The organism is Sphingomonas gei (genome assembly GCF_004792685.1).
GTDB classification, from domain to species: Bacteria; Pseudomonadota; Alphaproteobacteria; order Sphingomonadales; family Sphingomonadaceae; genus Sphingomonas; species Sphingomonas gei.
Map to the genome: position 1 here is coordinate 230687 of NZ_SRXT01000003.1, position 57671 is coordinate 288357.

Consider the following 57671-nt stretch of genomic DNA (forward strand, 5'->3'; position numbering starts at 1 on the left):
TACTGCGCCGCCGCCGGCGCGGTCCGTGCGCAACATGGTTAGCGGCGCTTCACCTTGCTGAGCCGCGAAAGCTTTAGATTCCTGTGAGATACGAAGATGCGTCGGTCTGGCGGCCGCGCGTAGTTGGAGTCTTCATGGAACATCTGCCCTATCTTGCCGATACGCGCGAAGTGGCCGACGCCGCCGAGCTGATCCGCTCGTTCGGCGAAGATGCCGGCTCCGAGGCCGCTGCGCGTGCCGATCGCAGTCGCGATCTGGGCAACCACATCCACTTCTGCCGCTGGCGGCAGATCGAGCGGCTCGTCGTGCTGATGTCGATACCGCGCGCGGTGGGGACAATTCACTAGACCCGGCCAGACCGTGCTCAAGGACATCGGCCTTGTATTCGAAGCCGCGCGGGCCCATCTTATATCCGCTACAGTCGCATTTGAACGGTCTTTGGGCGCTTTGCGGCTCCTTTTTTCCTTCCTAGCCTCCGCAGCACGAGGTCCGCCCACACGGGGCGCGCCGACCATAGAAGGAAAACATCATGAGCCAGCAGGGCACCGTCAAGTTCTTCAATGCCGACAAGGGCTATGGCTTCATCGCCAGTGACAATGGCGGCCCGGACGCATTCGTCCACATCACTGCGGTCGAGCGCGCTGGTCTCCAGACGCTCAGCCAGAACCAGCGGGTCACCTATGACCTCGAGCCCGACAAGAAGGGCAAGATGGCGGCGGTCAACCTCCAGGCCCAGTAAGGTCTCAAGCGGCGCTCGTCTCGGCGGGCGCCGCTTTGCCGATCTGCCCATTCGGAGAGAGCCATGACTGATCTAGCAGGTACTTATCGCGGCTATGCCGACCGGGCTCAGGCCGATGCCGATGCCGCGACGCTCGAGAATGTGCGCGAGCGCAACCAGCGCGCCGCCCAGGCATGGGCGCAAATGGCCGAGCGCCAGGAGCGCACCGACCGCGGCCGCGCCGTCCGCGAAAACGCCGCCGCCGCCGCACGCGCCGACCTGCAGGCCGACGCCCAGGCGAACTGAATTGAGGCCGGGCCGGTCGCGCACCGGCCGGTTGCCCCGAGGAGCTTAAGGCGAGCTCGGGGGTTGAGGCTGTCCCTCCAGGACCGGCCGCTTGAATGACGCTTCCCCAGATTCTATCGGTCGCCGTGCTCGCCGGCATGATGTTCCTCTTCATGTGGGGGCGATTCCGCTACGATCTGGTCGCCGTGATGGCGCTGCTGGCGGCGCTGGCGGTCGGCATCGTCAAGCCAAAGCACGCCTTTAGCGGCTTTTCGGACGACATCGTCATCATCGTCGGCTCGGCGCTGGTGCTTTCGGGCGCGGTGCAGCGCTCGGGCGTGATCGAAGGCGTGATGCTGCTATTCCAGCGGCGGGTCCGGCGCATCCGCTCGCAATTGCTGCTGCTATGCGCCAGCGTCGGTTTCGCCTCGGCGCTGGTCAAGAATATCGGCGCGCTGGCGATGATGATGCCGGTGGCGTTCCAGATGGCGAAGCGCTCGAACACCAGCCCGGCGGTGTTCCTGATGCCGATGTCGTTCGCTTCGCTGCTCGGCGGTCTGATCACGCTGATCGGCACTTCGCCCAACATCATCGTCAGCCGCGTGCGCGAGGAGATGACCGGTCAGCCGTTCCAGATGTTCGACTATGCCCCGGTCGGGCTGGGGCTGACGCTGGTAGGCTTGGTCTTCCTGCGCTTCGGCTATCGGCTGCTCCCGCGGGGTCGCCGCGCCGCCCCGACGCTGGGCGAGGCGATGGACATCCAGGACTATGTAACGGAGGCCGAGATCCCCGGCGGGTCGCCTGCGATCGACGAGACCGTCGCCGAATTTCGTGCCCGGCACGATAATGAAGTGTCCGTCACCGCGATCGTGCGCGGAGGCATTCGCAGCACCCCTTTCCCCGACAGCACGCTCAAGCCCGAAGACCTGTTGATCCTCGCCGGCGCGCCCGACGCGCTGGAGCGAGTCATCGCCGCCGACGGACTCGAACTCGAGGGCCAGCACCGCGGCAAGCCCGAGGGATCGGGGCGCGAGGTCGGCGTGCTCGAGGCAGTGATCGGCACCGACAGTCCGCTGATCGGGCGGACCGCGGGGCGGCTGGGGCTGCACGAGCGCTTCGGCGTCAATCTCATCGCGGTGTCGCGACAGGGCGAGCGGCTGGCGACGCGGCTGGCCGATGTCGAGCTGCGCGCCGGCGACGTCATCGTGCTGCAGGGGCCGCTCGAATTGCTGTTCGAACAGCTCGGCGCGCTCGGCTGCCTGCCGCTCGCCGAGCGCACGTTGCGGCTGGGCAGCGTGCGCAAGGGCCTGTTGCCGCTGGCCATTCTCGGTGTGGCGATGCTGGCGACCGCGACCGGCTATGTACCCGTGGCGGTGGCCTTTTTCGCGGCAGCGGCATTGACCGTGCTCAGCGGCGCGCTGCCGGTGCGCGAGGCTTATGATCATGTCGAATGGCCGATTCTAATCATGCTCGGCGCGCTGATCCCGGTCAGCGACACGCTGCGCACGACCGGCACCACCGAACTGATCGGCGACTGGCTCTCGCATTTCGCCGCGACCTTACCGCCCTGGGGCGCAGTGGCGTTGATCCTCGCCGCGGCAATGGCAGTGACGCCGTTCCTCAACAATGCGGCGACGGTGCTGGTGATGGCGCCGATCGCCGCGACCTTCGCGACCGGGCTCGGCTATCGCCCCGAAGCGTTTCTGATGGCGACGGCAGTAGGCGCGGGCTCCGATTTCCTCACCCCGATCGGCCATCAGTGCAACACGCTGGTGATGGGGCCGGGCGGGTACAGGTTCGGCGATTATGCACGGCTCGGCGCGCCCTTGTCGTTGCTCGTGCTGGTCGTCGGTACCCCGCTTATCCTATGGACGTGGCCGGTGCATTGAGCGGAGGTGATATGGCGCGGGTGGCGAGGATCGAGCGGACCGGCGGTCCCGAAGTGATCGGCTGGGTCGATGTCGAACTGCCGCCGCCGGGCCCGGGCGAAGTGCGGATGCGCAATGTCGCGGTGGGGCTGAACTTCATCGACACCTATCATCGCTCCGGGCTGTATCCGCTGCCGCTGCCGAGCGGGCTAGGCCAGGAGGCCTCGGGCGTGGTCGAAGCCGTGGGCGAAGGCGTCACGGATTTCGTGCCGGGCGACCGCGTGGCCACCTTCGGGCCGCCGATCGGCGCTTATGCCACCGAGCGCAACCTGCCGGCGGCGAGCCTGTTCAAGCTTCCGGACTCGGTCGACCATGAGACCGCCGCCGCCGTGCTGCTCAAGGGGCTGACCGTCGAGTTCCTGGTCGAGCGCGCGGCGAAGGTGCAGCCGGGCTGGACGGTGCTGGTCCATGCCGCGGCGGGCGGTGTCGGGCAACTCCTGGTCCAGTGGCTCACGGCGATCGGCGCGCAGGTAATCGGCACCGTGGGGAGCGAAGGCAAGGTCGCCGTTGCCCGCGCCGCGGGCGCCGACCATGTGCTGCTCTCGCGCGCCGACGACATTGCGGCGCGCGTCCGCGAGATCACCCGGGGCGAAGGCGTGCCGGTGGTGTTCGACGGCGTCGGCGCGGCGACCTGGGCGGCATCGCTCGCGGCGACCGGGCGGCGCGGACTGATCCTGAGCTACGGCAATGCCAGCGGCCCGGTCGAGGGCGTGGCGCTGGGCGCGCTCAACACGCATGGCTCGCTGTTCGTCACGCGACCCAAGCTGTTCGATTATTATGTTACGCCTGAAGAGCGCATGACGGGGTCGCAGAGGTTGTTCGAGATGCTCAACAATGGCGCAGTGCACCCCGAAATTGGGCAAAGACTGGCGCTCGAAGACACCGCCGAGGCGCATCGATTGCTCGAGGCGGGCAAGACGATAGGATCGACCCTGCTGCTACCTTAAGGAATCGAGATAGCTGGGTGTCCCAGTAGGGACAGGCCGGGCTTATGTGCGAAAGTTGGTTCCTAAGGTTAGAATAACACGGGACGAAATATCGACTCGGTCATGCTGTGCACTTGGCGTGAATCCGATGGATCGTCTTAAACTATCTGTATAGATACTTAGCACTCGCTTGTTGCGGATATCCCCCTGTGCTAGTCCCCGATCCGGGGTCGCTCTCTAGTTCGTGAAGTCCGCCGAGACGGACGTGTAAACGCGTGCGCTTGATGGGAGCGCTGGTTGCGGTTGCGCGACCGGCGAGCAGGGGACGGATCCAAATGCGGAAGTGCAGCAAGGCGCGGCTTTTCTCGACGTGCCTGACCGGTGCCATGCTCGCCGCAGCGGCGCCTGCGTGGGGACAGACCAGCGACGCCCCGACCTGGAAGCCGCGTGCCGAAGTCGATGCGCAAGTCGGCAAGGACATCGGCATCTCGACTTCGCTGTTCGCGCCGGTCGCGCAGACCGATTCGAGCCTGGTCTATGTCGACGGCCGCATCGGCTATGATCAGCGCTTCGACCGCAATGGTTCGGCGACGATCGGCGCGCGGGTGCGCGTGGGCGAAGACGTGGCGATCGGTGCCAATGTCGGCGCGGACTTCTACCGCTCGGATATCGGCTCGCGCGATCAGGCCGCGGTGTCGCTGGGGCTAGAGGGCTTCTCTTCGGTGTTCGACGTGCGAGTCAATTACCGCCTGCCGCTGAGCAAGACCCGGACGATCGGCTATATCGATCCCGCCGCCAGCGGCTCGGCCGCCTTGGTGCTCGAGAGCAACCGCCTGATCGAGCGGTACAGCGGCTTCCGGCTCGAGGCGATTCCGCTCCAGGGGTTCAACGGCGAGGCGGGCGTGCGCTTGCCGGTGGGCGACAATGCCAGCATCCGCGCCTCGGCCGGCGGCTTCGACTATTGGGACAAGGATGCCGACCAGAATTACCGCGGAGTGCGCGGCGGGCTCGAAATGGATATCGAGGATCGTGACAGCGGCGCGCGCTTCACGTTCGGCGGCACGGTCGAGCACGATAATCGCTATGGCACCGATGCCCGCGCGACGGTGCGGTTGTCGATTCCGTTCGGGCCGCGTGCGAGCGACCGCGGCTCGACTCCGACCGGTCTCGACCGGCAGATGGGCGACCGCGTCCGCCGCGACTATCTCGCGCGTTCGGGCAGCCGCTACACCGATCTGACGACCAGCCGCTTCGCCGTGGATGCGCGCACCGGCAATGCGTTCGGCGGATTCTATTATACGAATGGCACAGGGGTGACCGGTGCCGCGGGAACGCTGGCCAGCCCGACGACGATCGCCGATGCGGTATCGCGCGCGGGCGCCAACGGCGTCGTCGTCGCGTTGGGCAATGCCGGCACCATCACCACGCCTGGGGTGACGCTGGCCGCCAACCAATATCTGGTCGGCGGTGCCAGCGCCGTCGACGTGCGCCTGATCGACGGCAGAACCACTGCGTTCGCGCTCGGCGGCACCAATGGCGTGGTCGTAGGAACCAGCGCCGCCGGTGCGGCGGTGACGCTGGGCCAGGGCTCGGTGGTACGCGACGTCACGGTGCGCGGCGCGGGGGTCGGCATTGCCGCCAACGGAGTCGGCGGGTTCGGGCTCGATCGCGTGACGATCGAGAATACCGGCGGCGCCGGGCTTTCGCTCACCAACACGCTCGGCGCGGTGTCGCTCACCGGGCTGACGATCCGCGGCGGTGCGGGCGCGGGGGTGTTGATCAATGGCGGCAGCACCGTCGCGCTCGCTAATTCGACGATCTCGGGCGGTGCGGGCGCGGTCGACATCAATGATGCCGGTGCCAATCTCACTGCCTCGCTGTCCAACCTGACGCTCTCCGCGACCGGCGGCAGCGTTCTCGATATCGACGGTTCGGGCACCGGCACCGTCACCGTAACCAATTTGTCGGGGATCACGATCCGCGGCGGCTCCGGCGAGACCGGCGGGCTAAGCGTTCGCTCGGCGACGTTCGACGCCAATACCGGAACCGCGGGCACCCAGGCAGTCAATGCCGGGCGGATGGAAATCGGCACCGCAGCCGCGCGCGTCAACGGGCAGGGTGCCTTTTTCACCGACGTCACCGGCAGCCTGAGCTTCGCCGACCTCGACATTGCCAATGGCGGCGCCACTGGCCTGCATGTCGTCAATTCGAAGGTCAACAGCTTCACGCTGGCGACGCTCGACGGCACGATCGACACCGTCGGCGGCACCGCGGCCGACCTGGATCCGCTGGTGATCAACCTCAATTTCGCCAGCGTCGCTTCGCTCGGCGCGGGCGGGCCGGGCGTGATCCTCGATAGCGTGCAGGGCGGCGGGGCCGGCGGCAACGCACTCACCATCGGCACGCTGACGATCTCGAACAGCGGCGGCGACGGGCTGGTCTTCCTCAACTCGACCGGCATCGTCCGCGTCAATGGCGGGACGATCACCAGCAGCGGCGGCAATTCGGTCCGGATCGGCGAGCAGGGCGTCGCGGGCAGCGGCGGCAGCGTCGGCTTGGTCTTCGCCGGATCGATCACCGACACGACCGGCGCTTCGCCGATCGTCGCGATCTTCAGCGCGAGCGGAACGATCAGCTTTACCGGGCCGATCACCGGCGGCGGCGGAATCGTGGTGCAGGACACGCTGGCGGGTTCGGCGATCAGCTTCGGCGCGATCACGCTGACCGGCACGGTCGGCACGGCGATCTCGCTCGATGGGCTGGCCGGCTCGATCGCATTCACCGGGCTGGTGACGATCGCCAATCCCGGCGCCAACGGCATCGTCATCGGCAACGTGCCGGGCGGGGTCACCTTTGGCGATGTCGACATCACCGGACTGGGCAATTTCACCGGGCTCGACGTGCGTGGCGCGCAGGGCAATGTGCTGTTCGCCACGCTGGACATCACCGGCTCCGGCGGCGGGACGGGCATCGACGTTACCGGATCGACGAATGCCGGCAATGTGATGATCCTGAACGGGAGCATCATCCAGGGTGTCGACATCGGCGTCGACCTGACGCAAGCGAACATGACCGGCCAGTTCCGCTTCGGCGACGGCGATGCGACGGTCTTGAACAGCACGATCTCGGCAACCATCCCGATCGTCATCACGCTGATGAACGCTTCGCACGGTAGCTATAATTTCGCCGACGTCCGTCTCGTCGGAGACACCAGCAACCTGACCGGTGCGGGCTTCACGGCCTATTACGCGCAGGTCGGGGCAACCGGGGCGGGAACCCGCAGCGATCCGGGCAGTCTGGCCGGGGCCGATGCCTCGAGCGCGCAATATATCGTGCTGCTCAACGATCCCACGGGCGGTCAGGACGTGTTCGATGCCGCGAGCGCGGGGGGATCGTTCGATCTCGCCGCCGGCCAGTCGCTGGTCAGCTTCCTCAACGGCGATTTCGTCGCGGTCAGCGGCGCGGGTCTGCCCGCCAATCTGATCGTCAGCGGGCTGGGCCCAAGCGGCATCACCAATGTCTATGCGGGTTCGGGCGGCGCGGTGCTGACCAGCACGGCGGCCGGATCCGCAACGGTCAACCTCGCCAGCAACAGCAGCATCGATGGCCTGGTCATCCGCAACGCCGGCGGCGACGTCGGTGTCGAGGGCAGCGCCGTCAGCAATGTCCGGATCGTCAATTCGAGCATCAGCGGCGCGGCCGGCGCGATCGCGATCAGCGACGGCGGCACGGCCAGTTCGGTCCAACTGACGCATCTCGATCTCGCCTCGACTTCGGGCACGACGCTCGCGTTGAGCGGGGCGGGAGCCGGCACGCTGACAGTGTCCGCCGCGGACGTCGACATCGCCGCGACGGGCAGCAGCGCGGCGCTGTCGCTGGCCGACGTGACTTCGGGCGGGATCGGCTTCGGCGCAGTATCCACCGGCACCGCCGCCGCCGGCGCGGTTTCGGTCCAGAACCTCAGCGGCGGCGATCTGGTGTTCGGCAGCATCGCGGTCGGCGGAACCGCAGCGGGCGAGGGCGTGTCGATCAGCGACAGCAGCAGCACGGTCACCGTGCAGTCGATCAGCGTGAGCGGCAGTGCTGCAGACGCGGTCCGCCTGGTGAACAATAGCGGCGCGATCACTATCGGGAGCATCAGCGCGAGCGGCGTCGGCGGCGATGGCGTCCAGCTGACCGCCAATGGCGCAGTGACGATCGGCAGCCTGACGGTGAGCGGCGCGGGCAACACCGGCCTCGCGATCGAGAACAGCCTCGGCGCGGTTACCATCGGTAGCGGCGCGATCAGCGGCGTCACGGTGGGGGTAGGGGTCGACGGCGTCGCAGCCGGCAGCGTGGTGTCGATCGGTGGCCTCACCGTCAACGGCACCTCGGCGGCGGGCGTTTCAATCGCCGGCATCGACGGCAGCCTCGGCTTTACCGGGACGACCAGCATTTCGGGGGTTGGCACCTCGGGCATCGTGCTCGGTTCGGGGAGCACTGGCGCGATCGCGTTCGGCGCCGTCGACATCACCGGTCTCGGTGCCGGCCGTACCGGCGTCATGGCGCGCGCGGCTTCCGGCACGATCAGCTTCAACACGCTCGACATTTCGGGCAGCTCGACCACCGGCACGCGCGGCATCGATTTGACCGGCGCGACGTTCGCCACCAATTTCACGACCGCCGAGAGCGGGAGCATCACCGGCGTCGGCGTGGGCATCGACCTGACCAACGCCGCGATTACCGGCAATTTCCGCTATGGCGACGGCTCGAACATCGATGCCGACGGCGCGGCGTCGTCGATCAGCGCAGTCACGCCGATCGTCGTCACCGGCATCAACGCGGGCACGGGCAGCTATAATTTCCTCGACGTCGTGCTCACCGGCGACACCAGCACGCTGACTACCTCGGCGACGCTGTATTTCGTCAAGGCGGGCGCTACCGGTGTCGGTACGCTCGCCGATCCGGGGAGCCTCGCCGGCGCCGAGGGCTCCCCGGCGAACACGATAATCCTACTCAACGATCCGGCCGGCGGTCAGGACGTGCTCGACGCCGCGGGCGCCGGCGGCTCGCTCGACTTGACCGTGGGGCAGAGCCTGCTCAGCTTCCTCGGCAGCGACACGATGCTGCTGCCGGGCGGCGCGCCGGCCAACCTGCTGCTCTTCGGCGTCACGCCGGGACAGGTCATCAATCCTTATACCGGATCGGGCGCGCCGATCCTCACCACCAGCGTCGCGGGCGCCAACACCGTCACGCTCGGCGGCGGAAACGTGATCGCCGGCGTCATCGTCCAGTCCGGCGCAGGTGCCGGAGTGGGCATCTTCGGCAGCGGTACCGCCAATGTGGTGATCCGCAACAGCGAAATTTCGGGTCAGGCCGGCGCGATTCGCCTGGTCGACGGCGGAGCTGCGGCCAACGCGGCGCTGAGCAACCTGTGGCTCCACTCGGCCGGCGGCAACGTCCTCGAAATCGACGGCAGCGGCGGCGGCACTTTCGCCATAACTGCCTTGACTGGCATCAACATCGAGGGCGGCAACGGCGAAACCGGCGGCTTGGTCGCCACTGACGTGCTGTTCGACGCCGACCTTGCTACCGCAGGAGCACAAAGTATCGTCGGCGCGCTCGCCGTCGGCTTCCCCAGCGCCCGTGTCGACGGCGTCGGAGTCAGCATCACTGGCGCCGGCAGTCTCGACCTCGTCAGCCTGATCGTCGTCAACGCCAACGATGTCGGCGTCGAGCTGATCGGCGGGGGGGCGCTCACCGCGATCGTCGAGGCTGGATCGATCGACACCCTCGGGGGCACCGCGCTCGCCGGCCAGAACGCGGCGCTGACGCTCAATTTCGGTAGTATCGCGGCCACTGATGGCGGGATCTTCATGGTCGCGAACAGCGCGGCCAGTGCCGGGCAACCTGTGCTCAACGTTTTCAACCTCAACCTCACCGATGGCGGACTGATCCTTTCCGGCGGTGGCGAGTACGTGTTCGCCAATGCGGCGATTACCGACACTGTCGGCGTGGCGGTGCTGCTCGGCGGCGCGGCCAATATCGACTATGCGGGTAACATCACCAGCGGCGTCGGCGCGAGCGCTACCATCATGGCGCTCGGGCACACCGGCACCGCCAGTTTCCACGACGGAACGATCGACGTCACCGATGGCGACGGCTTGCAGTTCCTCGATGCCGACGGGACCTATAGCTTCACCGGCACCACGACGCTCCACGGCGGCGATGCCGGGATCAACGTCGCGAGCGATTCGTCGGGCACCTTCGCCTTCGGTGCGGGGACCAGCGTCACCAATGGCGCGGTCGCGAACTTCGTGCTGCAGAATTCGGACGCCAACGTCACGTATCTGGGCAGCCTGACCCAGGGGCTGAACACCGACAATTTCGTAGTGAGCGGCCAGACCGGCGGCGTGCTCGACTTCTCGCAGGCGACTATCAGTGCCAGCGCGGGCTCGGGGCTGCTGTTCCTCGGAGCCGACGGCACCAGCACGCTGGGCGACGTCCAGCTTTCGGGCGGCGCGGGAATCGCGGTGGCGGGTTCGGCCGGGGCGATCAGCTTCGACAATGTCGATATCACTGGCGTGGGCGCCAACCAGATCGCCGTCGACCTGACCGGGGCGACCGGCAACATCACGTTCCAGACGCTGGACATCGCCGGAACTTCGACCGTCGGTAGCAAGGGGATCGACCTCAGCGGATCGACCACCGCCGCCAATATCATCGTCAGCGAGAGCAGCAGCATCACCGGGGTCGGGATCGGCGTCGACCTCACCAATGCCGCGATCACCGGAAGCTTCCGCTACGGCGATGGCTCCAACACCGATGCCGACGGCGCCGCCTCGACGATCAGCGCGAGCGTGCCGATCGAGATCGCCGGCCTCAACGGTGCGGTCGGAACCTACGACTTCGCCGATGTGAACCTGATCGGCGACACCAGCCGGCTGGTGACTTCCGCCACGACCTATTTCGTCGCCGCGGGCGCCACCGGGGCGGGGACGATGGCCGATCCAGGAAGCCTCCCCGGCGCCGAGGCTTCGGGCGCGCAGGTCATCATATTGCTCAACAACCCGGCGGGCGGACAGGACACGCTCGATGCCGTCGATGCGGGCGGCAGTTTCGATCTGACCGCGGGGCAATCGCTGCTCGGCTTCCTGAACGGCGATACGCTGACGCTGCCAGGCGGCGGGCCTGCGAACCTGGTGCTGTTCGGGCTGACCCCGGGGCAGATCGTCAATCCGTTCACAGGCTCGGGCGCGCCGGTGCTCACGCATTCGGGGGCCGGTAATCCGCTCACCCTCGCGTCGAACACGCTGGTCGACGGGATCATCGTCGACGCGCCGAACGGACCCGGCATCGTCGCGCTCGGCGCCGCCAACGTCACGATCCGCAACAGCGTGGTCAGCGCCAGCCAGAGCGCGATCCTGCTGGCCGACGGCGCCGGAAATGCCAGCGCCTGGCTGCGCAATCTCCAGCTTTCCTCGTCGGGCGGCGCGGTGCTCGATCTCGACGGCAGCGGTGCTGGCACGCTCACCATCACCGGGCTCGACGGCATCACCATCGCCGGCGGCAATGGCGAGACTTCAGGGATCCTCGGCGTCGGCGTGGTCTTCGACGCCGATCTGGCGACCGCGGGCTATCAGGCCGTCACCGGCACGCTCCAGATCGGCACCACAGCAGCGCGGATCGGCGGCAATGGCGTGTATCTCGACCAGGCCGAAGGCGCGACCGACTTCACCTTCGATATCGCGACCGATGGCGGTTCGGGCCTCTACGCCGCGGGCGGCGCCGGTGGATTCAGACTCGGCGTCGCCGGCGGCACGATCGACACGATCAATGCCGGCGCCGCCGATTACGGCCTGATCCTGCAGGACCTGTCTTCGTCGGTGACGCTGGGTTCGCTATCGTATGCGGGGGTCGCCACCGGGGTGTGGACCCAGAATGTCGGCGGGATCGGTGCGGGCGGATCGGCGCTCGACGTGGCCAGCCTGACCGTGGCCGACGGTGCCGCCCAGGCGATCGCCATGACCGGCAGCGCCACCGGCAGCTTCCGCTTCGGCGCGGGCTCGACGATCGGCACCACTACCAACCCCGCCGCGATCACGCTCTCCAACACCGGCGCCAGCATCTTCACCTATGCAGGCGCCATCAACTACGCCGGTGCCGATGCTGTGCTCGACGTCAGCGGCGGCCATAACGGCACGGTCAACTTCACCGGAACGATCGACGCGGCGAGCGGCACCGGGCTCGTCTTCGACAATGCCGACGGCACTTATAATTTCACCGGCAGTTCCACCCTTGCCGCCGGGATCCGCATTTTCAACGGATCGGCGGGCAGCTTCAGCTTCGGTTCCGGCACAGCGATAACCAGCCCCGGCGGGATCGCGGTCGACATCCAGGATTCGACTGCGTCGGTCGGCTATGCCGGCACGATCACCTATGGGAGCGCCGGGTTCGCTGCGATCAACGTCGTCAACCATTCGGGCGGCACGATCAGCTTCACCGGCCCCATCGACGTCAGCACCGGGGCGGGCATCAATTTCGGCAATGCCGACGGCGCCTATCAATTCACCGGTGTCACGACGCTCGACGCGGGCGCGGCGGGCATCATCATCGCCAATGGTTCGGGTGGCGTCTTTACCTTCGGGACGGACACGACGGTCGTCACGACCGGCGGCTCGGCGCTCGCGGTGTCGAACTCGACCGCCTCGATCGACTATCTCGGCTCTGCCTCTGCGTCCGGCGGCACGGGGATCAGCATCACCGATCATAGCGTCGGCACGATCGACTTCTTCGGTGCGACGCTCGACCTGAATGGTGGCACGACCATCGGCTTCGACAATGCCGACGGCACCTATGCGTTCGGCGCGTTCGCGACGACCGGCGGTTCGGGAATTGCGGTCCTCAATGGCTCGGCGGGCAGCTTCACGTTCGGGGATGTCGACATCGCCGGTCTCGGCGCGGGCCAGACCTCAGTCGACCTCACCGGGGCGACCGGCAACGTCACGTTCCAGACGCTCGACATCGCCGGCAGCGGCGGCACCGGCATCGACCTGACCGGATCGACCACCGCCGCGAATATCATCATCACCGAGAGCAGCAGCATCACCGGCGTCGGCGTGGGTGTCGATCTCACCAATGCCGCGATCACCGGAACCTTCCGCTACGGCGACGGCTCGAGTGTCGATGCCGATGGCGCAGCATCATCGATCAGTGCAGTCACGCCGATCGCGATCGCCGGGTTGAACCCCGGGGTGGGGACGTACAATTTCGCCGATGTCGTGCTGACCGGCGATACCACCGGGCTACAGACCAGCAGCACGATCTTCTGGGTCCAGGCCGGTGCGACCGGTGCGGGCACGCGCAGCGATCCGGGCAGCCTTGCCGCCGCCGAAGCATCGGGCGTCGACGTCATCATCCTGCTCGATACGCAGGCCGGTGCCGGCCAGGACCTGATCGACGCCGCATCGGCGGGGGGCGCGCTGGATCTCGCGGCCAATCAGCGTTTGCTGGGCTTCCTGAACGGCGACACGCTGAGCGTTGGCGGGGGCGCTCCGGCGAACCTGGTGCTGTTCGGCATCGCTGGCGGCACCGTCAGCAATCCCTATGCGGGTTCGGGCGCGGCGTTGCTCACCACCACCCAGGCCGGTGCCAACACCGTCAACCTGGCCTCGGGCGCGCTGATCGACGGCGTCCAGATCGGCAATCTCGACGCAAGGGGCGTGTACGGCGCCGGCGTGGCGGGAGTCGCCATCCGCAACAGCGTGATCTTCGGCGGCGTCAGCGCGATCGAGATCATCGACAACGGCGTCGCCTCCGATGTTGCGTTCAGCAACCTCGGCCTGTCGAGCGGCAGCGGCGACGTGCTTTCGCTGATCGGGAGCGGCGGCGGCCAGCTGACCGTTTCGCAGCTCGCCAATATCACCATCGCCGGCGGCAACAGCGGCGGCGGGCTGCACAGCGAAGACGTCATCTTCGACGCGGACCAGGTTGCGGCGGGGTTCCAGGCCGTGGTCGGCACGGTGGCCATCGGCAGTTCGACGAGCCGGGTCGGGGGCGCCGGTCTGGTCCTCGATGGCGCGACCGGCGCGCTCAGCCTCGGCGCGACGGTGTTCAACGCCGACGGCGACGGCATCTTCGCCGATGGTGGCGCTGCCGGCTTCACGCTGACGATCACCGGCGGAACCATCGACACCGTGATCGCGGCCTCGGGCTCGGCGCTCGATCTGTCCAATCTCTCGGCCGACCTCCAGCTCGCGAACGTCACGTATTCCGGCCCGGACTTCGGCGTGCGCGCGAGCAATGTAGCCGGCGTCGGCACCGGCGGGCGCGCCCTGGACGTTTCCCAGCTCACCGTCGCGGCGGGCGCAGATTCGGGAATATCGCTCCTCGGCACGACAAGCGGCAATTTCAGCTTCGGCAGCGCTTCGTCGATTGTCGGAACCACGGTCGCCGGCGTCGCGCTCGCCAATACCGGCAGCGGCGCGTTCGATTATGCGGGCGGGATCACCGGAATTACCGCCGGGGCGTTGGTCTCGGTGAGCAACGGGGACGTCGGCACCGCCGTGTTCTCGGGCACGCTCGGCGCGACCGGCGGCACCGGACTGCGGTTCGACAATGCCGACGGCATTTATAGCTTTACCGGCACTACCACGCTCAACGGCGGCGATGCCGGACTCGACATCCTCAATGGCTCGGGCGGGACCTTCAATTTCGGCAGCGGCACTGCGATCACCAGTCCGAGCGGGATCGGCATCGACATCCGAAACTCGACCGCGGCGGTCACCTATTCGGGCACGTTGACCTATGCCACGGCGGGAAATGCCGCGGTCTCGATCCTCAATCACTCGGCCGGAACGATCTCCTTCGAGCCGCTGAGCAGCCTGAACGTCACCAACGGCACCGGGCTGCAGTTCGACAATGCCGACGGCGCCTACACCTTCGCCGGCACTGCGACGCTGAACGGCGGCGATGCCGGTATCGACATTCTCAACGGTTCGGACGGGGTCTTCACCTTTGGTACGGGCATTTCGATCACCAGCCCGAGCGGCACGGGGTTCAATGTTCAGAACGCGACTGCCGACATCACCTATTCCGGCGGCCTGACCTACGCCACCGCAGGGCAGTTCGCGATCGACATCGCCAATCACACGAGCGGCACGATCACCTTCCAGACCGGCACGCTCAATCTGACCAATGGCAGCGGCGTGCGGTTCGACAATGCCGACGGCATCTATGATTTCACCGGCACCACCACGCTTTCGGGGGTTTCGGGCGGCATCGCCATCGGCAATGGTTCGAGCGGAGCCTTTGATTTCGGATCGGGCACCAGCGTCAACGCGACGGTGCTGGGGCTGTCGCTGGCCAACTCGACGGCGACCGTGACCTTCTCCGGCACGCTGGCCTCGAGCATCGGGGTCGCCTTTGCCGCGCTCGACGATCAGAGCACGCTCGACATGACGTTGGCCACGCTGAACGTCACCAACGGTCTCGGCATCAATTTCAACAATGCGGACGGCGTCTACGATTTCGGCTCATTCGCACTTTCGGGCGGCGCCTCGATCGCGGTGGTCAACGGTTCGGGCGGCGCCCTGACCTTCGGTGACGTCGATATCGGCGATATCGGCAACGGCCAAACTGCAGTGAACCTCACCGGCGCGACCGGAGACGTGACCTTCAACACGCTTGACGTCACGGGCACCTCGGTCACGGGCAGCCGCGGCATCAACCTCAACGGCAACACCGGCGCGGGCGACATCGTCGTCACCAACAGCAGCACGATCACCGGGGTCGGCGTGGGTGTCGACCTGACCAATGCGTCGCGCCCGGGCCTCTTCCAATATGGCGACGGCGAGAGCGTGGCCGACGTGGCTTCGACGATCAGCGCTACCACGCCTCTGGTCATCACCGGTCTCAACAGCGCGATCGGCACCTATAATTTCGCCGATGTGAACCTTGTCGGCGACACCAGCGCGCTCGCGACTTCGGCGACCGTCTATTACGTGCTCGCCGGGGCGACCGGTGCCGGCACGCTTGCCGATCCCGGCAGCCTCGCGGGTGCCGAAGCGGCGACCGCCGACTTCATCGTCCTGCTCAACGATCCCACCGGCGGGCAGGACCTGCTCGACGCGCTGGGCAGCAACGGCAACGATTCGCTGGTGCTCGATGCCAATCAGGCGTTGCGCAGCTTCCGCGACGGCAACACGATCGCCCTGCCGGGCGGCGCGCCCGCCAACCTGATCCTGACCGGCGTGACGCCAGGGCAGGTGGTCAATCCTTACGCCGCCTCCGCACCGACTGCGGCCGATCGTGCGCCGATCCTCACCACCACCGGTGCCGCCAATACCGTCACGCTGGCCAACAACAGCTTCGTCGGTGGCGTATTCGTGCAGAGCGTGGCGGGCAATGCGGCGATCTTCGGTTCCGGCGTGTCGGGCGTGACGATCTCGAACGCGACGCTCGTCGGTGCCGGCGGCGGCCTGTCGCTCCTTGACGGCGGCGCAGCAGCGTCGGCGACGCTGACCAACCTCACCATCTCGGTCACCAGTGCCAGCGCCGCGCTGAACCTGAGCGGAGCAGGGGCGGGCGGGCTGACGCTGGGGGGTGCGGGGCTCAACGTGTCGCAGGGCGGCTCCGGTCAGTTGGTCGCGCTCAGCGACGTCGCGATCGCCGCCGGCGGCCTGAGTTTCGACGCGGCGATAGCGACTGCCACGGGCGGCGGCGTCGACCTGCTGTCGATCGGCGGCGCCGGCACGCTGAGCTTCTCGAGCATCTCGCTCAATGGCGCGACGGGCGCGGGCGTATTGCTCACCGATTCGAGCGCGACGGTCGATCTCGGCAACGTGACCGTATCCGGCGCCACCGGCGCGGCCATCGACCTCGCGGACAATAGCAGTACGACCACGATCGGCATCGTCAACATAAGTGGCAGCGCCACCGGCATCCAGGCCGCCAACCTCACCGGCGCAGTGACCGTAGGCGACGCCACCATCGGCGGCGCCACCGTTGCGGGCATCCTGTTCGGCACCGGCAATAGCGGCACGATAACCTTCGGCAATGTCGACATCACCGGGGTGCCGGCCGGCGCCCGCGGGATCGACGCGCGCAACATGGGCGCTGGCGACGTCAGCTTCCTGACGCTCGACATCACTGGCGCCTCGGCCACCGGCACGCGCGGGATCGACTTGACGGGCAACACCGGGGACGGCGACTTCGTCGTCACCGACAGCAGCGCGATCACCGGCGTCGGCGTGGGCGTTGACCTGACCAACGTGTCGCGCAGCGGGCTCTTCCAATATGGCGACGGCGAGAGCGTGGTCGACGTGGCTTCGACGATCAGCGCTACGACGCCTCTTGTCATCACCGGTCTCAACGGCGCGATCGGCACCTATAATTTCGCCGATGTGAACCTTGTCGGTGACACCAGCGCGCTCGCGACTTCGGCGACCGTCTATTACGTGCTCGCCGGGGCGACCGGTGCCGGCACGCTTGCCGATCCCGGCAGCCTCGCGGGTGCCGAAGCGGCGACCGCCGACTTCATCGTCCTGCTCAACGACCCCACCGGCGGGCAGGACCTGCTCGACGCGCTGGGCAGCAACGGCAACGATTCGCTGGTGCTCGATGCCAATCAGGCGTTGCGCAGCTTCCGCGACGGCAACACGATCGCCCTGCCGGGCGGCGCGCCCGCCAACCTGATCCTGACCGGCGTGACGCCAGGACAGGTGGTCAATCCATTCGGCGTGGCGGGGGATCTGCCCGTCGACCGCGCGCCGATCCTGGCCACCACCGGCGCGGCTGCAACGCTGATCCTGGCCAACAATGCCTCCGTCGATGGCGTGTTCGTCCAGGGCGTGAGCGGGCAGGCCGCGGTGCAGGGCAGCGGCGTATCGGGCGTGACGCTTTCGAACGCGACCTTCTCGGGCGGCGGAATCGCGCTTCGCCTGACGGACGGGGCTGCCGCCGCCTCGGCTACGTTGACCAACCTCACTCTGTCGGCCAGCGGAACGAACACTGCCCTGGCATTGAGCGGCGCGGGTGCCGGCGCGCTGACCGTGACCGGCTCGGGCAACAGCGTGACCCACAGCGGCTCCGGCGCTTTGCTGACGATCAACGACGTGCTCATCGGCGGCGCCAATCTCGGCTTCACCGATGTGACGTCGACGGCGACCGGCGGCGGCGTCGATCTTGGCCTGATCACCGGCTTCGGGACACTCAGCTTCGGCAGCATCACGGTTGCCGGCGCGACCGGAACGGGCGTCTCGCTCCACAATTCGAGCACCTTCGTCGACCTCGGCAACGTCACCGTGTCGGGCGCCGTGGGGACTGGAATCGCGCTGACTTCGAACAGCGCCGCGATCACGATCGGCACCGTCGACGTGAGCGCGAGCGCGACCGGGATCTCGGCGTCGGGGCTCACCAGCACGCTCACTGTGGGAGACGGCACGATCGACGGCGCGACGGTCGCCGGCATCCTGATCGGTACGGGCAATACCGTGCTGCTCGACTTCGGCAATATCGACGTCACCGGACTGCAGGCCGGCGCGCGCGGCGTCGACGCGCGCCTGACCGGGCTGAGCAACGTGTTCTTCGCGACGCTCGACGTCGACGGCGCCTCGGCGGTCGGCACACGCGGCATCGATCTCACCGGCAATACCAGCGGCAGCGCCTTCATCGTCAGCGAAAGCAGCGCGATCACCGGGGTAGGTATCGGCGTAGACCTCACCAACGCCTCGCGCTCCGGCACCTTCCGCTATGGCGACGGTTCGAACATCGACGCCGATCTGGCCGCCTCGACGATCGACGCCACCACGCCGATCGTCATCGCCGGTATGAACGGCGCCACCGGGTCCTATGATTTCCGCGACGTGACTCTCGTCGGCGACACCAGCCCGCTCGAGGTCAGCGCCTTCTTCGTCCGGGCAGGGGCGAGCGGCGTGGGCAGTCGGTTGGACCCCGGCAGCCTCGCGGCGGCCGATGCCTCGACCGCAAGCTTCATCGTCCTGCTCGATACCCAGGCCGGGGCGGGCAGCTTCGACACGCTTTCGGGCACGCTCTCGCTCGCCGACGGCCAGTCGCTGCTGAGCTTCCGCGACACCGACACGTTTAATGTCGGCGGCGGTGCGCCGCCCAATGTCTTCGTGTTCAACATCACCACCGGCACGATCACCAATCCCAACAGCGGATCGGGCGCGCCGCTGCTGACCTCGGCGAATGCCATCGGCACCGTGCAACTTGGTGGTACCAGCGTAGTCGACGGCGTCGTGGTCTCGAACACCGGTACGGGCGCGGGCGTCTTCGCCAATGCCAATGCCGGAACCGCGACGATCCGCAACAGCACGATCTCCGGCGGCGGCGCGGCGGTGGACCTCCGTTCGGGCGCTTTTGCGCGCATCGTCAATCTCCAGAATCTGGCGCTGGCCAATGCGGGCAATCAGGCCGGCGCATTGCTCAACCTCAACGGCACCGGCGGCACGCTGACCGTCACCGGCCTGTCGAACCTGAGCATCAACACCGCAGGCGGCGAGACCGCGGGCCTTGTGTTCAACACCGTCACCTTCGACAGCGATCTGGCGACCGCCGGCATCCAGGCAGTCAATGCCGGCGCGCTGACGATCGGCACCTCCGGCGCACGCGTGCAGGGAGACGGGCTCAGCCTGACCAACGTTTCGGGCGCGCTGACCTTCACCGATATCGACATCGCCAACAACGGTGGCACCGGCCTGCTGGTCGCCAATTCGAAGGCGAACAACTTCCTGCTGACCACGCTGGACGGTTCGGTCGACACGACCAACGGCACGGCGGTCAACATGGATCCGCTCGCCGTCAACATCACGCTGGCGAGCGTCACCGCGACCGGCGGCACCTATGGCATATTGCTCGATCAGGTCGACGGCAGCTTCACCGTCACCGGGGCGGTCAACGTCACCGGTGCCACCACCGCGGGCATCGCCATCCAGGACAATACCGCGCAGGCGACACCGCTCGTCGCTGCCTTCAACGGCGCGGTCGGCATCAACAACACCAGCGGCGCCGGCCTGTCGTTCACCAACAATGCCGGGGCGACGATCAGCTTCGCGGGCGGCGGAACCGGGGTCGATGTGGTCACCACCAGCGGCGCGGGGCTGACTGCCTCGGGCGGCGGCACGATCCGGATCGCCGGGGCGGGCAATTCGATCTCCACCACGACCGGCCAGCTCCTCGATCTCGACGGCGTGATCGCGGGCGCGGGCGGACTCAACTTTGCCTCGCTGGGCTACTCCAGCACCGTCGCCAATACCGCGATCCGGATCAACAATCTCGACGGTGGCGCGTTCAGCGGCGGCACGGTTTCGTTGGGCGCGACCAGCGGCGCGACCAGCGACGGCATCTGGATCGGCGGCGGCTCGAGCTCGGCCATCAGCTTCGGCGCCGTAACGATGGGAGGCCAGAGCGACGAGGGCATCGAGATCAACGGCGCGGGCAACGGCGCGATCAGCTTCGCCAGCGTCACCATCGACAATATTGCGAGCCACGGCATCCTGATCACCGGTTCCGACGGGACGGTGACGGTCAGCGGCGGCACCATCGGCAACCTCAACGATCCTGCCGGCAACGGAGTCAATATCGACGGCGGCAGCGGCGCGATCACGATCGATGCCGGGATTTTCAAGAACACCGCGGGGGGTGCCGTGCAGGTGACCAACCGCACCGGCGGCAGCATCGACTTCGGCGGCTTCATCCAGTCGGGCGGCGCCGCCACCGGCTGGTCGATCCTGAACAATAGCGGCGGCACGATCACCTTCTCGGGCGCCGGGAATGTGATCAACGGCGGTGCCACACCCGGCATCGAATTGAACAACAACACCGGCGCGACGATCAACTTCACCGGCGGCGGGATGGCGATCACCAGCAGCACGACCGGCCTGTCCGCAACGGCCGGCGGCACGGTGAACATCACCGGCAGCGGCAACACGATCAGCACCAACGGCACGCAGGTCCTCCTGCTGGATGGGGTTACGGTCGGTGCCGGCGGGATCAATTTCGCGACGGTGAGCGCGCCGACCACCATCGCCACCGGTATCGCGCTGACCAATGTCGGATCGGCGGGCGGCGGCGCGATCACGCTCGGCACGGTCAGCCTGCAGGGCGTGCTCAGCCGTGGTATCGACGTCACTGGCACGCTCGGCGCGGCGCTGACGATCGCCGATCTCGACATCGGCCTCAATAACAACGCTGCCATCGGGGTTGACCTTAACGGCGCCACGCTTTCCGCGGCGATCACCGCGGGCGATTTCGACATCACCAATTCGGCCGCGGCGGGCACCTCGGTTGCCGTCGACCTGCGCGGTACCACCGGCGGGCAGGTGATCCGGCTCGGCGACACGGCGGTCGGCGGCGCCACCTCGACTATCTCGGGCGTCAATACCGGCGTCTGGCTCAACGCCGCGACCGACGCGACCTTCATTTATGGCGACGGCGAGTCGGCGAGCGACGGCACCTCCACCATCTCCGCGGCGACCGCGATCAACGCGGCGGCGGCCCCCGTCGCCGGGACCTACAACTTCACCGACGTCACCTTCGTCGCGAGCCCCGGGCTCGGCTTCGGCGTCGGCCGGACTTGGTTCGTCGATTCGAACGGCGCGACCGGCGGCGGTAACGGATCGGGTGCGGACGGCGCCAATCCGATGACGCTGGGAGCGGCCGAGCTCGTGCTCGGCGCCACGGACGTTATCGTGCTGATAAACAATACCAATGCGATCAGCGCCGCGGGTTCGAACGGCAACGACACGCTCAATCTGCTTTCCGACACTCAGGTGCGCGGTTTCGGCCAGGGACCGTTGGCGCTCACTCTGGTCGTCCCCGCGACGATCCAGCTCTCCAGCAACACGATCAACATCGCCGATCCGACCGGCAATGGCGCGGCGACGCTCACCTCGGCGGCGGGCGCCAACGTGATCACGCTCGGCGCGAGCGGCAACCGCATCTCGGGCTTCATCCTCGATGGTGGCCCGGCCGGCGCGCTGCGCGGCATCGCCGACGGGGTGGGCGCCACGGGGACCATCGTCAACTTCATGACGATCCAGAACTTCGCTGCGGTGGGCGGCTACGGCATCGAAATCACGCCGTCGACCAACACCCTGATCGACACCGTCACCTTCTCCGGCAACACCAACGACCTGCTGCTCAACGCCGCCGGCAGCACGATCATCAACGTGACCGCGACCGGCGCGACCGGCACGTCGATCACGATCGACAACGCCACCGGCACGACGACGCTGACCAACGTCAATATCAGCGGCGCGGCCACCGGCCTGTCGTTCACCAATGCCGGCGGCACGATCAACGCGGCCAATGTCGACATTACGGGAGCGGCAACCTCCGCGCTGACCGTCAGCGGCGGCACTGCCGGCTTCAACTTCGACGCGGCAAGCTCGATCGTCCAGGCGACGAGTGGACTGACGCTGAACTTTACCGGTAACCACACCGTCGGCACCTTCGCCTTTGCCGGATTGATCAACGCGACCAACGGCACGGGGCTGCAGTTCAGCAACGCCGACGGCATTTACAACTTCACCGGAACCACGACCCTCAACGGGGGCGATGCCGGGATCGACATCTTGGGCGGCGCAACCGGCACCTTCGCCTTCGGCTCGGGCACCACGCTGACTCACAATGCTGCGGGCAACGCCCTTTCGTTGCTCAGCAGCGCCAATCTGACCTTCGACGGCACGATCACCGACAATAATGGCGCCGCAGTCGAGATCGACGGCCACGATGCGGGCACCGCGACCTTTAACGGGGCGATCAGCAGCAGCGCCAATGGCAGCACCGCGATCTCGGTGGCCAACAGCAATGGCGGGTCGATCGTCTTCAACGGCACGACGGCGATCGCCAGTTCGGCCGCGCAGGTTGTGAACCTGACCGGCAACGATGGCGGTACGATCACCTTCAACGCCGGCGGAACTGGGCTCGACATCAGCGGGACTACCGGCACCGCGCTCAACATTACCGGCGGCGGGATCGTCAATGTGCTCGGCGCGGGCAACTCGATCGGCACGACGAGCGGCACCTTGCTGAACGTCACTAGCACCGGCGCGACCACCACCACGCTCAATCTGACCTTCGCATCGGCGAGCAACACCAGCGGCGCGAACGGCGTGGTCGTCCAGCGCACTGCGGGGACGCTCGGCGGCACAGTCAACCTTGGCGGCGGCGCGATCACCGCGACCACGCGCGGTGTCTCGCTCACCGGCGACGCGCTCGACTTTACCTATGCCGGGACGATCACGACCAGCGGCGCCGCCGCGCGCTCGCTAGAGGCGACCAATCGTACAGGCGGCACTGTGACGCTCTCCGGCGACGTCACCGATACCAGCCTCGGCATCAGCATCGCCAACAACACCGGCGGCACGGTGAATTTCACCGGGCAGACGGTCAGCCTCAACACCGGCGCGAACACGGCCGTGACGCTGAGCAACAACGCCGGCGCGACGGTCAACTTCGCGTCCGCGGGCGGCGGAAACGGCTTCGATATCGTCACCACCAGCGGCGGCGGCATCAGCGCGACCGGGGGTGGCACGGTCATCATCACCGGCACCGGCAACAGCATCCAGACCGCCACCGGCCAGATCCTGAACTTCACCGGGGTGAGCGCCGGCGCCGGCGGGATCAACTTCGCGTCGCTGCAGAGCACCGGCACCGTCACCGGGATCGCGATCAACCTCAACAATTTCGACAGCGTCGGCGGCGGCGCTTTCAGCGGCGGCACCACCAGCATCGCCGCCACCACCGCCGGCGACGGCATCTTCATCGGCAACGGCTCGGCCGCGAATGTCGGCTTCGGCGCGACGACGATCGGCACGGGCACGATCGGCGGCGACGGCATAGAGATCAACGGTTCGGGCAACGGAACGGTCACCTTCACCGGCGTGACCATCAACAACACCACTGCGCATGGCGTCTCGGTCATCGGAGCGGCAGGCGCGACCGGCGCGATCACGATCAACGGCGGCTCCATCGGCTCAGGCGTCGCTGGAGACGGTGTCAACGTAACTGCCGGTGGGGGCGCCGTCACCGTCGCCGCGTCGATCACCAAGACGACCGCAGGCAACGTCGTCGAGGTGAGCAGCCACACCGGCGGCGCGGTCACTTTCTCGAACACTATTTCCGCCACCGGCGGCGCCGCCAACGGCATCCTGCTCAGCAACAATAGCGGCGGCGGCATCACCTTCTCGGGGGCGAACAAGACGCTCAGCACCGGCGCCAACAACGCGATCCAGTTCGACAACACTGCCGGCACCGGCGCCGCAGTGTCGTTCACCGGCGGCAATCTCGATGTGGACACGACCACCGGGCGCGGCGTCACCGGCACCTCGACCAATGCGGGCGCGGGCTCGCTGACGATCCAGGGGACCAACAACACGATCACTTCGGTCGGCGGGATCGCGCTCAACCTCATCAACACCAACATCGCCGCGGGCGGGCTCAACTTCCTGTCGATCTCGGCGAATGGCGGCTCCCGCGGCATCGTGCTCAACACCACGGGCGGGGCGGGGGGGCTCACCGTCACCGGCACCGGCACCACCGATGGCTCGGGCGGCACGATCCAGAACATCACCCAGCGCGGAATCGAATTGCTCAACACTGCGCTGGTAAACATCGCCAACCTCAACCTGACCAATGCCAGCACCACCGGGCAGGCGGCGGGGCAGGATCTCGACCTCACCACCGCCAACGGCGCGATCTATCTGAGCGGCGTCGCGACCGCGGTGTTCGACAATATCAACATCACCGGCACGATCGCCGACAACGGCATCACCGGGATCAACGTCAGCAACTTCCAGCTCAACAACAGCCTGATCACCGGTGCCGGCGACGGCGCGAACGAAAGCGGCATCGAGTTCAGCAACCTTTCGGGCACGTCGTCGCTGACCAACACCGAGATCGCGCTGTCGGAGACCAACAGCCTCGACATCGTCAACACCGATGTGAACCTCAACCTGACGCTGAACAACGTGATCTTCCGCGATACCCAGACCAGCGGGATCGGCGAAGGCGGCTTCCAGTTCCGCAGCTTCAGCAATGCCGCCGGAACGCCGACCACGAACATCGACATCCTCGACAGCGATTTCCTGCGGATCCGCACCCAAGCGATGCAGATCATCGGCGAAGACGATTCGGTGCTCAGCGTCGACATCACCAACAATGTCATCGACAGCGGCACCGGGATCGGCACCGGCATCGACATCAACGGCAACGACACCGCGACCGTGCGGTTCAACATCATCGGCAACCCGACGATCCGCTCGAGCGGCGGCTCGGCGGTCAACATCAGTTCTTTCCTAAGCGCCAATGTGATGGGCCGGGTCGCCAACAACGCCAATATCTCGAACTATAACAACCAAAACCCCGCCGTGACCGGCGCTTATGGCAGCAACGTTCGGCTGCTCGCGCAGGAGAGCTCGCACCTCACGGTCGCGATTATGGGCAATTCCCTCGCGCAGGGCGCGGGCAACAACAGCTCGGCCGTCGATGTGATCGCACGCGAGGGAAGCGCGCGGCTCGACCTGACGCTGACCGGCAACGTCATCGACTCGACCGATGTGAACACGCTCGCCGACATCAACATCCAGAGCGGTTCGTCGTCGGGATCGAACATCGAGACCAACCAGATCTATGCGAACATCGCCAACAACAACCTGACCGCCACCGCAGCCCCCAATCTGCTGCGCCTGCGCGTGTCGGAGCTCGACAACACCCATGATCCGCGGATCTTCCTGCAGGGCTTCGTCGAGGGCGGCGCGGGGATCGAAGACGATGCGGTGGCCACCTGGAACGCCAACGGCAACACGCCGGGCGCCACCGCCGCCAATATCGCGGTCAGCCTGACGGGTACGGCGACCGGGCCCAGTGCGGGCACGGCACAGACGCCGACCAACCCGCTGCCCTGATCGGGGCGTGTAGCGAAGGTTCTGATCGCCCCTTGCAATGTAGGATTTCGTCTGCTGGGATCGATGCGCTGCCGCTCGGCGACCGCTCTTTGACACTCTGGATGCCGACCCGGAACCTGTGTGGATTCCGCCATGGCCCGGCCGCCGGCAGAACATGCGCGATAGTGTGACCCCGGTGTGACCTTCGATCCGCAATGCGCGCGCTGGGCTGCGAGGGGGTTTAGAACCGATTCAAAGCACCTCAGTTCCCCTGCCTTCGCAGGGGAACGATCAGCCCGATTGCTAAATATGGCCGGGGCGCCGCCTTATTGCGGCTTGGCGGGGGCTGCGGCAGCCGGCTTGGGCGCGGCGGGCAGGGGGCTCTTGTCGAGTGCGGCGAGTCCGGCCGGGAAGTCCTTGAGCGTCACCGGCACGACGATCCGCTGGCCGTTGCCGGCGGTGAAGCCGATCTTGAGCGTCTTGCCCCCGCGCAACGCAGTCAGCAGCGGCGCATCGACCGCGACGCCGGTATAGGCGCCGTTCTGATCGCTGGTCTGTACCACCAGAGGTTTTTCCGCCGCCGCGTCGACCTGAAGGCTGACGCCCGCAGGGAACAGCACGCCATGCGGAAGCGCGATGGTCATGGTGTGTCCGGCCTGCGCGGTGCGCTGGAGGATCACCGTCAGCAGCCGCTGCTTCTGTTCGCCGGCCAGCAAATTCTGCACCAGGCTGCACGGCTGGTTCGCAGCGGGCGCAGGCGTGGGGCTCGGCGCGGCGGCGGGGGCGCAAACGAGTTGCCAGGCCGGCCCGGCCGGCTGCGCCGGCGCCGCGGCCGGTGCGGGCGTGGTCTGGGCCGGAGCGGCCTGACCTGCCGGCAACCCCATCCAGCTGGCGCCTGCCGCCAGCAATGCTGCGATCTCTTTCATGCCATTCTCCCCTTGCGGACATGCTAGTCCCAGCACGTTCCCGGTCAACGCCGAACTGTCGCCCGCTTCGTGACGGTCCCTCAATGATCGCTGGTTGTACGCAGCCCGGTGGCAGCGCTAGGATCGGGCGATGGTTGCAAAGGTCAAGACCGCGAAACCGCTGGATGTCCGGGCGCGGCGCAAATCGCTGCGCCTGCATGGCACGATCGCACGCGATCTCGGCATCCTGATCGTCTCGGGGCGCTACCAGCCGGGTGAGATACTCGACAACGAAGTCGCGGCGAGCGATCGGCTCCATGTCTCGCGCACTGCGTATCGCGAGGCACTGCGTATCCTTGCCGCCAAGGGCCTGGTCGAAAGCCGGCCGCGCACCGGCACGCGGGTCAGCGATCGCGAGAAATGGCATTTGCTCGATCCCGACGTGCTGTCGTGGATCTTCGAGTTCGAACCCGACGATGCCCTGCTGTTCAGCCTGTTCGAGCTGCGCAAGATCTTCGAACCCGAAGCCGCCGCGCTGGCGGCCCAGCGCCGGACCGACGTGCAGCTGGAGCGCATGGCCGAAGCGCTGGAGGGCATGGCGAGGCACAGTCTGGCGGTGGAAGAGGGGCGGATCGCCGACCAGGACTTCCATGCCGCCTTGCTCGAGGCTTCGGCCAATCCGTTCATCACCTCGCTGACTACCAGCGTCAGCGCGGCAGTGGCGTGGACGACGATCTTCAAGCAGCGCAACAGTCCGCTGCGGCGCGATCCGATCCCCGATCACCAGCGCGTGTTCGATGCGATCGCGGCGCGCGACCCCGAGGGTGCGCACGCGGCGATGGCGCACCTCGTCGACATGGCGTTCCTGGACACGACGCGCAGCCGCGCACCGAAGCTTCCCAGGGGTGCCCGCCGCGAAACCGCGGCGGGATAGTCGAATTCCCCTCCCTTTTAGGGCGGGGTCAGGGTGGGTAAGAAAAAGCCGGGCTCGATGCCCGGCTTTATCTTTATAACGGCTTCTCGTTGGGCGCGCTTCGCGCGCACCCACCCCCAGCCCCTCCCTTTCAGGGAGGGGAGCAAGAGAGCTATTCGACCGCCACCACTGGCTCGTCCGCGAGCGGGTTGGTGACTCTCGATCCCCACAATGCATAGAACAGCACGTAGAGCTCGCAGATCGCGCAGATGACGAACGACGTCTGGAGACCGTAAACGTCGGCGAACTTGCCCTGGAAATAGACCAGGGCGCCGCCGGCGATCGCCATGATCAGCAGCCCCGAACCTTCCTCGGTCAGCGGACCCAGGCCCTTGATGCCCAGCGTGAAGATCGTCGGGAACATGATCGAGTGGAACAGGCCCACCGAGATCAGCGACCACATCGCGATCGGACCATGCGCGAAGGTGGTGATCATCATCACCACGAAGGCCAGCGCACTGGCCACCGCGAGCACCGTCTCCGGCTTGACCGAGCGCATCAGGAACGCGCCGACGAAGCGGCCGACCATCATCCCGCCCCAGAGCAGGAAGAGATAGTGACCGGCCTGTTCGTGGGTGAGGTTGCCGATCTCGGGCTGCGAGACGAAGTTGACGAAGAGGTTGCCGACGCCGATCTCGGCGATCAGGTAGATCGCGATCGCAGGCACGCCGAACACCAGGTTGCGGTGCTGCCACAGCGAGTGGTTCTTGCGGGCTTCGCGCGAGTGGCGCGCGACGGCATTGCCCATCGCGGGGAGCTTGAAGCGCGCGATGACGACGGCGAGCAGGATCAGCACCACTGCGACGATCAGATAGGGAAGCTGCACCGTCTGCGCATCGGCGAGACGCTGCTCGAGCGTCAGCGCCGCCGCGCCGCCTTCGGTGGTGCCCGAGACGCTGCGGCCGAGGATCAGATAAGCGCCGAACAGCGGCGCCAGCGTGGTGCCCATCGAGTTGAACGCCTGGACGAGGTTCAACCGCGAAGACGAACTTTCAGCCGGCCCGAGCACGGCAACATAGGGATTGGCTGCAACCTGGAGCAAAGCGATGCCCGATGCGATCACGAACATCGCGGCGAGCACGACGTAATAAGACAGCAGCATCGACGCCGGAATCATGATCAGTGCGCCCACGGCCATCACGATCAGGCCGGTGACCATCGACTTCTTGTAGCCGATCCGCTCGATGATCTTGGCCGAAGGGATCGAAGCGACGAAATAGGCGATGAACCACACGCTTTCGATCAACGTGGTCTGCGCATAGCTCAGCACCATCACGCTGCGCAGATGCGGCAGCAGCGTGCCGTTGATGACGGTGATGAACCCCCACATGAAGAACAAGGTGGCCAGCATCGACAATGCGGCGCCATAGGGTGCGCCCGCGCCCGACGGGGCACCGGCACGGGGTTGAACGGGAACGGCTGGCATGGGCTTGTTCTTCTCCTGGGGAAGGCTTGTTCTAATGTGCGACCGGCCAGCCATCGTCCGTCCAGCCGAGCGGCCGGATGCGGAGGGTCGGCACGCCGCGCGCTTGCGTATCATAAGCGTGGTAGACGATGTAATCCTGCTTGCGCTCGCGCAGGATCGCGATGTGTCCCGGCCCGACGAAGCGCTCGCGACCGATCTCGGCATGGAGGACGCGCAGGCCGCCGCCGTCCATCATGCTCTTGCCGTTGCGGTCGAGATAGGGGCCCGCGGGATCCTTCGAACGCCCGACCACGGTGTAATAGGTGCTTGCTGCGCCCCGGCAGCAGAAATCGTACGAGGCGAAGAGATAATAGAAGCCGCCGCGGCGGACGACGAACGGCGCTTCGATCGCGCTCGGGCTGCGGCGGCTGGCGATGGCATGGACCTCGCCGTCCTCCGCCCGCAGCCCGGTGCCCGGATCGAGCCGGACGAGCTTGAGGCCCGACCAGAAGCTGCCGAACGCCAGCCATTGCCGCCCCTGCGCATCGTCGAAGACATTGGGGTCGATCGCGTTGAAATTGTCGTACTCGCCCGAGCGGATCACGAGACCCTTGTCGGTCCATACCGGATTTGCGAGCGAAGGCGTGGTCACCAGCCCGATCGCCGAATGGTTGCTGCCGAAGGTCGAGACCGAATAATAGACGCGGTACTCGCCATGCGAGAAGCTGACGTCCGGCGCCCAGATCCCACCCGCGCCGGGCACCGCATCCTTCACCCAGGCGGGCATCTCGGCGAAGACCGGCGCGGCGCGCGTCCAATCGGCGAGATCGTTCGAAATGCGGATATGGATCAGGCCCTTGCCGGCGCGCTGCTGGCTGGTCGTGAACAAATAGAAGGTGTCGCCCTCGCGAATGATCGCAGGATCGTGGACGGGGGCGATGTCCCCTGCGAGGCGCGCGTCGAGCGATGCCGGCGCAGGCGCAACGGTCTGCGCTGGCGCCGGCGATGCGGTGGCGAGAAGCGCCGTCAGCAGGAGAGCGAGGGGGATGCGGATACCCTCCTCGTCAGCCGGACGCGCGTGCCGCGCGCGGCCGGCAGGGTTTTTCGCGGTCGAGAGCCATTTTTCTATCCTACTCCATGCGCCTCCGACGGGTCGGCCCGCTCTGCGATTAGTCAGACAAAATACGGGTGGCGGTGATTCCTGCAAGCGCTTTGTCACGAAGCGCGTCTTCGCGGGGCGGGAAGTGCCGGAAAGGGCGGCTTTTCGTCCGACGGGATGCTCGGCGAGGTACGGAGCCAAGGTCTGCGCGGATTGATCCGCGCGACGTTGCGCATATAAGTCTGACTATTATTCGAATCGGAGGATCCAGAGGTTATGGCGTTCAGGCTCGTGCAGTTTCGCGATTCGACCGGCACGCGGGGCGTCGCGGCGTTCCTCGACGGCGCCCCGGTGCGGCTGAACGGCGTCGCCACGACCTACGAACTCGCGCGCGCCGCGATCCGCGAGGGCGCTTCGCTCGAAGCAGCGGCGCGGGCGCGGGCGGGGGAGGCGATCGACCTCACCGCAGCCGAAGCCGAGGGCCGGCTGCTCGTGCCGATCGACCATCCCGATGCGGCGCATTGCTACGTCACCGGCACCGGTCTCACCCATCTCGGCTCGGCCGAGGGGCGCGATCAGATGCACAAGGCCGCGGCGGGCGGCACGCTCACCGATTCGATGCGGATGTTCAACATGGGGCTCGAAGGCGGCAAGCCGACCGACGGCAATCCCGGCGTCCAGCCCGAATGGTTCTACAAGGGCGACGGCTCGTCGCTGGTCGGCCCGGGCGAGCCCTTGCCGTCGCCGCATTTCGCGCTCGACGGCAGCGAGGAGCCCGAGATCGCCGGGATCTACCTTATCGACGATGAAGGCCGTCCGCGCCGGCTGGGCTTCGCGCTCGGCAATGAATTCTCCGACCACATCACCGAGCGCGGCAATTATCTGTGGCTCGCCCATTCCAAGCTGCGCCACGCCTCGCTCGGCGCCGAATTGCTCGTCGGCGAGCTTCCTGCCGATGTGCGCGGCACCAGCAAGATCGTTCGGAACGGCGAGACGATCTGGGAAAAGCCGTTCCTCTCGGGCGAGGCGAACATGTCGCACGCCATCGCCAATCTCGAGCATCACCATTTCAAATACGGGCTGTTCCGCCGCCCCGGCGATCTCCACGTCCATTTCTTCGGCACCGCGACGCTGTCCTTCGCAGACGATGTGCGGACCGAGGAAGGCGATGTCTTCGAAGTGATCGCGGCACCGTTCACGCTGCCGCTGCGCAATCCCCTGAAGACGGTGCCGGGCGGTGACGCGAGCGTCCTGCCGCTTTGAACTGCCGACCGACCGGGGCCCAAGTTAGACAAATAGAAAGCGGACCTGCGCCGCTGAACAGGGAGAGTGGCATGAAGCATTGGAAACAGGGGTTGTTGCCCGCCGCGATGGCAATGGTGGCGGGGCCGGCCTTCGCGCAGGCGCCGGCCGCCGTCACGGTTACCGTCGACACCAATAAGGCCGGGCCGCGGATCGAGCCCGCCATCTATGGCCAGTTCGCCGAGCATCTCGGCCGCGGCATCTATGAAGGCGTCTGGGTCGGGCCCGATTCGAAGATCCCGAACACCAATGGCTATCGCAACGACGTGCTGGCGGCGCTCAAGCACATCAAGGTGCCGGTGGTACGCTGGCCGGGTGGCTGCTTCGCCGACGAATATGATTGGCGCGACGGCATCGGCCCCAAGGCCAAGCGCCCGGTGCGGATCAATCGCCACTGGGGCGGCGTGACCGAGGACAACCAGTTCGGCACGCACGAGTTCATGAACTATTCGGAGATGCTCGGCACCGACGCCTATGTCGCGGGCAACATGGGCTCGATGAGCCCGCGCGACATGAGCCAGTGGGTCGAGTACATGACTGCCGAGCAGGGCAGCCTTGCCGAGGAGCGCAAAAAGAACGGCCGCGAAAAGCCGTGGGCGGTCAAATATTTCGGCGTGGGCAACGAGACCTGGGGCTGCGGCGGCAGCATGCGCGCGGAATATTCCGCCGACCTTCACCGCCGCTACCAGGAGTTCGTCAACGCGCCCGCCGGCAAGCCGAAGATCGTCAAGGTCGCCAGTGGCGCCAATTCCAGCGACTATAATTTCACCGACGTGATGATGCGCGAAGCGGGTAACAAGATGAACGCGCTCAGCGTGCATTATTACACGCTGCCGACGGGCAAGTGGGACAAGAAGGGCGCCGCCACGGGCTTCTCCGAAGACGAATGGGCCTCCACGCTCGGCCGCGCGACGTTCATGGACGAGCTGATCACCAAGCACGTCGCGATGATGGACAAGCACGATCCCGAGAAGAAGGTCGCATTGTATGTCGATGAATGGGGCACCTGGTACGATCAGGAAGCGGGCTCGACTCCGGGCTTTCTCTACCAGCAGAGCAGCCTGCGCGATGCCGAAGTCGCGGCGCTGACGCTCAACATCTTCCACCGGCACACCGATCGGGTGAAGATGGCGAATATCGCCCAGATGGTGAACGTCCTCCAGGCGATGATCCTGACCGACAAGGGCCGGATGGTGCTGACCCCGACCTATCACGTCTTCGACATGTACGTGCCGTTCCAGGGCGCCACGCCCTATCCCGCGGACGTGAAGGGCCCGACCTACGAGAAGGCGGGGTTCAAGGTGCCGATGGTCGACGTGTCGGCAGCGCGCGGCGCAGACGGCAAGCTGTATCTGTCGCTGACCAACACCGATCCGAACAAGGCGGCGCGGGTGACGACCAATCTGAGCGGTACCGCGCGCGGGCGCATCCTGACCGGGCCGGCGATCGATACGCACAACACGTTCGACCGGCCGAACACGATCATGCCCGCCGCGTATTCGGCGCGAAGCGCGGGCGGCAAGCTGACCTTCGACTTGCCGGCCAAGTCGATCGTCGTGGTGGCGGTCGACTGAGGTGCTGACTCGGCGGCTGTTCCTGGGTTCGGCGAGCGCGCTTGCGCTCGCCGGCCCGGTGCTGGCCCGGACCGTCGTCGAGAGGCCGATCAAGGTCCGACCGTTGCCGCTTTCGGCGGTGCGGCTCAAGCCCTCGGTGTTCCTCGACGCGGTCGAGACCAACCGCCGCTATCTGCTGTCGCTCTCGCCCGAGCGGCTGCTCCATAATTTCTACACCAGCGCTGGGCTGCCAACGAAAGGCGAGACCTACGGCGGTTGGGAAGCGCGCGGGATCGCGGGGCACACGCTCGGACACTATCTGTCCGCGCTGTCGCTCCTCGCTGCGCAGACCGGCGACGCGGTGGTGCGCGATCGCCTGCGCCACACCGTGTCCGAGATGGCACGCATCCAGGCCGCGCAGGGTGACGGCTATGTCGGCGGCACCACCGTCGAGCGCGACGGCACGCAAGTCGACGGCAAGATCGTCTTCGAGGAAATCCGCGAGGGCGACATCCGCACCAGCGGGTTCGACATCAATGGCGGCTGGGTGCCACTCTACACCTGGCACAAGGTCCATGCCGGGCTGATCGACGCCGTGCGGCTGGGCGATGCGGAAGAGGCAATGCCGGTGATGCTGGCAATGGCGGGCTATCTCGGCACGATCCTCGAAGGCCTCGACGACGCGGCAATGCAGAAACTGCTCGCCGCCGAGCATGGCGGGCTCAACGACAGCTATGCCGAGACGTATGCGTTGACCGGCAACCCGCGCTGGCGCCGCATCGCCGAACGGATCTATCACGGGAAGGTGCTAGCGCCGCTGGCAGCGGGAAAGGATGACCTCCCCGGCCTTCACGCCAATACCCAGATCCCCAAGCTGATCGGTCTGGCCCGGCTCTACGAACTGACCGGCGAGCAGCGCCATGCCGATGCCGCGCGCTTCTTCCACCAGACCGTCATGCGGCATCACAGCTATGTCATCGGCGGCAATAGCGAGCGCGAGCATTTCGGGCCGCCCGACCAGATCTCGACCCGGATCACCGAGCGTACCTGCGAGGCGTGCAACAGCTACAACATGCTCAAGCTGACGCGGCACCTCTATGGCTGGCAAGCGGATGCTTCGCTGTTCGACGCTTACGAGCGCATCCACTTCAACCATCTGCTCGCGCACCAGCATCCCGAGACGGGGATGTTCGTCTATTTCATGCCGCTCAGTGCCGGCGCGCGGCGGACCTATTCGACTCCCGAGGACAGCTTCTGGTGTTGCGTCGGCTCGGGGATGGAGACCCACGCCAAGCATGGCGAGAGCATCTACTGGCACGATGACGCGACCCTATTTGTCAATCTGTTCATCCCGTCCACCGCCGAATGGCAGGAGCGGGGACTCGAGGTCGATCTCGACACCGGCTATCCGTTCAGCGAGCAAGTGACGCTCCGAGTGACCAAGACGCCACGGGCGGCGACGGCGATCGCGCTGCGCCTCCCCGGCTGGTGCGAGACGCCGTCGCTGGCGCTCAACGGCAAGCCCCAACCGATCGACCGCGCCACCGGCTATGCCCGGCTCGATCGCCGCTGGCGCGTTGGCGACACCATCGAACTCACCTTGCCGATGCGCGTCCGCACCGAGGCGACGCCCGACGATCCGCGGATGCTCGCTTATCTGAGCGGCCCGCTCGTCCTCGCTGCCGATCTCGGCCCCGCGGCCGAGCCGTTCGACGGGCCTGCGCCGGTTCTGATCAGTGCGGATCCGGTCGCATCCTTGATCCCGATCGCCGCCGCCGAGCATCGCTTCCACCTCGCCGACGCGCGGCCGGAGGCGCTGTCTTTGGTGCCCTTCTTCCGCCAATATGACCGTCGCACCGCCGTCTATTTCCCCCGCTTCACCGAGGCGCAGTGGGAAACCGAGCAAGCCGCTTATGGCGCGGCGCAGCGCGCGAAGGCGGCGCTGGAGGCGCGGACCGTCGATGTCCTCAATCTCGGCGAGATGCAGCCCGAGCGCGACCATGACTATCGCTCGAACCACAGCGACCTGTTCTCCTGGGGCGGCCGCAGCGCGCGCCAGCTTCCCTGGGGCACGGGCAATTACATGGAATTCAGCCTCGCGGTGCGCCCCGGCCCGATGCTGCTCAGCGCGCTCTATTGGGGGGAGGAAGTGAACAAGAATTTCGACATATCGGTCGAAGGCACGCGCATCGCCAATGAGCGTCGCGCCGCGCCGCCGGTGAAGCGCTTCGTCGGTGTCGACTATCCGATTCCCGAGGAATTCACCCGCGGCAAAAGCAGGGTGACGATACGCTTCGAAACCAAGGGCACCGATGCGTTCGTCTACGAAGCACGGACGCTGGCGAAGTGAGCGGGCTCAGCCGCCGGCACGCTCTCGGCTTGCTCGCAGCGGCGCCGATCGCCGCGCAGGCAAGACCCCAGCGCAATTTCCGCGATCTCGCGCCGCGTCCGCCGATGGGCTGGAACAGCTGGGACAGCTTCGCCGCGACGATCACCGAGGAGCAGGCGCGCGCCAACGCCGTAGTGATGGCCGACAAATTGCTGCCGCACGGCTATGACGTCTTTACCGTCGACATCCAATGGTACGAGCCCGGTGCGGTGGGTTTCGAATATCGCGTCGGCGTCGAGCTGGCGATGGACGGCAACGGCCGGCTGCTCCCAGCGCCCAATCGCTTCCCCTCGGCAGCGGGGGGCAAGGGGTTTAAACCCTTGGCGGACTACGCTCACAGCCTCGGGCTCAAATTCGGCATCCACCTGATGCGCGGCGTCCCGCGCCTCGCCGCCGATCGCAACCTGCCGATCCTCGGGACCAGATATCGCTGCGGCGACATCGCCGACCGCGTGAACATCTGCCCGTGGAATTCGGACAATTACGGCGTCGACATGAGCAAGCCCGGTGCCCAGGCTTATTATGACAGCGTGTTCGCGCTGATCGCTTCCTGGGGCGTCGACTTCGTCAAGGTCGACGACATCGCCCGGCCCTATCATCGCAACCAGCCCGAGATCGAAGCCGTGCGGCGCGCGATCGATCGCAGCGGCAGGCCGATGATGCTGAGCATTTCGCCGGGAGAGACGCCGCTCAGCGCCGCCGCGCATGTCGCCGGCCACGCCAACCTCTGGCGAGTCAGCGACGATTTCTGGGACGAATGGCCGCTGTTGCTGTCGCAGTTCAAGCGCCTCGCCGATTGGGCGCCGCATCTGCGCCCCGGCGCCTGGCCCGATGCCGACATGCTGCCGCTCGGGCTGTTGGCGCTCGGCAAGCGTCGGACGCGCTTCACGCCCGACGAGCAGCGCACGATGATGACGCTCTGGGCGATTGCACGCTCGCCGCTGATCATGGGCGGCGATCTGCGGGCGCTCGATGCCGATACGCTGGCGCTGCTGACCAACGACGCGGTGCTCGCGGTCAATCAGCACGGCACCGCGCAACGCCAGCTCTTCCGCATCGGCAACCAACTCGCCTGGACCTCGCGCGCTTCCCGCTCGACCGCGCGCTACCTTGCGCTGTTCAACATCGGCGAGACGGCGGAAGAGGTCGGTGCCGACCTCGCCAGCCTGAGCATCGCGAGAAGTGCCAGGGTGCGCGATCTATGGACCGGCAGCGACCTCGCCGACGCGAGGACGCGCTTCGCGGTCACGCTGCCGCCGCACGGTTCGGGACTTTACCGGCTGGTTTGAGCGGTCAGCTCTTTTCCTTGCCGGTGCATTCGCCGGTCCGGCGCGCTTCCATCTTCATCGACATCGTGTGCGCGGTCATCGGCTGGCCGGCCGTGCCCGCGCTCTTGCTGGTCATGGTCAGCTCGAAATTGTCGCTCGAGAATTTTCCGGCCATCGTGGCGTCGACGGTCATGCCACCGGTCTTGCATACCATCTTGGCATCGAGCTTGCCGCCATCCATGCTGAAATGGTCGTAGCGGCAATCCTTGTTCTGCCCTGCGAAGAAGTCTGCGGCGGGTTTCTTCGCCTGCTCGGGCGTCAGGCAATTGTCGAACTTCTGGCCTTTGCCCATCTGCGCCTTCATCTGCGCGGCCGCCTCGGGCGGCATGCCGGGGACCTGCATGTCGGTGACGGTCGCAGTGCCTTCCCAATGGCCCGGCGCCATCCTCGGTGCGGCGCCGCTCGCCGCCACCTTCTCGGCAACTTCCTTGGCGCTCGCATTGGTCGCCTCGACCGAGGACCCCGAATGGCACGCGGACAGCGCCAGTGGCGCGAGTAGCAGCAGCTTGTTCATCGATTTTCTCCCCAATCGCGCATAGCATATGGGGGGCGCGGCGAGACGACAAGGCTGCGCTCACCGCCACTGGACGATGAGCGGACCAGGCATCCAGGGATGAAGGATCGTCGCGAAGCCCCACGGCAGCTGGTCGATCAGGATATCGAGCACGCGGGTCTCGACTTCGAGCCGCCAGCCGGTCTCGCAGCGAGTCAGCCGCCCCTGGCGCTGGAAGAAGGTTTCGCGCAGCGCCGCGAGCCCGCTCTCGGCAAGCGGCGGCCAACTGGTGAGGATGGTGCGCAGCAGTATATCCGCCATCCGCAGCTCGCGTTCGTCGAGCTGCGCTTCGATCGCGACGGGCTCGCGGATCGCGAGGCCGCACAGGATCTTGTTGAGCGCGAGTTGGGGCTCGGGCGCGTCGGTGCGCGCGTCGACCAGCCATTGCAGCAGATGGACCGCGCGCGCCTGGCAATCCGCATCGCACCAGCGCCAGCCGCCTTGCGCGTCGGGCTCGACATAATCGAGCGACTGGAAGAGGCGGGGCAGGAAGGCGGAGGCGAGTACCAACCCCGCATTGGCGACATACAGAACCGCCGGCGCTTCTTCTGAGCTCTTAGGCTGCGCTTCGGCCACACGGCGGTTCCGCTCGCTTGCGCGCAGGTCGAGCGCGATCCGCAGCGGCGCGTCGCGCATCCCTTCCAGCGACGCGGCCAGTAGCGTCTCGACGCGGCGGCGAAGCGGGGCGGGCGGAGCTGGCCTCCCTTGGGTCCCGTCGAGGAAGAGGCTGGTCAACTGCACGATCGGCCGCGCGCTTCGCGCCGCGGCGAGGATGCAGTCCCATTGCTCGGTTCGCGCCAGCGGCGCAGCGCAGGCGCGCCGGGCCGCAGCCAGCCGTTCGGCGGCGTGGAGCAGCCCGCTCGCGGCGGTGGGTGCGAGGATCGCGAGCAATTGGACGAGTTCGGCTTCGCCGAGTTCGCGTGCCAGCAAGGCTCGGCTCCGCGCTTGGTCGAGTTTGCGCCGTAGCGCGCTCGGCGAGCGTTTCGCCGGCAGGCCGAGGAGCATCGCGGCGCGGGCCAAGGCGTTGAGGTGATGCACTTCACGATCCGCGCCGCTGATTTGCGTAGCGCCGCGTTTCCCGCGCGGCGTCGGGTCCGTCAATAGCCGCCGCAGCGCCGCTTGCTCGGCAAGGCTGGCGAGTGTCCCGAGCTGTCTTAGCCATTCGGTGGCGAAACCGCTGCGGCTCCGCCAGTCCTGCGCGGCGGCAGCGAGCGCAAGCGCGCGTGCGACTTTCGCTGACGCGACGGCCAGTCGGCCATTGCGGCCGGTGATCAGGCGCAGCAGCTCCGATGTGCGCTCACGCTCCGCAGACGCCATCGCGGCGAATAGGAGCGGCGCGGTTTGCGGCTTCTCCAGCAGAATCGTCAGTTCGCTGGGCGCCTCGGCGCTCGCGGCGATCATCTGCAAGGCCGCAAAAGGCCGCGCCCGGACCAGCGCCGCGATCCTCCGCTGCGGGTCGGTGCGGCGCGACCGCGCGCCGTTTGGAACCGCACGCGTCGGGATGTCGCCGATCTTTCTCGGCTCTCCGACAAGCGTTGCAGCGATACTTGCCCGCCATTCGGAAACCGACAGCTGGCGCAGTTCGGTCTTGGAAATCGACAACAGCAGCGCCAGTCGCACCAGCGATTTGCCGGGCAGCGCGGCCAGCAGCCGCTCGTGCCTTATCCTGCTCGCGAGTAGCCGCGCTCTGAGCGCGGCTGGTGCCACCCCCGACAGCCGCGGCAGGAGGTACGTCAAAGCCGCGGCTCTTTCTTGCGCAGAAAGCCCCTGGTTGGCTTCCCACAGGAATCCGAATTGCTCGAGCGCCGCGTGGCGGAAGGCAAGTCGATCGATTGCGTGCGCAGGGGGCAGGCATAGCGTCAGGATCGCGGCTCTGTTCGAAGAGTCGATCCCGATCGCTGCCGTTGGTCCTGCGAGGCCGAGGCGCAGCTGCGCGCGCAGGCCGGCCACCGGGACATGACGCGCGCGGGCCAGCGCCGCCAATGCGCGGGTGAGCAGGATTTCGGGCAGGTCGTCGTCCTGCGACGCCGCGGCGACGGCGAGCAACAGGTACCATTCCGCCCGCGTGCACCGAGCCGCGCGGGCCAGCGCGGTCAGCGCAACGTGGAGGTGCGCTGCCAGCAAATGCTGGGCGATCGCGTCGGGCGCGTCGGCCGCGCCGAGAAGGGTGCAGAGCCGGGGAGCATCCGCCGCCACGAAGCCCCGCAGCATCTGCCGTGTCCGTATGGGGTTGGCGGCCAGCGCGCGGGCAAGACGCTCGCGGATACGGGTGAGCTCGGCGGACGTGGGATGTTCCGCCGCTCCCGCCAGCGCTGCCGCCAAGGCCCGGCACGGCCCCACCGGCTCGGCGCGTTGCCGTGGCAAGGGGTTGCCGGGTGCGAGATCGATCCGCTCGGGGGCCACGCCGCGCATCCGGGCGATCAGCGCGCGAGCAGGCCGCGCCGCGCTTTCTCCGCGCGCTGCGGAATGGCCGGCAAGCGCGAGCAGGGCGATACGCTCGGCGTGGTTCGCGGCAAGAGCTTCCAGCGTCGCGGGAAGGCCGGCTGAGTCGATGTTCCAGATCGCGCCAAGCGCCCTGGCGAGAGAGAATATGCTCCCGATTGAGGCATCGAGCCGCGCTGCATTGTTGCGGGCCAGCCTTTGCAGCAGCCAGCGCAGTTGCTCGACACCCACTGCCGCGACCAGCCGGCGCCCAACCCGCTGCTGGCGCGGCGACAGCGAGGCCCGGCCCAGCAGCGCGGCGAGTTCGACGATGCCGGCTTGTCCCGCCAGCAATGTGGGTTCCTCGGCGACCAGCTCGCTCAATATCGCGACGAGCGACCCCGGCGCGCGCCGCCTCGCCAGCACCCGCGGCAATCCCCGCCGCAGCTGCGCGATCAGCGCTGCGAGCGTCGTCCCGCCGCTGCGCGCCAGTTGCACCAGCAGGCGCCGGAGGAATGCCTTTCGGTTGGCCTGCAATCCGCTTTGCTGGAGCGCGTCGCGCAACACGATCGTCCACAGCATCTCGGTGAGTTCGGCAGGGTTGGCCGAGATCAGCCGTTCGGCGGCATGGCTCTCGCGCACTTCCTCAAGATAAGAGAGGATATAGGCCGCGTGCACCGGCGCGAGCCGATGGAGCAACGCGGCGAGCAGTGCTTCGGGCATCTGCCGGACCAGCCGGCGCAGCAGCGCGTCGCTCGAACCGCGTCGCCGCAGCATCGCGACGAGCGCGAGCGGATCCTCCGCGATCAGTTGCGCGAGCATGTCGGCTGGGCGCAGCGCCGGCGCGATCGCTCTTGCCGCGGGCCAGGTGCCGTGGAGCGAATAATGCTCGAACGCCGAGACCAGCAAGCGGTCCTCGCGCTCCCGCCTCACTCCGCTTCCTCGCATGCGCAGTGCCTCGGCGAGCGCAACGCGCAGGCGATGGCGCAGGACGCCTCCGGCGCGATCGAGATCGCGGGGCGCGAAGTTTCCCAACGTGACCGATATGCGATCGATGCGGATCCGTTCGCCAGGCGTGTCGAACTCGTCGAGCACTTGCGCGAGGATATCCGCGAAACGCTCCCGATTGATCCCGGCGACGCGATCGAGCAGCGCCGGCCCCGCCAGTTCGCGCGCAACGTCCACCGTCAGTATCTGTTCTTCGATCAGATGCGCCAGCTTCGCCAGATGAGGACCCGGCCCAGTCGCCACTCGGTCAGCCCGCGACGCGGCCGCTGCCGGCGAGTTCGCGCGCGACCGCGTCGGTTATCCGCGCATCGGCCACATAGCTATCGCCTTCGATCAGCGCGTGTACGCTCACGCGGCGAAGGATGTTGATCATCTCGCCGCCGCTCAGTTCGTAGCGGCGCGCGAGCGCGTCGAGCGGCACGCCCTCGGCCAGCCGCGCGCGGGGCTCGGCGAACACCATCTGCCATAGTTTGAGGCGTGCCGCGGCGTCGGGCATCGGGAAATAGACCATGGCCTGGAACCGCCTGGCAAAGGCCGCGTCGATATTGGCCTTGAGGTTGCTGGCCAGGATGACCACGCCGGGGGACTCCTCGATCCGCTGGAGCAGATAGGCGATCTGCTGGTTGGCGTGACGATCATTGGCGGTCTGAGTGTCGCCGCGCTTGCCGAACAGCGCGTCGGCTTCGTCGAAGAACAGCAGCATGTCGCCGTGCGCGGCCTGATCGAACAAGGCGCCGAGATTTTTCTCGGTCTCGCCGACCCATTTGCTCACCACGCGCGACAGGTCGACCCGATAGACCGGCAGCCCCAGCGTCTTGCCGAGCACTGCGGCGGTCATGGTCTTGCCCGTGCCGGGAGGACCGTGGAAAAGGGCGCGATAGCCGGGCTTGAGGTGCTTGCTCAGGCCCCAATCTTCCATCAGCAGCCGCTCGTTGCGGACCCAGGCGAGCAGCTCCGCGAGCGCTTCGTGGATCGCCGGGCCGACGACGAGGTCCTCGAAGACATAAGGAGTCTCGAGCAATTGGGCCGGAAAGAGCGGACCAGAGGCAAGGGGGGCGGACCGGCCGGTCGTGACGCGATCGAGCCAGCGCTGGCTGATTGCGAGCGGCGTCCAGGGGGCGTTCGAATCCTCGGCGCCGTCGAGTATCCGTAGCGCGCGCAGCGGGCTTTCCGCATCGATCAGCCGAAGCGCGGCGAACCGCTGGGCGATGTCCTCGCCGCCCAGCACGAACAGGGCGGTCTCGCGGGTCGGGACGAAGCCGCTCTGCGGGCCGCTGTCGGCGCCGCCGAACTCGGTGAACCGACGCTTGGTGGCCTGGTTCTGGATAAGGAAAGTGTCGAGCGCCTGCGGCCGGACGTGCGGGAGCAGCGCCAGCATCAATATGACGCGTTCGGCCGGCGACAGACCGGCTTCGCCTACGGCGTCGGCATAGGGGCAGCGCAGCTTCGCGAGGTTTGGCGCGGGCACGAGGTCGACCACATCGCCCTGTTCGTCCCGGGCGTGGAGATCGAGGCGGCGGTCGACGACTCGGCGAAACCACGCGATCTCCGCTTCGATCACGGTGCCGTTGCGCTTCATTCCCGTTCCCTCTCGCGCCGCGTCCAGCGTTCCAGCAAGTCGCGCAGCTCGACGGCAAGCTGATCGGCGGCGTGCCGCGCGTCAACTCTGAGCGCGGCGCGCCACAGGCGCTCGACATCGCGCAGGCGCCGCCAGCGCGCGGGTTCGACGAAATGCATGTGGAGCCCGATATGCGCCGGCAATCCGACGCGGATCGCAGCTTCGATCTCGCCGCGGTAGCGATGATCGCGGCGTTCGTCTTCGGGCAGGGTGATCGCCACGCTGACTGCCATCGCATATTCGTAGCGACTGCCCTCCAGCGCGCGCCGCGCCCGCGTGCGCGGGCGCAGCATCATGTGCTCGATCAGGCAGACCCGCGTGCCGAGCAGCAGGCTGGCGTAAAGCTCGAGACCCGAGCGCCGGCGCGACGCACCACGCGCTTCGGGATCGAAGCCACGCGCGCGCCGACGCGCCAACGCACCGCGATGATCGAGCAATGTCTGCTTGATCGCAACCCGGCGCCGCGCTGCCGCCTCGCCGCGATGCGTGAATCGCGGGGGAGTGGGAATGATGTCGGCAGGCACGCCATAAAGCGCGAGCAACATGTCGAGCAGCTTCTCTTGCTGCGGCGGGGGAAGCGCAAAGGCGATCGTGCCACCCGCCAGCGCCGATGTCGCGCCGAGACGCGTGCAAAAGTCCGCCATCACGGTCTCGAAGATTTTGAGGAAACCCTCTAGCTGCACCGCTGCTGGGGTGTCGGGTTTGTCGGGTGTCGCCAGGCCATAGACCCGTGGCAATTGCGGCCCGAGCGGCGCGATACGGGCCAGCGCCCGCGACATGCCGGTGCGCAGCGCGAACGCCTGCCGATAGGCCGGCTCGAGCGGCCACGACGCGCGGTGCGCCTCCCATCGGCGCAGCAATCTTCGCAGCACTTCGCCGCGATCGATTGCGCACGGCCGGCCACCGATGCTCAGCGCGAGCGGGAGCGCGTCCTCCTCTATCCCGGCGTCGAGGCTGCACCAGGCCTCGGGATCGATCGCGGCAGGGCCTTCGCACTCCCCCGTTCCTTCGAGCCACAGCCGACACTCGCGCACGCGCAGCACCCCCGGCGTCTCCCGCAGCACTTCGGCGAGCGCGTCGGGATCGATCGTCGCGGGCTTGTCGGTGAGCTCGCCGGGCGCGATCAGTCCGCGCAGCAGCAATGGCCCGTCGAGCGCCGCCGCAGCGGCTTGTGCGTCGAGCGGCGTGCGCCGCGGCTCCGGGGCAAGGAAGATCGCCAGCCGGAACAGTGCTTCGGCCATCACTGCCTCCGCCCGCGCGCCGCGCTCGAGCTCGAGCTCGAGCTCGGCGCGAACGAGCGTGCGCAAGGGTCGCAGCACACGGATCGTGCCGATATCCTCGCAGATCGGGCGATGGCGCTCGAAGGCGCGCCGCACCCGCCGCGCGAGTTCGCGGTAGCGGAGATGCTGCTCGGGATGCACGCCGGGCAAAGGCAAAGCGGCGTGAATCCGCACGTCGTAGAGCCCGGCCGGCGCGTTCCGCGGCGTAAGCCAGACATTGCCCAGCCCCTCGACCCGGTCGAGAAGGACACGGCGGAAATCGGCGACTGTAACCGGCGGCGATGGCAGCGCGCGCCACGCTGGATAGAGCCCTTCGCGGCCGCCGAGGCTAGCTCCGGCGAGCAGGTCCTCCACAGGGAGCGTTGCGCGATAGCCTAGATCAGTGAGCGCATAGCTGAGTAGCTCGACCAGGGTCACCCCGGGGTCATGCGTGTTATAGTCGGTCCAACCGGCGCAGAGCTGCTGGAGATTCGCGATCGCTTCGGCCTTCAGCGCATCGAAATCCTGACCGGGCGGCAGCGCCGGATCGCGCGCGAGCGCCGCAGGGGTGGCAGGGGCTACCATGATGCAGTCGCCGAAGCCGCAACGCTGGTCAACGCGATCTCGCCGGCAATCGGCACGCGCCAGCCGGTGTCCGGGCCGGCCAATGTCACGTCGACTCGCTGTATCGAGCGCACCTCCGGCTGCGCCCGGAGAAAGCGCGCGATCGCGGCGCGGACGTGATCGGCATCGGCGGCGTCGTCCAGATCCATGCTCGGCTCGGCCCCGGGCGTCAGCAAGGCGATAAGCGCGGTCTGGATGGGTTCGAGGTCAAACCGGTCGAGCACGAGGCAAGCCGTCACGTCGACGCCGACATAGACGGGATCGACCACCGCGATGCGCGCAAACGGACTTGCCAGCCCGGCGATGCGGTCGGCGATGGCGGCGCGCAGCTGCGGCGCTGCCGTTGGTCGCGGCCAAGCGCCGGCGCCGAGGGCGGGGATCACTATCACCGTTATTTCACTCGCCATCGTCTCCCGCGCGGGATCGCCTTCGCCCAAGACGCGTACCTGGGCGATGTCGGGGAATTCGGAGAGCACGAGCCGTTCCACATCCCAGGCGGAGGCGGCGCGGGCTCGGTGGCGGGTGCGTTCGGCGGTGCGCGCCCGCAGCATCGCCGGCGCTTCAGGCGGCCGACCGCCCGCGCTGTCGACTGGCTGAATCACGCCGGCCAGCCCAGGAAGCCGTGCCACCGTGCCCGCCGGGATCGGAGCCATCGCCGTTTCGCTGCCGTCGACCAGCCGAGTCGCCGAGACGGCGTCGGGCAGGATCGCGACAATCGCCGGCGGGGCATCTGCGGCCCCGAAGCGCAACCGCAGCGAGAAAGGTCGCGCCATGTCTTCAGGAACGTCGATCCGCAGCACGCCCGTGGCGGCGAAACCGTGGGTCTCGTCGGCGAGCAAAGCGTCGGGCGGAAGCGGCTGCCAGCCTGTGGCGGCGCGATAGCTCCATGACGGACGGTGGCCGACGCCGGTGCCCGCGAGCTGCACGAGCAGCGCCAGCACGTCGCGCGCGCGAACGCCGTCGAAGCAAAGGTCCAGAGTCAGCCCTTGTGGCGGGGCGGGAAACAGCATGGCGCCGCGCAATGGCAGCGCGGTCGCCGTCTCGAACGTCTCCGCATGATGGAAGGTCAGGTCCTGCGCCTCGATCGTGCGGGCGTAGTCGAGCGCAATTCTCGAGAGCAGGGGCTGGAAGGGCGGATTGGGGAGCAGCACGATCGCGGGCGGCGGAGCGTCGGCCTCGACGCGCTCCAGGCCTTCGACATTGCGCAGGATCCTGGCGGGGAACCCCAGGATCGCACGCAGCAGACGCCTGAAAAAACCGGGCCGGGGGAGCGGCGCTTCGCCGCGGGCGATCGCCTCGGTTGCGTATTGGACGTTGGCGGCATGGAGCGAATGGCCGAAGCCGTAGATCGGGCCGCCCAAAGTCACGCAGATATGATCAGGCAGTTTGCTACCCACGTCGGGCATGGCAGCGGCGGCGAACCACGAGCCGGGCGCTAGCGGGCCGCGCTCGGGCGTGAGCGCCGGCGCGGGCTCGAAATCGGTGCCGAATATGTCGGGCGGCGAGGCTGCGGCTACCGGCGGCGCGCTGCCCAGGCTCGCCGGCGCGAACAGCGGCAGTCGATGCGACGCGTCCCAACCGGGCACCGGGGCGGTGAGTGTGGCGGTGAATGTGGAATTGTCGAAAGGGGGCCAGTCGAACAATGCCCCGCGCGCGTCGACGACATATCCCTGGTAATAGCTCGCGAACCCGCCGTCCCCAGGCGGCAGACCGGCCCAATCGAGACGCAGGACGAGACGATCGAGCGGCGGTCCCGCAAGCGCCGGGTGATCGATGCGAAGCCAGCCGCCGGGAACGGGCGGCGTGCCGAAGGGTGCCGCTGCCGTAACGCTTGCCGGGCCGGAAGGCGTGCGGACGTGGATGTCGGGCACGTCCTTGACTGCAAGCGAGAGGCGCGCATCGCGAATGCGGGCATCCATCCGGCCGCCGTGAAGGGTGAGACGCAGGGCCGGAGAAGGCGGTGCGTCGGCTCCGTCCAGGCAAGCTGCCAGTTCGGGAAGATCTGAAGGGAGGACGAAGTCGACCCGCAATGTGCCCGCGTCGAACGCGGCATCGGCAAAAGGAACCGCCAACCAGCCCGTCGCCGTCGAGACACTTACCTCGATCCTTCCGCCGGTCGCGGCATCTTTCCCGTCGAGATCGAGTTCCAGCGTGATTCGCCGGGTCCCGCCGCGCAGCGCGAGCAACGGCGTGGCGAACATTGCATGGGCCGCGAAGGCGTCGCCGGGAACGGAAGCTGCGATGCCGAACCCCGGCTCGCCGAGGCTTCCATCCGGGCCAGCCTCGAACCGGACTATTGTCGCGTCCGGTAGCCACAGCCGCGCCTCGCGCAGCATCGAGCCGGTGACGGCGAGTGTGGTGTCGGTGGCGAAGACGATCGGCTTGCCGCCCTTATCCTTGCCGGCCGGTACCAAAGTGCCCTGCGGCAGCGCCGGCCGCCCGCCGGGCTTGGGCACCAGCGCCAGCAACAGGCGATCGGGTCGCGCCTCTGCCGGGACGGCATGGAGCAGAACATGCTGATAATAGTCGATCCACTGCTCCGGAATCCGGTTCAGCAATTCGCGCACATGGCCGAATATCCGAGCGAATGCGATCGTCAACGCCGGATGCGCACTGTGATCGCCGGTGCGCAGCGACGCTTCGAACGCGTCCGCGGCGCGACGTCCGAGCGCGCGCATTTCCTCGACGAACCCCTCGACGGCATCGGCGAGCTCGCTCAGCATCCGATCCGCCCAGGCGCGCTCGACTGCCTCCGCCACGCCGCGCGCTTCGCCTTCGAGCATCGCCCGGCGCCATGGCCGCATTGCGACGTCCCAGCGCTCGTGGCGAAAGCGTTGGCTCAGCTCGACTTCCTCGATCGCCGCGACGTGATCGACCAGCCGCTGCAGTTGCGGCCCCAGCACGCGCTCGATGACTTCTTCGGCGAGCCGCCGGATCGATTGTCCGCGCAGGACGCCGCCCAGGTCGGCGGGCGCCAGCCACGCATCCAGATCGTCGGCGAAGCATAGACATGCTTCCACCAGCCGAGTCAGCAGCACCTCGTTCTCGCGCGGGCTGCCGCCGCGTCGCGCTTCCTCCAGCACGCGGTCCACGGGTTCGGCGTGCGACTCGATTTCCGCAGTGACGAGCAATGCGAGGACGAAGCTCGGGTCGGCGAGCAGGATTCGCCGCCAATTGCCGTCGACCTCGCCGGCATCATCGTGAAAGGGGATGTCGGCGGCGGATCGCGCGATATCGGTGAGCAGTTCGGGCAGCCCGCGCGCATCGAGGCGGGCATTCTCGGACAGGAAGGCAAGCGGCGCGCGGCCGGCCTGGCGCGCCCAGCGCGTGATCAACCGCGCGCGCGGCGCGCTCACGGGCCTTCCACCAGCGTTCCCTCGTTCTTGTAGAAGGGGAAGACCAGATTGTTGCGGGTGTTGGTGGCGCGGACGCGATAGTCCACGCCGATCAGCACCAGCGCCGGATCGCCGGCGTCGATCGTCGCGGTGACGTCGATCAGGTCGATGCGCGGCTCCCAGCGGACGATCGCCGTGGTGACCATCTCGCGCAGCTCGCTGAGCAGGCTCGCCGTCAGATCGGCGAAGACGAAGCGCGGCAGGTCGCAGCCGTAAGTGGGGACCATCACGCGCTCGCCCTGCGGCGTGGAAAGCAGGACGAACAGGCTCTGGCGGATGTCGGCATCGCCTTCCTCCATCTCGGTGCCGAGCGTCACCGACGAGACCCGCGGCGGAAAGCTCCAGCCGCGGCCGAGGAAGGAGGGGGGGTTAGCGGGAGGCATGTGCATCTCCCGCCGTCACCCCCGCGAAAGCGGTGGCCCATCTCCTGAAATATCCACGAGCACAGCCGCCGTATACGGGGCGTAGCGCTGGAGATGGGGCCCCGCTTTCGCGGGGGTGACGAAAGGGGGGCAGGGAGGCGGACACCTTCATCCCCCGATCAGCACGGTGGGCAGGCCGAGCACGATGCTGCCGCCATGCGCGCAAGCGTCGCCGATCCGCGCGGCGGGCATGCCGGCGATGATCACCGTCGCGGATCCTTTGACGATAGTGTCCGGCGGGCCAACGCACACCGCCATGTCCCCGATCCGCGCCGCGGGCAGGCTGCCGATCAGCACGGTCGGCGCGCCCGGTCCGCTGATCGGCCCGCCGACATGCGGGATCGGCGGCACACCCGGCGTGACCATCGGGCAGGCGTGCATGTCGGTGAGGCGCGCGGCGGGCGGCATCAGTTGATCTTCACCAGCGCGCCGTTGACTTCGAGGATCGCGGCTGCCTTGAGCGAGCCCATCCCGTTGCTGGCGAGCGCGAGCTGGCCCGATGCGGTTGCTTCGATCTGCACTGCGCTGACGGCGCATTTGACTGCGGCCTTGACCGTCAGGTTGGCGCCGCAATCGATCGTCATGTTGGCGGCGGACTTGATCGTCATGTTGGCCGCGCTGATCAGGTCGACCGTATTGCTCTTCATCACCAATTTGTTGGCATTGGGATCGGTGACGGTGACCGTCCCCGCTTTGTCGTCGAGCTCGACGAAGCGCCCGCCGGGGGTGCTGACCTTGAGGGTCACGTCCTTGTCGTTGAAATTCACTTCCATCTTCGATCGGGTGACCAGCGCCTTGATGTCGTTGGGCTTGTTCGGCGTGTGGGTCGGCGCGCGGGGGCTCGAATAGACGCTGGCGAGGATTACGGCGCTGCCCGGATCCTCGTTCATGAAGCCGAGCACGACTTCGTCGCCGACCTCCGGGAAGAACGACCAGCCGAACCCTTGCGAGGCATAAGGCTGGCCGAGCCGCGCCCAGATCGCATTGTCGGCATCGGTGAGCGGCAGCATCACCTGGATGCGGAAATCGCCGTTGGGGTCTTCGGCCACGGCCTTGACCTGACCGATGTGCAGCCCGCGGAGCGGCGGTGCGAGCCCGGCGGCGGGCGGATCGACGATCTTGCCGTCGCGACTGGCGAAGCGCTCGGCGGGCATGCCAAGATCGGCGATCGTGTGCCAGTCGCCGCCGCGGATCAGATGGCGCACGCCGGTGACGAACGCCTCGCCGTTGAAGCGCTCGCCGAGCCCCGCGAGGGTGACTTGCTTGCCCGGCTTGGCCAGCGCGCTGCCCTGGAATTTCACCGTTCCGGTGAATTGCGAGAGCTTGGCGCGCATCAGCGCCGCGGCCGACCATTTGCCGAGTTCGTCCTCGGAGCGCGATGCGCTGGTCTGCTGGACGAACGCATCGACGCCGAGCACTTCGGCGAGCGCGGGTTGTTCGAGATTGCCGGGCACGGTCACGTCGGTGGTACCGGCGGGGCCCGCCGCGCTCAGGGCCTGATCCGAGTAGCTCCATGCACGGCTGTTCACCGCGCCGTCGCCGAGCTGGGCGATCGCATCGACTTGCGCGTCGAAGCTCAGGATCGAATCGCCATATTCGAGGGTAAGGACCGAACTTCCCCCCGCGGTGGGGTCGATCACCGCGACCTGCTTGTCTTCGACCACGACCAGGCACCCGCTCGCCTCCGCCCGGAGCAGCATCAGATCCCAGTCCGATGCATGCGCCTGCACCATCGCCTCGACCTTGGTGGTGGCGGCTTTGTTGGTGCCCATGCTGCCGCCGTTCGCCGACACCAGAGCCGCGATCAGCGCCGCGTCGGTCGCCCGCTCGGTGACTGCGCTATGGCGGGCGAGCGTCATCTTGAGCAAGGGGTCGCTGGTCTCCACGACGAGCTGCGCCGAAGTCCCCGGCGCGATCCGCAGCCCATGGCGCACCACCACGCCCTTGTGGATCACCGCCAGATCCGAGCCATAACCGGCAGACAGGACGATCTTCGCGCCCGGAATGAAGGTCTCGGCGTCGCTGAACGGAAATGTCTCGGTATCGGGCTGGCCGTCATAGAGCGTGATCCGCGCGCGGGGGATGCGATTGGCCTCCCACCAGATCTCTACCGAGGCGATCTGGTCGGTGTCGATCGTCTCATCGTCGGCGGTCAGCGCCAGCTTGACCGGGAGGCCGGTCTTCGAAGCGGGGGAGACCGCGTTCACCGCCCGGCCTGCGCGATCGGCGGGAAGAGTAGCGACCGGCCGGGCTCGAGCGTGCGGAAATCGTCGAGCCGATTATGGTCGGCGACCGCGAGATAATAGCGGCTGTCGCCATAGATGCGGTGGCACAGCAAGGGCAGCGTATCGCCGGCGAGCACGGTCACGACATGCGTCATGTCGGGCGAGCTGAGCTTCTGCGCGGCGCGACCGTCGGTATTGTCGTGATAGCCGAGAAAGGTCGCCTTGACCTTGGCGCGCAGCGCGGTGCCGTCGGGGGCGAACAGCGTGTAATCGATCCCCATCGTCTTGAGCCGCCCCTTGAACAACAGGCTGCCCCAGGCGAGCTGGACGTAATTGGGCGAATGGATCGCGCCGTTGATCTCGTAGATCAGCCGTTTGAGGTCGGCGAGCTGCTCGTCGACCGACTTGGTCGGTGCGTCGGGCACCGTGCCGGTGCCATCGAATATCAGAGCGAGCTCGAGCGCTTCGCCCTTGTCGCGGTTGAACACCACTTTCTTGCCGGTGCCGCCGGCGCCCTGCTGCTTGGTGTAGCAGACCCCCATCGCCTGCGAATATTGGTCGGGGTTGATCATCACCTTGATCGGATTGGGCCGGGTCCTGGCCTGGCTGTTGAAGCCGGGATCGGCGAAACCGGTGATGGTCAGCTTGTCGAGGCCGCCCTTGCCCGCCATCTCACCACTCCGAACGGCGCGCGAGTTCGGCGAGCACCGCCTCGACGCAGCGTTCGACCAAAGCCGCCTGCTTGTCCTCTTCATCGCCTTCGTCGTCGCAGTCGCACAGGTCCATGATCGAGCGCGGGCCGCTCGGTTCGTCCGCCTCGCCGGGATCCTCGGCGACGCGCATCTGGATGGCGATCTGGCGAATCTCGAGCGGCATCAGGCGGCCTGCGGAAAGTTCTGACGCTGAAAGAACTGATAGCTGAGCTCGACGGTCTCGATCAGCACGTCGTTGCCCATCGCATTGAGCGGGGTGTGCTCCCAGCGCAGCGGATAGGCGCCGAACACATCCCACGCGACGAGCGGCTGGCGCTTCTCGTTGATGAGCTTGATCCCGATCGTCTTGCGGCCGCCGCCGCGTTGCTGGACCAGCCCGCCCGACAGCGCGTGCGACACCCATCCGCCGAAGGGCGATTTCTGCGTCACCACGCCGCGCTTGAGCACGAGGTTCGAATATTTGGTGCGGGTCGGCAGGCGGTGGACGAAGCGGTTCTGCCCGCCCTCGACCACGTCTTCGGTCTCGAACTGGACTTCGAGCCCCGACACTTCCTGGAAGCTGGTGTCGCTCTCCGCGCCGTCGATATCGACGCGGAAGGCGAACGCAGGCGGCGGCACATAGACGCTGTCGGTGCGCAGCGGCCGTTCGCGCGGATCCTTGGTGGGGGCGGCGGGCGGCGGCATCAGGCGGCCTTCACCGCCAGCGTCTCGTAAGCGAGCTCGAGCGTCTCGATCGCGACTTCGCTGGCGTCGGACTTCATGTCGGTCGCCTGCATCTTGACCGGGAAGGCATTGGTGAGCGTCCAAGTCATCATCGGCGACGCCTTCTCGTTGAGCAGGTTGATGATCACCGTGCGGCGCTTGATGATGTTGAGCTGAGTCTCGTTGAACCAGTCCCAGAAGATCGAATCCTTGGTGAACACGCCCTTCTTGAGCGTGACGTTGCCGACGCTGCGCAGCCCCGGCATCTTGATCGGCGAAAAGACCGCGCTGTCGCCGTGGCGATATTCGATCGCCTTGGCCTCGCTCTCGAGCCCGCTGATCTCCGAAAAGCCCTGGGTCTTGCCGTCGCCGAGATCGATGTTGAAATAGAATTTGGGAAGCGGCCAGACTTCGTCCTGTGCAGTGCCGTCAGCCATGATCTGCTCCTGTTTCTAGGGTTGGGGGCGGGCGTCTCAGGCGCCGCCGAGCATCTGCTGCTTGAAGGTGAGTTCGATGAACTCGGCAGGGTGGACCATCTGCAGAGTCACTTGCACGCGCATCACCCCGTTGAGCACATCATCGGGAGTCATCGTGCTGCCGAGCCCCGCGACGACGTTATACGCCTGGGCCGGACTGTTCCCCATCAGGCCGCCCGCGGCCCACAGCCCGTGGAGGAAGCTCTCGATCATCGAGACCACGGTCACCCAGGTCTGCGCGGTGTTCGGGCGGAACACCATCGCGTCCAGCGCCTGCTTCACCGATTGCTCGACATAGATCATCGTCCGCCGCACCTGGATGTAGCGCCAGTCGTTCGACAGGCTGTCGAGCGTGCGTGCGCCCCAGATCAGGCTGCCGCGGCCCTGGAAGGTGCGGATGGCGTTGACCGCGAGGCCCTGGACGGGAACGTTGAGATCGTCCTGATCGTCGCCCGCGATCGGCAATTTGGGCATCACCATCGTCGCGATGCCGACATTGGCGGGGGCGTTCCACACGCCGCGGCTGGCGTCGTTCGTGGCCCAGACCCCGGCGATCGCACCGCTGGTCGGCAGCACGCCCTGCGTCGCCGCCACGGCAGTGAGCAGGTTCTGAAAGCCGGGAACGGTGGCGGTCAGTGCCGAGGTCAGCTGCTTGTGGGTGATCCCCGCCGCGACGGCATTGGTATCGGCCGCCTTGGGAAGCACCGCGAGCGAAGTGCCGATCTTGTCGACATAGCTCGCATAGATCGTCTTGCCCTTGTCGCTCAGCGCGGCGAGGTTCGCGGCCGGCTTGGCGTCGCCGTTCGCCGGGGCCGGCGGCGGAACGGGCTTCCCGCCGGCCCCTGCGGTCACGGTTTCACCCGCGACGGGCTTGGCCGGGGCCGGGGGCGGGGCGGGGTAGGCGGCGCTCAGCACACCGAGCAAGGCGGTCTGCAGAATCGTCTTGTTGGTGCCGTCCACGGCGAAATTGGAGATGTCGATCTCGCTCGGCGATACCACCGACGTCACCAAGGGCGGGAAATAGGCCGCGCCGAACCGCCACATCTCGGGCGGCACTTGCGACGCGACGCCGCTGCGGAAATCGGCGATCTTCGGCTTCCAGTCGTCGCGCGGGCCGAGGGTGTTCGCCCCCCACACATCGAGCAGCGCCATGCGGTCGCCGGTCTTGGCGCAACTGCGCAGCATCTGCGCAGTGACGTTGGCGAACTGGTCCTTGTCGGCGAGCTGGATCGCGTCGGGGATCGCCACGATGGTCGGCCCGACGAAGCTCTCGCAGACCCCCAGTGCCGCGATGAAATCGTCCGCCGAGATCGTCGTGGGCGTCCCGTTCGCCTCGAACGCGCCGCACGAGATCACGTAGCAGGCGCCGCCGCCATTGGCGTAGAACAGCCGCATGCTATTGTAGAGATTGAAGACGTTCTTGCCGACCTGCATCAGCGCGTAGGACGTGCTGCCGTCGAGCGAGACATTGCCCCAATTGGTGTCGGGCGACGTCGGCGGCGCCTTGTCGTCGGCCGCTTCCTTGTCATCGTCCGTTTTCGCGCCCAATGCGGCGAGATAATATTTCTGGCCATAGCCGCGCCCATAGAATTGGACGAACTCGGCCATCGATTCGACGCGCTTGGGGATCAGGGTGAGATCGCGCTTGTCGGTATCGGTCGCCTGCTGGGTGTAGCCGATGAAGCACGGCACCGCGGTCTCGACCCCGACGATCGAGGGCGGAAAGCTGTCGGGCTCCTGGATGTAGACGCCCGGTGTCTTGTATTGGGTAGCCATCGCGTATCTCCCGTTCGGGGCTTCAGACGAACACGTAGATGTCGGACCAGGCCGGCGGCGGTTCGCCGTCCCTCGGTGGCGATGCGGCCGGGGTGATGCTGTCGGCTCCCGCGCCGGGAAGCCGGTCGACCAGCGTCCGCGAATAGCTGCGACCGCCGAGCGGACGCCCGGTGAGCGCGAGCTGCGCTTGCGGGCTGGCGAGGATCGCCCGCGGATCCGCGCTGGCGAGGCAGGCGGCGGCGCGTCCGTCGGGAAGCAAGTGGGCGGCGTCTTCGAGCCGGAAACCGGCATCCTCGCCGTCGGCGGCGACAACGCCGAGGCTGGCGGCGTCGAGCGTGCCGCTGCGCGCCGCGACGACATAGCGCCAGCGGGTGCGCCGCGCCGCGAAGTCGATCGTATAGGTCACCGGCCGGAAGAAATCGGGGGTGCCGGTGCGCGGCCTTGCCGGCGTGCGCTCGACCGGCATGCCGTCCCAGCCGGCGATGGCGGCGGGATCGGCCCGGGTGAAATGCAAGTCGAGCAGCGCAAGCGCCTGCGAGCGCCGCTCGATCTGGACGCGCTCCTGCGCCGCCGGGCCTTGTTCGGCGGGCTTGAGCGGAGGCGGCGGCGGCGGCACGTCCCTGGCGGGGGGAATGCTGGTGCCCACGCCCTCCATGCCGCGCGTCTCCACGATGCTCGCGCGGGAGAAGCGCGTGTTCCATTCCACGGCGAGCGCCGCCTTGCCGTCGCCGTCGGGCATATTGGCGCGCGTCGAGAGGCGCAGCGGCGGATCGCCGATGCGATGGTCGGTCGGCATTTCGGTGAACACGGCAAAGCGCGGATTGGCCAGCTTCAGCGTGAACAGCAAAGGCGGCTCGTACAGCCGCGCCCAGACGTCCTCGGGTACTTGCCCGAACCGCGCCTGCAACCCGGCGAAGATGCTGTTGGCCTGTGCGCGAACGGCGAGGTCCCAGAACAAATCGATCCCGTCGGCACGCTGCCGGACGACATAGCCGTACAGCGCCAGCCGCTCGCGGGTGCGCGGCGTCGGCTCGATCGCGATGTCGGCGCACCGGCCATCACTGCGATTGTAGAATTCGTGGCGGATATCGATCGAGATGAAGCGATCGTAGCGGCCTGCCGCCGCGGTGCCCGCGGGCGGCGGCGGCGCCTTTCTGGCCGCCCTCAGCGGAGCGAGCGGCAGGCTGCGCAGCGCCTGATCGAGAAAGGAGTCGAAGATCGTCGTCATCGTCTCATTCCCGCGGCTGCAGCACTGGCGGCGGCGCCTCCTGCACCGCGGGCACCACGGCGCTGATCGCCGCGCCGGCAAAGGGCAGGCGGCGCAGCCGATAGAGCACGAAGGGCTGCCCCTTGAGCCCGGTATAGGTGGCGAGATGACTCGTCTGACTGAGGTCCAGCCCGACCAGCTCGATCGCGAGATTGCCCATCAGCGCCCCGATCTCCGGCGAGCGCGCCGCGTCGAACACCGGATATTCCTGGAGATACTCGATGATCCGCGAAAGCACCGCGAGACCCGCCGCATAGCCTGCCTCGACGAAGCATGATGTGAACAGCACATAGGCGTCGATAAACTGCGGCGGGCTCGCGATCGCATAGCCCTCGCCATTGCCGGCACGGATCGGGGTAAAGGCGCCCAGGCTGGTGTCGTGCTGGAGCGCCGCGAGCGACATCACGATCCGGCCGGCAGTCTCGGGCTGCGCATTGCCGTCGAGCCCGGTCAAATTGGTCAGCCGGATCCATTCCTCGTCGCGCGACTGTGCTGCCTGCAGCGCGGATTCGATCCGGTCGCGCACGGACAATAGAATGTCGTTGATCATGACCATGGGTCAAGATCTTCCCCCTTCGGACACGAAGCCGATGAAATAGATGGTGCTACCGTTCCTGCGCGGGATCGGCTGGATAGATGCAACTTGAGGGAGAGACTATTTGGATTTGAAACGCTGACAATAGGAGAATGGTTCGAAATTACCGAGACCGGTCCAGAAGCGATCATTTACTGAAAGCGCGGCGGATCCTGCGCAACTGTCGCGCGTGTTGCCCACCGACAGCGCGATCCGATCCGCCATGCACTCCGGCATTGCGCGATGTGGGGCGATCGGCCGCCCGCGCGGCGGGGAAACCGCCAGTGTTGCTCTTTGGACACGGCATCGGACTTCCAGTGTTTCTGAGAACGTTCTTAACGACCTCCGGCATTGACAGCGGGGCCCTAAACTGACTTTGACATCGTTGTCGGAATGCCACGGCATTCAACACAAAATGTAACCGGTTACATGCCGGAGCTGGGAGAGGATTATCGTGCATTCGGCCGGCAATCGGACGGAGTTCCCACACGCTTTCGGCGTTTTGCGCACGAAGCTGGACGCGGTCGATCTAGCGCCGCAATGCCGTTTGGTGCCCAACTCCGGCTCGGCGCCTTTTTGATGAAATCAGCGGGATCTGCAGCGGTGCATGCTTCGCGGCCGCCCCCGAACAACGACGACAGATGATTACAGAAAATAAGCGTCAGAGACGCGTGGGAAGGAACATATGATGAAAATCCAGACAGGCCGGACGTTCAGGGCGTATCTCGCAGCAGCCACGGTACTCGCGGGCGGAGCAGTGCTGCTCCCTGCACCCGCCACGGCGCAGGTAACCACCGGTTCGATCCGCGGGCAGGTAACCGCAGCCGACGGCGCGGGCGCCGCTGGTGCGCAAGTCACTGCGCGCAGCACCGGGACCAATCAGACGTGGCGCGCGACCAGCGTCGCCGATGGTCGCTATACGCTGACCGGTCTGCGTCCCGGCACCTACGAAGTCACCGCCACCATAGGCGACCAGACCGCGAGCGAGACGGTGGTGATCGGTATCGGTCAGGCGACGTCGCTCGATCTCGCGGTCGGCGCGGAAGTTGCTGCCGCCGGCGTCGACGACAGCGGCGGTGAGATCGTCGTCACCGGCACGCGCCTCACCGAGACGCGCACCAGCGAAGTCGCGACCAACGTCAGTCAGGAGCAGATCCGCGTCCTGCCGCAGACCGACCGCAACTTCCTGTCCTTCGCCGCGCTCGCCCCAGGCGTGCGCTACAACGACAGCGAGACCGGCAAGGGCATTCAGTCCGGCGCCTCGACCGCGAGCCAAGTCAACGTTTTCATCGACGGCGTGAGCCTCAAGAACAAGCTGCGCGAGGGCGGCATCGCCGGTCAGCAGAACAGCCGCGGCAATCCGTTCGGCCAGTTGGCCGTGCAGGAGTTCCGCATCCTCACCCAGAACTACAAGGCCGAATATGAGCAGGCAGGCTCGGCGATCGTCACCGCGATCACCAAGTCGGGTACCAACGAGTTCCACGGCGAGGCGTTCGGCCAGTACACCGGCAAGGGGCTGAGCCAGAAATCCTATCTCGACGTGCGCAACAACCGCGCCGAGCCGGAATTCGAACGCAAGCAGTACGGCGTTTCGCTCGGCGGGCCGATCGTCAAGGACAAGCTTTTCTTCTTCCTCGCTTATGAAGGCAACGACCAGAACCGCGCGTTCAACGTCGACAGCAGCGGCGATGTCGATTCGGTCAACGAGTTTCAGCGCTTTTCTGGCCGTCAGCTTTCCGAGTTCGAAGGTACGTTCGTAAGCCCGTTTCGCAGCGACTTCTATTTCGGCAAGTTGACCCTGACTCCGGACGAGCGCAACACGATCGACCTGTCGTTCAGCCGCCGCCAGGAGACCGACGTTCAGGGATTCGGCGGAAACACGGCGTACGATTATGCAGAGAATAAGCGCAACAAGGTCGACACTTATCTGTTCAAGTGGA

The 57671-nt window shown here is 67.0% G+C and carries 30 protein-coding genes (1 of these 30 cut by a window edge); 12 read left to right on the forward strand and 18 right to left on the reverse strand.

Annotation, left to right across the window (positions count from 1 at the left end; all coding sequences use genetic code 11):
* Nucleotides 1–134 precede the first annotated feature (134 nt).
* The 6 genes from E5A73_RS08270 to E5A73_RS08295 all read left to right on the forward strand — a co-directional run bounded on the left by E5A73_RS08270 (nucleotide 135) and on the right by E5A73_RS08295 (nucleotide 25765).
* Entirely contained in the window at nucleotides 135–347 is a 213-nt protein-coding gene (locus E5A73_RS08270; protein WP_135963347.1) for a hypothetical protein, read from the forward strand.
* Nucleotides 348–529: 182 nt separating this feature from the next.
* Nucleotides 530–739, forward strand: a complete 210-nt coding sequence (locus E5A73_RS08275) for a cold-shock protein (RefSeq protein WP_135963348.1) — start codon at nucleotides 530–532, stop codon at nucleotides 737–739.
* A gap of 63 nt (nucleotides 740–802) precedes the next feature.
* Nucleotides 803–1024, forward strand: coding sequence for a hypothetical protein (locus E5A73_RS08280; protein WP_135963349.1), 222 nt, complete (start codon nucleotides 803–805; stop codon nucleotides 1022–1024).
* Nucleotides 1025–1119: 95 nt separating this feature from the next.
* A complete protein-coding gene (locus E5A73_RS08285) occupies nucleotides 1120–2892 on the forward strand; it encodes an SLC13 family permease (RefSeq protein WP_135963350.1) in 1773 nt (590 codons plus the stop codon).
* 11 nt (nucleotides 2893–2903) lie between these two features.
* Entirely contained in the window at nucleotides 2904–3878 is a 975-nt protein-coding gene (locus tag E5A73_RS08290; RefSeq protein WP_135963351.1) for a quinone oxidoreductase family protein, read from the forward strand.
* A 314-nt stretch (nucleotides 3879–4192) separates the two neighbouring features.
* Nucleotides 4193–25765, forward strand: a complete 21573-nt coding sequence (locus tag E5A73_RS08295; RefSeq protein WP_135963352.1) for a hypothetical protein — start codon at nucleotides 4193–4195, stop codon at nucleotides 25763–25765.
* 305 nt (nucleotides 25766–26070) lie between these two features.
* Here E5A73_RS08295 and E5A73_RS08300 read toward each other — a convergent pair whose 3' ends face one another.
* The gene (locus E5A73_RS08300) at nucleotides 26071–26670 is read right to left on the reverse strand and encodes an invasion associated locus B family protein (protein WP_135963353.1); all 600 of its coding nucleotides are present in this window, start codon (nucleotides 26668–26670) and stop codon (nucleotides 26071–26073) included.
* A gap of 130 nt (nucleotides 26671–26800) precedes the next feature.
* Here E5A73_RS08300 and E5A73_RS08305 point away from each other — a divergent pair, with 130 nt between their 5' ends.
* Complete coding sequence (locus E5A73_RS08305; RefSeq protein WP_135963354.1) at nucleotides 26801–27583, forward strand: FadR/GntR family transcriptional regulator; 783 nt, start codon at nucleotides 26801–26803, stop codon at nucleotides 27581–27583.
* A gap of 151 nt (nucleotides 27584–27734) precedes the next feature.
* Here E5A73_RS08305 and E5A73_RS08310 read toward each other — a convergent pair whose 3' ends face one another.
* Both E5A73_RS08310 and E5A73_RS08315 read right to left on the reverse strand, forming a co-directional pair.
* Nucleotides 27735–29048, reverse strand: a complete 1314-nt coding sequence (locus tag E5A73_RS08310; RefSeq protein ID WP_135963355.1) for a sugar MFS transporter — start codon at nucleotides 29046–29048, stop codon at nucleotides 27735–27737.
* A gap of 31 nt (nucleotides 29049–29079) precedes the next feature.
* Nucleotides 29080–30081: an arabinan endo-1,5-alpha-L-arabinosidase gene (locus E5A73_RS08315; RefSeq protein WP_135963634.1), complete on the reverse strand. Its 1002-nt coding sequence runs from the start codon at nucleotides 30079–30081 to the stop codon at nucleotides 29080–29082.
* Nucleotides 30082–30402: 321 nt separating this feature from the next.
* Here E5A73_RS08315 and araD1 point away from each other — a divergent pair, with 321 nt between their 5' ends.
* The 4 genes from araD1 to E5A73_RS08335 all read left to right on the forward strand — a co-directional run bounded on the left by araD1 (nucleotide 30403) and on the right by E5A73_RS08335 (nucleotide 36659).
* On the forward strand, nucleotides 30403–31389 hold the full coding sequence (araD1, locus tag E5A73_RS08320; RefSeq protein WP_135963356.1) for an AraD1 family protein: 987 nt from the start codon (nucleotides 30403–30405) through the stop codon (nucleotides 31387–31389).
* Between the two features lie 71 nt (nucleotides 31390–31460).
* Nucleotides 31461–33002, forward strand: a complete 1542-nt coding sequence (locus E5A73_RS08325) for an alpha-N-arabinofuranosidase (RefSeq protein ID WP_135963357.1) — start codon at nucleotides 31461–31463, stop codon at nucleotides 33000–33002.
* Nucleotide 33003: 1 nt separating this feature from the next.
* Nucleotides 33004–35331, forward strand: a complete 2328-nt coding sequence (locus E5A73_RS08330) for a beta-L-arabinofuranosidase domain-containing protein (protein WP_135963358.1) — start codon at nucleotides 33004–33006, stop codon at nucleotides 35329–35331.
* Nucleotides 35328–36659, forward strand: coding sequence for a glycoside hydrolase family 27 protein (locus E5A73_RS08335; protein ID WP_420822564.1), 1332 nt, complete (start codon nucleotides 35328–35330; stop codon nucleotides 36657–36659). Before E5A73_RS08330 ends, E5A73_RS08335 begins: the two co-directional genes overlap by 4 nt.
* Nucleotides 36660–36663: 4 nt before the next feature.
* Here E5A73_RS08335 and E5A73_RS08340 read toward each other — a convergent pair whose 3' ends face one another.
* From E5A73_RS08340 to E5A73_RS08410, 15 genes are all read right to left on the reverse strand, one after another.
* A complete protein-coding gene (locus E5A73_RS08340; protein ID WP_135963359.1) occupies nucleotides 36664–37212 on the reverse strand; it encodes a DUF3617 domain-containing protein in 549 nt (182 codons plus the stop codon).
* Nucleotides 37213–37272: 60 nt separating this feature from the next.
* Nucleotides 37273–40923, reverse strand: a complete 3651-nt coding sequence (locus tag E5A73_RS08345; RefSeq protein ID WP_135963360.1) for a contractile injection system tape measure protein — start codon at nucleotides 40921–40923, stop codon at nucleotides 37273–37275.
* Nucleotides 40924–40927: 4 nt separating this feature from the next.
* The gene (locus E5A73_RS08350) at nucleotides 40928–42259 is read right to left on the reverse strand and encodes an ATP-binding protein (protein WP_135963361.1); all 1332 of its coding nucleotides are present in this window, start codon (nucleotides 42257–42259) and stop codon (nucleotides 40928–40930) included.
* Nucleotides 42256–44142 carry a hypothetical protein gene (locus tag E5A73_RS08355; protein ID WP_135963362.1) on the reverse strand — a complete coding sequence of 629 codons (1887 nt, stop codon included), beginning with the start codon at nucleotides 44140–44142 and terminating at the stop codon, nucleotides 42256–42258. Before E5A73_RS08355 ends, E5A73_RS08350 begins: the two co-directional genes overlap by 4 nt.
* Nucleotides 44136–47537 (reverse strand): hypothetical protein, encoded by a 3402-nt coding sequence (locus E5A73_RS08360; protein ID WP_135963363.1) that lies wholly within the window; start codon nucleotides 47535–47537, stop codon nucleotides 44136–44138. Before E5A73_RS08360 ends, E5A73_RS08355 begins: the two co-directional genes overlap by 7 nt.
* The gene (locus E5A73_RS08365) at nucleotides 47534–47959 is read right to left on the reverse strand and encodes a GPW/gp25 family protein (RefSeq protein WP_135963364.1); all 426 of its coding nucleotides are present in this window, start codon (nucleotides 47957–47959) and stop codon (nucleotides 47534–47536) included. Before E5A73_RS08365 ends, E5A73_RS08360 begins: the two co-directional genes overlap by 4 nt.
* A 147-nt stretch (nucleotides 47960–48106) precedes the next feature.
* Complete coding sequence (locus E5A73_RS08370; protein WP_135963365.1) at nucleotides 48107–48406, reverse strand: PAAR domain-containing protein; 300 nt, start codon at nucleotides 48404–48406, stop codon at nucleotides 48107–48109.
* On the reverse strand, nucleotides 48406–50205 hold the full coding sequence (locus E5A73_RS08375; protein WP_135963366.1) for a phage baseplate assembly protein V: 1800 nt from the start codon (nucleotides 50203–50205) through the stop codon (nucleotides 48406–48408). The genes E5A73_RS08370 and E5A73_RS08375 overlap by 1 nt, the downstream gene beginning before the upstream one ends.
* The gene (locus E5A73_RS08380) at nucleotides 50202–50894 is read right to left on the reverse strand and encodes a CIS tube protein (RefSeq protein WP_135963367.1); all 693 of its coding nucleotides are present in this window, start codon (nucleotides 50892–50894) and stop codon (nucleotides 50202–50204) included. The genes E5A73_RS08375 and E5A73_RS08380 overlap by 4 nt, the downstream gene beginning before the upstream one ends.
* A gap of 1 nt (nucleotide 50895) precedes the next feature.
* Nucleotides 50896–51099, reverse strand: a complete 204-nt coding sequence (locus E5A73_RS08385) for a DUF5908 family protein (protein WP_135963368.1) — start codon at nucleotides 51097–51099, stop codon at nucleotides 50896–50898.
* Nucleotides 51099–51620 carry a phage tail protein gene (locus tag E5A73_RS08390; protein ID WP_135963369.1) on the reverse strand — a complete coding sequence of 174 codons (522 nt, stop codon included), beginning with the start codon at nucleotides 51618–51620 and terminating at the stop codon, nucleotides 51099–51101. The genes E5A73_RS08385 and E5A73_RS08390 overlap by 1 nt, the downstream gene beginning before the upstream one ends.
* Nucleotides 51620–52075 carry a phage tail protein gene (locus E5A73_RS08395; RefSeq protein WP_135963370.1) on the reverse strand — a complete coding sequence of 152 codons (456 nt, stop codon included), beginning with the start codon at nucleotides 52073–52075 and terminating at the stop codon, nucleotides 51620–51622. Before E5A73_RS08395 ends, E5A73_RS08390 begins: the two co-directional genes overlap by 1 nt.
* A 36-nt stretch (nucleotides 52076–52111) precedes the next feature.
* The gene (locus E5A73_RS08400) at nucleotides 52112–53890 is read right to left on the reverse strand and encodes a phage tail sheath family protein (RefSeq protein ID WP_135963371.1); all 1779 of its coding nucleotides are present in this window, start codon (nucleotides 53888–53890) and stop codon (nucleotides 52112–52114) included.
* A gap of 22 nt (nucleotides 53891–53912) precedes the next feature.
* The gene (locus tag E5A73_RS08405; protein WP_135963372.1) at nucleotides 53913–55118 is read right to left on the reverse strand and encodes a hypothetical protein; all 1206 of its coding nucleotides are present in this window, start codon (nucleotides 55116–55118) and stop codon (nucleotides 53913–53915) included.
* A 4-nt stretch (nucleotides 55119–55122) separates the two neighbouring features.
* Nucleotides 55123–55713 (reverse strand): Pvc16 family protein, encoded by a 591-nt coding sequence (locus tag E5A73_RS08410; RefSeq protein ID WP_135963373.1) that lies wholly within the window; start codon nucleotides 55711–55713, stop codon nucleotides 55123–55125.
* 706 nt (nucleotides 55714–56419) lie between these two features.
* Here E5A73_RS08410 and E5A73_RS08415 point away from each other — a divergent pair.
* Nucleotides 56420–57671: the 5' portion of a TonB-dependent receptor gene (locus E5A73_RS08415; protein WP_135963374.1), read on the forward strand. The gene runs 1739 nt beyond the window's last position; only the first 1252 of its 2991 coding nucleotides appear in the window; its start codon is at nucleotides 56420–56422; its stop codon lies off the right edge, out of view.

What these genes read in the sequence shown, in the direction of transcription:
- E5A73_RS08270 (WP_135963347.1), top strand. Translation starts at nt 135, where the DNA reads ATGGAACATCTGCCCTATCTTGCCGATACGCGCGAAGTGGCCGACGCC.
- E5A73_RS08275 (WP_135963348.1), top strand. Translation starts at nt 530, where the DNA reads ATGAGCCAGCAGGGCACCGTCAAGTTCTTCAATGCCGACAAGGGCTAT.
- E5A73_RS08280 (WP_135963349.1), top strand. Translation starts at nt 803, where the DNA reads ATGACTGATCTAGCAGGTACTTATCGCGGCTATGCCGACCGGGCTCAG.
- E5A73_RS08285 (WP_135963350.1), top strand. Translation starts at nt 1,120, where the DNA reads ATGACGCTTCCCCAGATTCTATCGGTCGCCGTGCTCGCCGGCATGATG.
- E5A73_RS08290 (WP_135963351.1), top strand. Translation starts at nt 2,904, where the DNA reads ATGGCGCGGGTGGCGAGGATCGAGCGGACCGGCGGTCCCGAAGTGATC.
- E5A73_RS08295 (WP_135963352.1), top strand. Translation starts at nt 4,193, where the DNA reads ATGCGGAAGTGCAGCAAGGCGCGGCTTTTCTCGACGTGCCTGACCGGT.
- E5A73_RS08300 (WP_135963353.1), bottom strand. Translation starts at nt 26,670, where the DNA reads ATGAAAGAGATCGCAGCATTGCTGGCGGCAGGCGCCAGCTGGATGGGG.
- E5A73_RS08305 (WP_135963354.1), top strand. Translation starts at nt 26,801, where the DNA reads ATGGTTGCAAAGGTCAAGACCGCGAAACCGCTGGATGTCCGGGCGCGG.
- E5A73_RS08310 (WP_135963355.1), bottom strand. Translation starts at nt 29,048, where the DNA reads ATGCCAGCCGTTCCCGTTCAACCCCGTGCCGGTGCCCCGTCGGGCGCG.
- araD1 (WP_135963356.1), top strand. Translation starts at nt 30,403, where the DNA reads ATGGCGTTCAGGCTCGTGCAGTTTCGCGATTCGACCGGCACGCGGGGC.
- E5A73_RS08325 (WP_135963357.1), top strand. Translation starts at nt 31,461, where the DNA reads ATGAAGCATTGGAAACAGGGGTTGTTGCCCGCCGCGATGGCAATGGTG.
- E5A73_RS08340 (WP_135963359.1), bottom strand. Translation starts at nt 37,212, where the DNA reads ATGAACAAGCTGCTGCTACTCGCGCCACTGGCGCTGTCCGCGTGCCAT.
- E5A73_RS08350 (WP_135963361.1), bottom strand. Translation starts at nt 42,259, where the DNA reads ATGAAGCGCAACGGCACCGTGATCGAAGCGGAGATCGCGTGGTTTCGC.
- E5A73_RS08355 (WP_135963362.1), bottom strand. Translation starts at nt 44,142, where the DNA reads ATGGTAGCCCCTGCCACCCCTGCGGCGCTCGCGCGCGATCCGGCGCTG.
- E5A73_RS08365 (WP_135963364.1), bottom strand. Translation starts at nt 47,959, where the DNA reads ATGCCTCCCGCTAACCCCCCCTCCTTCCTCGGCCGCGGCTGGAGCTTT.
- E5A73_RS08370 (WP_135963365.1), bottom strand. Translation starts at nt 48,406, where the DNA reads ATGCCGCCCGCCGCGCGCCTCACCGACATGCACGCCTGCCCGATGGTC.
- E5A73_RS08380 (WP_135963367.1), bottom strand. Translation starts at nt 50,894, where the DNA reads ATGGCGGGCAAGGGCGGCCTCGACAAGCTGACCATCACCGGTTTCGCC.
- E5A73_RS08385 (WP_135963368.1), bottom strand. Translation starts at nt 51,099, where the DNA reads ATGCCGCTCGAGATTCGCCAGATCGCCATCCAGATGCGCGTCGCCGAG.
- E5A73_RS08390 (WP_135963369.1), bottom strand. Translation starts at nt 51,620, where the DNA reads ATGCCGCCGCCCGCCGCCCCCACCAAGGATCCGCGCGAACGGCCGCTG.
- E5A73_RS08395 (WP_135963370.1), bottom strand. Translation starts at nt 52,075, where the DNA reads ATGGCTGACGGCACTGCACAGGACGAAGTCTGGCCGCTTCCCAAATTC.
- E5A73_RS08400 (WP_135963371.1), bottom strand. Translation starts at nt 53,890, where the DNA reads ATGGCTACCCAATACAAGACACCGGGCGTCTACATCCAGGAGCCCGAC.
- E5A73_RS08405 (WP_135963372.1), bottom strand. Translation starts at nt 55,118, where the DNA reads ATGACGACGATCTTCGACTCCTTTCTCGATCAGGCGCTGCGCAGCCTG.
- E5A73_RS08410 (WP_135963373.1), bottom strand. Translation starts at nt 55,713, where the DNA reads ATGGTCATGATCAACGACATTCTATTGTCCGTGCGCGACCGGATCGAA.